Source organism: Aeromonas sp. FDAARGOS 1408 (assembly GCF_019048665.1).
Taxonomy (GTDB): Bacteria; Pseudomonadota; Gammaproteobacteria; order Enterobacterales; family Aeromonadaceae; genus Aeromonas; species Aeromonas dhakensis.
In genome coordinates this window covers 4022501-4079360 of sequence record NZ_CP077394.1, presented here as the reverse complement: position 1 = coordinate 4079360, position 56860 = coordinate 4022501, and the positions used below count along the sequence as shown (strand labels likewise).

Annotated in this window: 53 protein-coding genes and 1 pseudogene (2 of these 54 cut by a window edge); 23 read left to right on the top strand and 31 right to left on the bottom strand. The window is 61.4% G+C overall.

The annotated features are described in order from the left end of the window. On the bottom strand, positions 1-27 hold the beginning of the coding sequence (locus tag I6L38_RS18890) for an ABC transporter substrate-binding protein (RefSeq protein ID WP_010635569.1). Its footprint begins 714 nt before the window's first position; the window shows 27 of its 741 coding nt (coding positions 1-27); it begins with the start codon at positions 25-27; its stop codon lies off the left edge, out of view. Between the two features lie 76 nt (positions 28-103). Here I6L38_RS18890 and I6L38_RS18885 point away from each other — a divergent pair, with 76 nt between their 5' ends. Next, complete coding sequence (locus I6L38_RS18885; protein WP_026141452.1) at positions 104-850, top strand: class I SAM-dependent methyltransferase; 747 nt, start codon at positions 104-106, stop codon at positions 848-850. Positions 851-910: 60 nt separating this feature from the next. Here the strand turns inward: I6L38_RS18885 and I6L38_RS18880 are convergent, their stop codons facing one another. From I6L38_RS18880 to rhlB, 4 genes are all read right to left on the bottom strand, one after another. Beyond that, positions 911-1180 carry a Rho-binding antiterminator gene (locus tag I6L38_RS18880; protein WP_017780573.1) on the bottom strand — a complete coding sequence of 90 codons (270 nt, stop codon included), beginning with the start codon at positions 1178-1180 and terminating at the stop codon, positions 911-913. Positions 1181-1206: 26 nt separating this feature from the next. Then, positions 1207-2196 (bottom strand): DUF4382 domain-containing protein, encoded by a 990-nt coding sequence (locus tag I6L38_RS18875; protein WP_043147648.1) that lies wholly within the window; start codon positions 2194-2196, stop codon positions 1207-1209. A 195-nt stretch (positions 2197-2391) separates the two neighbouring features. Then, complete coding sequence (gene gppA / locus I6L38_RS18870; RefSeq protein ID WP_010635565.1) at positions 2392-3882, bottom strand: guanosine-5'-triphosphate,3'-diphosphate diphosphatase; 1491 nt, start codon at positions 3880-3882, stop codon at positions 2392-2394. Positions 3883-3895: 13 nt separating this feature from the next. Further along, entirely contained in the window at positions 3896-5185 is a 1290-nt protein-coding gene (rhlB, locus tag I6L38_RS18865) for an ATP-dependent RNA helicase RhlB (RefSeq protein ID WP_005307299.1), read from the bottom strand. 113 nt (positions 5186-5298) lie between these two features. On the opposite strand from rhlB, the gene trxA reads away from it, so the two are divergent. The 5 genes from trxA (at position 5299) to fre (ending at position 10592) form a co-directional block, all read left to right on the top strand. After that, positions 5299-5625, top strand: coding sequence for a thioredoxin TrxA (trxA, locus tag I6L38_RS18860; RefSeq protein WP_005307306.1), 327 nt, complete (start codon positions 5299-5301; stop codon positions 5623-5625). A gap of 207 nt (positions 5626-5832) precedes the next feature. Further along, a complete protein-coding gene (gene rho / locus I6L38_RS18855) occupies positions 5833-7098 on the top strand; it encodes a transcription termination factor Rho (RefSeq protein WP_005307308.1) in 1266 nt (421 codons plus the stop codon). 107 nt (positions 7099-7205) lie between these two features. Then, the gene (locus I6L38_RS18850; RefSeq protein WP_201882907.1) at positions 7206-8225 is read left to right on the top strand and encodes a hypothetical protein; all 1020 of its coding nucleotides are present in this window, start codon (positions 7206-7208) and stop codon (positions 8223-8225) included. Positions 8226-8255: 30 nt separating this feature from the next. Beyond that, entirely contained in the window at positions 8256-9725 is a 1470-nt protein-coding gene (ubiD, locus tag I6L38_RS18845; protein WP_005307312.1) for a 4-hydroxy-3-polyprenylbenzoate decarboxylase, read from the top strand. Positions 9726-9893: 168 nt separating this feature from the next. Next, on the top strand, positions 9894-10592 hold the full coding sequence (gene fre, locus I6L38_RS18840; protein ID WP_017780576.1) for an NAD(P)H-flavin reductase: 699 nt from the start codon (positions 9894-9896) through the stop codon (positions 10590-10592). A 125-nt stretch (positions 10593-10717) separates the two neighbouring features. Here fre and I6L38_RS18835 read toward each other — a convergent pair whose 3' ends face one another. Beyond that, positions 10718-10975, bottom strand: coding sequence for an accessory factor UbiK family protein (locus I6L38_RS18835; RefSeq protein ID WP_005307315.1), 258 nt, complete (start codon positions 10973-10975; stop codon positions 10718-10720). A 301-nt stretch (positions 10976-11276) separates the two neighbouring features. Here I6L38_RS18835 and I6L38_RS18830 point away from each other — a divergent pair, with 301 nt between their 5' ends. Beyond that, positions 11277-13694: a VolA/Pla-1 family phospholipase gene (locus I6L38_RS18830; RefSeq protein WP_201882905.1), complete on the top strand. Its 2418-nt coding sequence runs from the start codon at positions 11277-11279 to the stop codon at positions 13692-13694. Between the two features lie 138 nt (positions 13695-13832). Here I6L38_RS18830 and glpG read toward each other — a convergent pair whose 3' ends face one another. Together glpG and glpE are read right to left on the bottom strand one after the other, a co-directional pair. Further along, entirely contained in the window at positions 13833-14666 is an 834-nt protein-coding gene (glpG, locus tag I6L38_RS18825; RefSeq protein ID WP_005307318.1) for a rhomboid family intramembrane serine protease GlpG, read from the bottom strand. Then, the gene (glpE, locus tag I6L38_RS18820) at positions 14663-14986 is read right to left on the bottom strand and encodes a thiosulfate sulfurtransferase GlpE (RefSeq protein ID WP_005307320.1); all 324 of its coding nucleotides are present in this window, start codon (positions 14984-14986) and stop codon (positions 14663-14665) included. The genes glpG and glpE overlap by 4 nt, the downstream gene beginning before the upstream one ends. 70 nt (positions 14987-15056) lie before the next feature. Here glpE and I6L38_RS18815 point away from each other — a divergent pair, with 70 nt between their 5' ends. Continuing rightward, the gene (locus I6L38_RS18815) at positions 15057-15743 is read left to right on the top strand and encodes a LysE family translocator (RefSeq protein ID WP_201882903.1); all 687 of its coding nucleotides are present in this window, start codon (positions 15057-15059) and stop codon (positions 15741-15743) included. Here the strand turns inward: I6L38_RS18815 and I6L38_RS18810 are convergent. The 6 genes from I6L38_RS18810 to I6L38_RS18785 form a co-directional block, all read right to left on the bottom strand. Then, a complete protein-coding gene (locus I6L38_RS18810) occupies positions 15740-16573 on the bottom strand; it encodes an AraC family transcriptional regulator (RefSeq protein ID WP_201882901.1) in 834 nt (277 codons plus the stop codon). The two genes, I6L38_RS18815 and I6L38_RS18810, sit on opposite strands and share 4 nt — an antisense overlap. A 3-nt stretch (positions 16574-16576) precedes the next feature. Further along, a complete protein-coding gene (locus tag I6L38_RS18805) occupies positions 16577-17278 on the bottom strand; it encodes an ABC transporter ATP-binding protein (RefSeq protein ID WP_005307325.1) in 702 nt (233 codons plus the stop codon). A 10-nt stretch (positions 17279-17288) separates the two neighbouring features. Then, positions 17289-18062 (bottom strand): high-affinity branched-chain amino acid ABC transporter ATP-binding protein LivG, encoded by a 774-nt coding sequence (gene livG, locus I6L38_RS18800; RefSeq protein WP_005307326.1) that lies wholly within the window; start codon positions 18060-18062, stop codon positions 17289-17291. Positions 18063-18162: 100 nt separating this feature from the next. Then, positions 18163-19431 (bottom strand): high-affinity branched-chain amino acid ABC transporter permease LivM, encoded by a 1269-nt coding sequence (locus tag I6L38_RS18795; RefSeq protein ID WP_019841062.1) that lies wholly within the window; start codon positions 19429-19431, stop codon positions 18163-18165. Further along, a complete protein-coding gene (gene livH, locus I6L38_RS18790) occupies positions 19431-20357 on the bottom strand; it encodes a high-affinity branched-chain amino acid ABC transporter permease LivH (RefSeq protein WP_005307331.1) in 927 nt (308 codons plus the stop codon). Before livH ends, I6L38_RS18795 begins: the two co-directional genes overlap by 1 nt. A 64-nt stretch (positions 20358-20421) precedes the next feature. Next, positions 20422-21543, bottom strand: coding sequence for a branched-chain amino acid ABC transporter substrate-binding protein (locus I6L38_RS18785; protein ID WP_005307334.1), 1122 nt, complete (start codon positions 21541-21543; stop codon positions 20422-20424). Between the two features lie 435 nt (positions 21544-21978). Here I6L38_RS18785 and I6L38_RS18780 point away from each other — a divergent pair, with 435 nt between their 5' ends. Continuing rightward, on the top strand, positions 21979-22983 hold the full coding sequence (locus I6L38_RS18780; protein ID WP_017780582.1) for a substrate-binding domain-containing protein: 1005 nt from the start codon (positions 21979-21981) through the stop codon (positions 22981-22983). A gap of 69 nt (positions 22984-23052) precedes the next feature. Here I6L38_RS18780 and I6L38_RS18775 read toward each other — a convergent pair whose 3' ends face one another. Both I6L38_RS18775 and I6L38_RS18770 read right to left on the bottom strand, forming a co-directional pair. Beyond that, entirely contained in the window at positions 23053-24372 is a 1320-nt protein-coding gene (locus I6L38_RS18775) for a 6-phospho-alpha-glucosidase (RefSeq protein WP_201882897.1), read from the bottom strand. Between the two features lie 2 nt (positions 24373-24374). Beyond that, positions 24375-25961 carry an alpha-glucoside-specific PTS transporter subunit IIBC gene (locus I6L38_RS18770; RefSeq protein ID WP_216988833.1) on the bottom strand — a complete coding sequence of 529 codons (1587 nt, stop codon included), beginning with the start codon at positions 25959-25961 and terminating at the stop codon, positions 24375-24377. 284 nt (positions 25962-26245) lie between these two features. On the opposite strand from I6L38_RS18770, the gene I6L38_RS18765 reads away from it, so the two are divergent. The 4 genes from I6L38_RS18765 to I6L38_RS18750 all read left to right on the top strand — a co-directional run bounded on the left by I6L38_RS18765 (position 26246) and on the right by I6L38_RS18750 (position 30399). Then, on the top strand, positions 26246-26953 hold the full coding sequence (locus I6L38_RS18765; protein WP_010635556.1) for a GntR family transcriptional regulator: 708 nt from the start codon (positions 26246-26248) through the stop codon (positions 26951-26953). Between the two features lie 243 nt (positions 26954-27196). Further along, on the top strand, positions 27197-28414 hold the full coding sequence (locus I6L38_RS18760; protein WP_216988832.1) for a 4Fe-4S binding protein: 1218 nt from the start codon (positions 27197-27199) through the stop codon (positions 28412-28414). Between the two features lie 287 nt (positions 28415-28701). Continuing rightward, positions 28702-29922 carry an aromatic amino acid transporter gene (locus tag I6L38_RS18755; RefSeq protein WP_005307366.1) on the top strand — a complete coding sequence of 407 codons (1221 nt, stop codon included), beginning with the start codon at positions 28702-28704 and terminating at the stop codon, positions 29920-29922. Between the two features lie 177 nt (positions 29923-30099). Then, entirely contained in the window at positions 30100-30399 is a 300-nt protein-coding gene (locus I6L38_RS18750) for a hypothetical protein (protein WP_005307369.1), read from the top strand. Between the two features lie 71 nt (positions 30400-30470). On the opposite strand, the gene I6L38_RS18745 is transcribed toward I6L38_RS18750, so the two are convergent. The 3 genes from I6L38_RS18745 to I6L38_RS18735 form a co-directional block, all read right to left on the bottom strand. Beyond that, positions 30471-30947 carry a DM13 domain-containing protein gene (locus I6L38_RS18745; RefSeq protein WP_215270575.1) on the bottom strand — a complete coding sequence of 159 codons (477 nt, stop codon included), beginning with the start codon at positions 30945-30947 and terminating at the stop codon, positions 30471-30473. A 112-nt stretch (positions 30948-31059) separates the two neighbouring features. After that, positions 31060-31479: a g-type lysozyme inhibitor gene (locus I6L38_RS18740; protein WP_216988831.1), complete on the bottom strand. Its 420-nt coding sequence runs from the start codon at positions 31477-31479 to the stop codon at positions 31060-31062. A 272-nt stretch (positions 31480-31751) separates the two neighbouring features. Continuing rightward, positions 31752-32132, bottom strand: a complete 381-nt coding sequence (locus I6L38_RS18735) for a hypothetical protein (RefSeq protein WP_017784672.1) — start codon at positions 32130-32132, stop codon at positions 31752-31754. Positions 32133-32699: 567 nt separating this feature from the next. Between I6L38_RS18735 and I6L38_RS18730 the strand changes: the two genes are divergently transcribed. The 3 genes from I6L38_RS18730 (at position 32700) to I6L38_RS18720 (ending at position 35221) form a co-directional block, all read left to right on the top strand. Then, positions 32700-33206 (top strand): AAA family ATPase, encoded by a 507-nt coding sequence (locus I6L38_RS18730; RefSeq protein WP_216988830.1) that lies wholly within the window; start codon positions 32700-32702, stop codon positions 33204-33206. Between the two features lie 545 nt (positions 33207-33751). Next, the gene (locus I6L38_RS18725) at positions 33752-34891 is read left to right on the top strand and encodes a hypothetical protein (RefSeq protein WP_216988829.1); all 1140 of its coding nucleotides are present in this window, start codon (positions 33752-33754) and stop codon (positions 34889-34891) included. Between the two features lie 6 nt (positions 34892-34897). Further along, positions 34898-35221, top strand: coding sequence for a hypothetical protein (locus I6L38_RS18720; protein ID WP_216988828.1), 324 nt, complete (start codon positions 34898-34900; stop codon positions 35219-35221). 85 nt (positions 35222-35306) lie between these two features. Here the strand turns inward: I6L38_RS18720 and glyS are convergent, their stop codons facing one another. Both glyS and glyQ read right to left on the bottom strand, forming a co-directional pair. After that, the gene (gene glyS, locus I6L38_RS18715; protein ID WP_216988827.1) at positions 35307-37376 is read right to left on the bottom strand and encodes a glycine--tRNA ligase subunit beta; all 2070 of its coding nucleotides are present in this window, start codon (positions 37374-37376) and stop codon (positions 35307-35309) included. A 9-nt stretch (positions 37377-37385) separates the two neighbouring features. Continuing rightward, positions 37386-38330 (bottom strand): glycine--tRNA ligase subunit alpha, encoded by a 945-nt coding sequence (gene glyQ, locus I6L38_RS18710; protein WP_041218425.1) that lies wholly within the window; start codon positions 38328-38330, stop codon positions 37386-37388. A gap of 209 nt (positions 38331-38539) precedes the next feature. On the opposite strand from glyQ, the gene I6L38_RS18705 reads away from it, so the two are divergent. After that, positions 38540-39121, top strand: coding sequence for a DNA-3-methyladenine glycosylase I (locus I6L38_RS18705; protein WP_216988826.1), 582 nt, complete (start codon positions 38540-38542; stop codon positions 39119-39121). A 77-nt stretch (positions 39122-39198) separates the two neighbouring features. On the opposite strand, the gene I6L38_RS18700 is transcribed toward I6L38_RS18705, so the two are convergent. Continuing rightward, the gene (locus I6L38_RS18700) at positions 39199-41235 is read right to left on the bottom strand and encodes a bacteriohemerythrin (RefSeq protein ID WP_216988825.1); all 2037 of its coding nucleotides are present in this window, start codon (positions 41233-41235) and stop codon (positions 39199-39201) included. 251 nt (positions 41236-41486) lie between these two features. On the opposite strand from I6L38_RS18700, the gene I6L38_RS18695 reads away from it, so the two are divergent. Beyond that, a complete protein-coding gene (locus tag I6L38_RS18695) occupies positions 41487-42143 on the top strand; it encodes an OmpA family lipoprotein (protein WP_005307410.1) in 657 nt (218 codons plus the stop codon). Positions 42144-42287: 144 nt separating this feature from the next. On the opposite strand, the pseudogene I6L38_RS18690 reads toward I6L38_RS18695, so the two are convergent. The 3 genes and pseudogenes from I6L38_RS18690 to tusA all read right to left on the bottom strand — a co-directional run. Continuing rightward, positions 42288-42377 (bottom strand): annotated as a pseudogene (locus I6L38_RS18690) (endoribonuclease L-PSP); the annotation flags it as partial. Between the two features lie 28 nt (positions 42378-42405). Continuing rightward, the gene (locus I6L38_RS18685; protein WP_016348988.1) at positions 42406-42753 is read right to left on the bottom strand and encodes a RidA family protein; all 348 of its coding nucleotides are present in this window, start codon (positions 42751-42753) and stop codon (positions 42406-42408) included. A 21-nt stretch (positions 42754-42774) separates the two neighbouring features. Further along, complete coding sequence (tusA, locus tag I6L38_RS18680; protein WP_005307416.1) at positions 42775-43020, bottom strand: sulfurtransferase TusA; 246 nt, start codon at positions 43018-43020, stop codon at positions 42775-42777. A gap of 171 nt (positions 43021-43191) precedes the next feature. Here tusA and I6L38_RS18675 point away from each other — a divergent pair, with 171 nt between their 5' ends. Then, positions 43192-43383, top strand: a complete 192-nt coding sequence (locus tag I6L38_RS18675) for a hypothetical protein (protein WP_005307420.1) — start codon at positions 43192-43194, stop codon at positions 43381-43383. A 72-nt stretch (positions 43384-43455) separates the two neighbouring features. On the opposite strand, the gene I6L38_RS18670 is transcribed toward I6L38_RS18675, so the two are convergent. The 6 genes from I6L38_RS18670 to I6L38_RS18645 form a co-directional block, all read right to left on the bottom strand. Next, the gene (locus I6L38_RS18670) at positions 43456-44694 is read right to left on the bottom strand and encodes an ABC transporter substrate-binding protein (protein WP_201882982.1); all 1239 of its coding nucleotides are present in this window, start codon (positions 44692-44694) and stop codon (positions 43456-43458) included. Positions 44695-44698: 4 nt separating this feature from the next. Beyond that, positions 44699-46144 (bottom strand): ATP-binding protein, encoded by a 1446-nt coding sequence (locus I6L38_RS18665; protein WP_005307426.1) that lies wholly within the window; start codon positions 46142-46144, stop codon positions 44699-44701. 51 nt (positions 46145-46195) lie between these two features. Then, positions 46196-46918, bottom strand: coding sequence for a response regulator (locus I6L38_RS18660; protein ID WP_010635539.1), 723 nt, complete (start codon positions 46916-46918; stop codon positions 46196-46198). Between the two features lie 342 nt (positions 46919-47260). Beyond that, complete coding sequence (fadA, locus tag I6L38_RS18655) at positions 47261-48445, bottom strand: acetyl-CoA C-acyltransferase FadA (RefSeq protein ID WP_201877711.1); 1185 nt, start codon at positions 48443-48445, stop codon at positions 47261-47263. After that, entirely contained in the window at positions 48446-50593 is a 2148-nt protein-coding gene (gene fadB, locus I6L38_RS18650; RefSeq protein ID WP_201882980.1) for a fatty acid oxidation complex subunit alpha FadB, read from the bottom strand. Between the two features lie 202 nt (positions 50594-50795). Continuing rightward, entirely contained in the window at positions 50796-52733 is a 1938-nt protein-coding gene (locus I6L38_RS18645) for an acetoacetate--CoA ligase (RefSeq protein ID WP_208201406.1), read from the bottom strand. A gap of 190 nt (positions 52734-52923) precedes the next feature. Between I6L38_RS18645 and pepQ the strand changes: the two genes are divergently transcribed. The 4 genes in view from pepQ to hemG are tightly spaced (at most 36 nt apart) and all read left to right on the top strand, a layout consistent with a single transcriptional unit that may run on beyond the window. Next, positions 52924-54246, top strand: a complete 1323-nt coding sequence (gene pepQ, locus I6L38_RS18640) for a Xaa-Pro dipeptidase (RefSeq protein ID WP_099359086.1) — start codon at positions 52924-52926, stop codon at positions 54244-54246. Then, positions 54246-54863, top strand: a complete 618-nt coding sequence (locus I6L38_RS18635) for a YigZ family protein (RefSeq protein ID WP_054543823.1) — start codon at positions 54246-54248, stop codon at positions 54861-54863. Before pepQ ends, I6L38_RS18635 begins: the two co-directional genes overlap by 1 nt. Before the next feature lie 36 nt (positions 54864-54899). Further along, positions 54900-56357: a TrkH family potassium uptake protein gene (locus I6L38_RS18630; protein ID WP_010635534.1), complete on the top strand. Its 1458-nt coding sequence runs from the start codon at positions 54900-54902 to the stop codon at positions 56355-56357. A gap of 7 nt (positions 56358-56364) precedes the next feature. Beyond that, positions 56365-56860, top strand: the 5' portion of a protein-coding gene (hemG, locus tag I6L38_RS18625; RefSeq protein WP_005307448.1) for a menaquinone-dependent protoporphyrinogen IX dehydrogenase. Its footprint extends 29 nt past the window's final position; only the first 496 of its 525 coding nucleotides appear in the window; it begins with the start codon at positions 56365-56367; its stop codon lies off the right edge, out of view.

The window sequence follows — 56860 nt, the reverse complement described above, 5'->3', positions numbered from 1 at the left end:
AAGCAGCAGGGCGATAAGCAGGTGCATGGGGTTTCCTCCCTACAGCGGCGCAAAGGGGCTGTGATACACTCGGTTCACTGAACTTAGAATGCATCCAGAGCCCATGCAAATCCTCCTCGAAGACCCCGCCAAGGCGGCCCAGGCAGAAGCCCTGAGCAGCCAGCTTGACCAGATCGACCTGCCCCAGTTTGCCCTGGTGTTCACCCCGCAACGGCTGGAGCTGCGCAAGCTGGACGAACCCAAGCTGGGCGCCGTCTACGTGGATTTCGTCGAAGGGGCAGTGGCTCATCGCCGTAAGTTCGGCGGCGGCCGTGGCCAGTCCATCGCCAAGGCGGTGGGGCTCAAGGCGGGCGCCATGCCGACCGTGGTGGATGCCACCGCCGGGCTGGGACGCGATGCCTTCGTGCTCGCCTCCCTCGGCTGCAAGGTGACCATGATCGAGCGCAGCCCCGTGGTGGCCGCTCTGCTGCAGGACGGGTTGGCACGCGCCGCGCAGGATCCCGAGATCGGCCCCTGGGTGCGCGAGCGGATGCAACTGCTGCACGGCCCTGCGGTGGAGACCCTGCTGGGGTTGGCCGAGCGGCCGGATGTCATCTACCTCGATCCCATGTTCCCCCACAAGCAGAAGTCGGCGCTGGTGAAAAAAGAGATGCGGGTGTTCCAGTCGCTGGTGGGGGCGGATCTCGACGCCGATGCCCTGCTGCCGGCGGCGCTCACCATGGCGGACCGGCGGGTAGTGGTGAAGCGGCCGGACTACGCAGGCTGGCTCAACGAGCAGAAGCCGAGCATGGCCATCGAGACCAAGAGCAACCGCTTCGATGTCTACGTGATGGCAGCGTTGGCGGGGTAACGCCGCACGCGAGGGATATAAAGAAGAGGGCCAACCCGATGGGGTTGGCCCTCTTGCCATCTATTGGCTGTCGGCTGGGGCTGGTGGGGCGAAGCGGATCAGCTTCTCCTCCCCCTGCCAGTTGAGCGTCATGGTCGCCAGCTCCGCCAGGCTGAGCCGTTCGCCGCCATGCAGCAGCAGGTACTCGACCCCTTCTCTGGCCTCTATGGTGCGGATCTTGTCCGCCCACTGGCGGCCATCCTTACAGGTGAGGGTGACCGGCAGCTGCCAGCTGGCGGCAATCTCCAGCCAGTCGTAGAGATCGCAACTGATGGGTTGGTATCTGCTCATGCGGTCGTCGTCCCCCTTGTCGCCCGTTACTGGAAGTTGATGCTGGTGGTGGGCGCCACCACCGTCTGGGCTTTCTGTATCTGCACCTGCTGCAGCGGATCGTCGGCCACTGCCGGATCATCCTCGTCGCCGTTGCAGACCAGCACCAGATCGTAGCTGCCGAGATTGACAAATCCCAACTCGTAGCCAAAGCCGCCTCCGGTCTGCGGCAGCACGGGGGCGCTGGCGTAGAAGCCGTTGTCGCTGTCCGCCATGTCGGGATAGGCGTCGTCACCCACCGGGCGCAGCTCGTCATAGAAGTAGACGAATGCTTTGTCGGTCAGCTGACCACCGCACAGCCCGGCCGCGACCGAGCCCTTGACGGTGGCAACCTGGGTGTTGTTCACCAGCCGTACGCCTCTCGGTTTGAGCTTGTAGTACTGCTCGTGGCCTGGCAGCACCATGGACTGGCGCAGATCGAATTCGGTGGTAAAGGCACTGAGGCCGTTGGCGGCGATGGTGAAGGCGTCCAGCTTGAGCTCGCTGCTGGGCACCTCGAGCGGCTTGATCACCCCATCATCCTGCTTGACGTAGGAGTAGGGGGTACCGTCCAGAAACTGGTTGGCGACCTCCCGCCCGTCCAGCACTCGCAGGCGCATCTGGCTGTAGTTGCCGGGCACCACGCTCTGGCTGGCCAGCAGGGGGCGACTGGCGGAACCCTGATAGCTCAGCAGATCGATGTAGGTAAACAGCGGCCTCCCTGCGCTGTCGAGCGGAATGGTCTCGCCGCTCGGGGTGCAACCATCGTCCTGGGCCGAGGTGAGGAAACTGGCGGTGGTCCAGCTCTGCTCGGTGCCGGCGACGGGGTGGATGCTGATGTTGGAGACGGCGATGCAGACCTTGCTGACGCCATCTACCGGGGCGTCGGAGAAGGCCAGCGAGAGCTGGGCCTGTGGTGGCTGGCTGCTGTTGTCGCCGCCCCCGCCGCCGCAGGCGGTGAGCAGGGCGGTCAGTCCGATCAGGGTCAAAGGTTTCATGGCGTCCATTCCGGTTGGTTGTGAAGACAACCCTACTCTAGTCGAACGTAGGCCATGAGGGGGAGGCAGAGCCCAGACGCAAGGGCGGGATCAGCCCGTCAGCCCAATAAAATCAAGGGGCAGGCCTGAGTGGCGTCAGTGCTGGCTGCGAAAGAGATTGTCGGAACCTTGGGGCACTGATTGGGCTGTGCCCAATCAGGCTTCCAGCAGCCGGGTGGGCCAGCCCATCTTCTGCTGGCGCTCCACTTCGAGGCGCAGCTCGCTGGCGCGCAGGTAGTGCTCATCCAGCCACCCCTTGGGCAGGGTCAGCGTCAGAGCCTCGTCATCCGCCTGCAGGGTAAAGATCGGCACAGTGCCCTGGGTGCGGCGCATGCAGAGGATCAGCGCGATGCGCAGGATGCGGGCCAGCCGGATCGCCTGGCGAGCCGTGACGGCACCCTGCTTCTCCAGCGGTTCCAGCTTGAATTCGTCCCGCTGGTTGAACAGCAGGGCCGACAGCAGCTTCTTCTGCGCGGGGGTGAAACCCGGCATGTCGATGTTGTCGATGATGTAGGCGGCGTGTTGCGGCGCCTTCTTGTACTCGATGCACAGACCGATCTCGTGCAGCAGGGCCGCGTAACGCAGGATCGGGCGACCGTAGCGCTTGGAGAGACGCCAGGCCGGCTGCAGCTGGGTGAACGCCTCGATGGCGGTATCGCGTACCCGCTCGGCGTGCTCCTTGTCCAGCTGGTAGCGGCTGATCAGGCTGTCGGCGGTACGATCGCGGGCATCACAGTCGTGATTGTTGCCGAGCAGGCCGTAGATTAAGCCTTCGCGCAGGGCGCCGCCCGCCAGCGTCATGCTCTCGATGCCGAGGGTTTCAAAGATGGCGATCAGGATGGCGAGGCCGGAGGGGAACACGGTCAGCCGCTCGGCGGCCAGCCCTTCCAGTTGCAGCTGGTCGAGCTTGCCGCAGGCGATGGCCTGACCCATCAGCTCCTGCAGCTTAGGCAGGGTGACCCGCTCGCTCTTGCCCTGCGCCAGCATGATCTCCTGCAGCGCCTGCACCGTACCGGAGGCGCCGACGCAGGTGCGCCAGCCGAGCACGCGGTAATCGTCCGCCACCTTCTCCAGCACCGTTTTGGCGGCGGCGATGGCCTGGTTGAAGCGCGCTTCGCTCAGCTCGCCGTCACCGAAGTGGTTGTTGAGCCAGGTGACGCAGCCCATGTGCAGGCTGTTGAGCAGCTTGGCCTCGCTCTGCTCGCCGATCACCAGTTCTGTGCTAGCGCCGCCGATGTCGATCACCAGCCGGTTGCCTTCCCCCGCCGAGGTCCAGGAGACCCCTTCATAGATGGTCTTGGCCTCTTCCTCACCCGAGATGATCTCGATGTTGTGGTTGAGCACCCGTTCCGCTTCACGCAGAAACTCGTCGACGTTGGTGGCCAGCCGCAGGGTCGCGGTGCCGACTACCCGGATGTTGTCGGCCGGAATGTCCTGCAGCTGCTCGGAGAAGAGGCGCAGACAGTCCCAGCCCCGCTCCATGGCGGCACGGCTGAGACGAAAATCGGCATCCAGACCGGCGGCGAGGCGCACCTTGCGCTTGACCTTGGTGACGGTGCGCAAGGCACCGGCGACCTCGCGCACCACCAGCATGTGAAAGCTGTTGGAGCCGAGGTCGATGGCGGCATAGAGAGGCGAGTTGTGCAACTGGGCCTATCCTTCAGCTCTTGCGGGGAGGACGACGGCGGTTGTTGCTGTTGCCACCGCCCTGGCGATCACGCATGTTGCGGTTCACCGGCTGACGGTTGCGGAACACCCGTTTCGGCGCGGTCACGTCATCCAGCAGCGCCTCGCGGTCATACTTGCTGACCGGGATCGGGTGGTGGATGTACTCCTCGATGGCCGGCAGGTTGAAGGCATAGTCTTCACAGGCCAGGCTGATGGAGTGACCGCTCTTGCCGGCACGACCGGTACGACCGATGCGGTGTACGTAGTCCTCGGCGTCGTCGGGCAGGTCGTAGTTAAAGACGTGGGTCACGTCAGGGATGTGCAGACCACGGGCGGCCACGTCGGTGGCAACCAGGATGTCTACCGCACCCTTGGTGAAGTCTTCCAGGATTTTCATCCGCTTCTTCTGTGGCACGTCGCCGGTCAGCAGACCGACACGGTGGCCGTCATTCTCCAGCCAGGCGTGAACGTCTTCACAGACGTGCTTGGTGTTGGCGAAGACGATGGCTTTCTCCGGCCACTCCTCTTCCATCAGGGAGAGCAGCAGCAACATCTTGTCTTCGTTGGAAGGGTAGAAGAGCTCTTCTTTGATTCGTACGCCGGTCATCTGCTCCGGCTCGACCTGCACATGTTCCGGGTGGTTCATGTGTTCGTAGGCCAGCTCCTGCACCCGCAGGGAGAGGGTGGCGGAGAACAGCATGCTCAGACGCTCGGTGGCGGGCGGCATGCGGCGGAACAGGAAACGGATGTCCTTGATGAAGCCGAGATCGAACATGCGATCCGCTTCGTCCAGCACCACGACCTGGATGTTGCTCAGATCGATGACCTTGGACTTGAAGTAGTCGATGATGCGGCCTGTGGTGCCGATCAGGATGTCGACACCCTGCTCCAGCACGGCCAGCTGCTTGTCGTACCCTTCACCGCCGTAGGCGAGGCCGAGCTTGAGGCCGGTCGAGGCGGCCATGCTGTCGGCATCGTTGTAAATCTGTACTGCCAGTTCCCGGGTCGGGGCCATGATGATGGCGCGCGGCTGATTGATGAGGCGCGGCTTGGTCAGCGGGTGGGTCAGCAGATAGTTGAAGGTGGCAGCCAGGAAGGCGATGGTTTTGCCGGTACCCGTCTGGGCTTGGCCGGCGAGGTCATGGCCTTCTACCAGCAGCGGCAGAGAGAGTGCCTGGATGGGGGTGCAATAGTGAAATCCCTTTGATTCCAGACCAGCCAGAACTTCGGGTTCGAGGCCCATTTGGGCGAATTTGTCGGTCGTTAAGTGTGTTTTGCTCATGGCGGTAGGTTATCAGGTTAGGCTTGCAATAATAAACAGGATCATTTCAAATAGGGCAACTATTGCCTTTGTTGATACGTCAATAAAGCCTTAATTACTGACTGGAGTTGGAGATGAGTGACAAGATTGTTCAGCTGAGCGATGCCAGCTTCGAGGCAGATGTAATCAAAGCCGATGGCGCCGTTCTGGTCGACTTCTGGGCCGAATGGTGTGGTCCGTGCAAGATGATTGCCCCGATCCTGAACGAAGTCGCCCAAGAGTATGCCGGTCGTGTGACCGTGGCGAAATTGAACATCGACCATAACGCCGACACTCCGCCCAAATATGGCATTCGTGGTATTCCGACCCTCTTGCTGTTCAAGAATGGCGAAGTGGCAGCGACCAAGGTCGGCGCCCTGTCCAAGACTCAGCTGAAAGAGTTCCTGGACGGCAACCTGTAATAATCATCGAGGAGCGCATTGCAATAATGCGCTCCTTCTGTTTTATCACCTAGACGCTCACCCCGATTGGTGCTAATTTATCGCTCGTTTGCTAACCTTTTTGCCTGACTCTTTGCTCACACATCAGCCCGGCAAATCAAATCCGATCAGCATCAATCCAGCAGACTGTCTCCTCATTTCAATCCTTGCTTACAGACTTTCACCACTATGAATCTGACTGAATTAAAGAACACTCCTGTGTCCGAGCTGGTACAGCTTGGCGAATCCATGGGGTTGGAAAATCTGGCTCGGGCGCACAAGAAAGACATTATTTTCGCGATCCTCAAGGCGCACGCCAAGGGTGGCGAGGATATCTTCGGCGACGGTGTGCTGGAAATCCTGACCGATGGTTTCGGCTTCCTGCGTAGTGCAGACGGCTCCTACCTGGCCGGCCCGGACGACATCTACGTCTCCCCGAGCCAGATCCGCCGCTTCAACCTGCGCACCGGCGATACCATCTCCGGCAAGATCCGGCCGCCGAAAGAGGGCGAACGCTACTTCGCGCTGCTCAAGGTCAACGAGGTCAACTACGACCGTCCGGAAAACTCCCGCAACAAGATCCTGTTTGAAAACCTCACTCCGCTGCACGCCAACGAGCGTCTGCGCATGGAGCGTGGCAACGGTTCCACCGAAGACATCACCGCCCGCGTACTGGATCTGGCATCCCCGATCGGTAAAGGCCAGCGCGGCCTCATCGTCGCACCGCCCAAGGCCGGTAAGACCATGCTGCTGCAGAACATCGCCCAGAGCATCGCCTACAACCACCCTGACTGCGAACTGATCGTCCTGCTGATCGACGAGCGTCCGGAAGAGGTGACCGAGATGCAGCGGATGGTGAAGGGCGAAGTGATCGCCTCCACCTTCGACGAGCCGGCTTCCCGTCACGTCCAGGTCGCCGAAATGGTGATCGAGAAGGCCAAGCGTCTGGTCGAGCACAAGAAGGACGTGGTGATCCTGCTGGACTCCATCACCCGTCTGGCCCGAGCCTACAACACCGTCATCCCGTCATCCGGCAAGGTACTGACCGGTGGTGTGGACGCCAACGCCCTGCACCGTCCGAAGCGCTTCTTCGGTGCCGCGCGCAATGTTGAAGAGGGCGGCAGCCTGACCATCATCGCCACCGCGCTGATCGATACCGGCTCCAAGATGGATGAAGTCATCTACGAAGAGTTCAAGGGCACCGGCAACATGGAACTGCACCTCTCGCGCAAGATCGCCGAGAAGCGCGTTTACCCGGCCATCGACATCACCCGCTCCGGTACCCGCAAGGAAGAGCTGCTGACCACCGGCGACGAGCTGCAGAAGATGTGGATCCTGCGCAAGATTGTCCACCCGATGGGCGAGATCGACGGCATCGAGTTCCTCATCGACAAGCTGGCGATGACCAAGACCAACGACGAGTTCTTCGACGCCATGCGGCGCCAGCAGAAGTAACCGACTCGAAAAATGATGAAACCGCGGCCCAGGTCGCGGTTTTTGTTTATCTATTTTGCGGTCGCCTGAGTAGTATGAAACCTCGATGTCACAAGGATAGGGACGTCATGAAGCATGTACTCCTGATTATGCTGAGCTGGCTGCTGGTGCCGCCAGCTTTGGCGGGCCAGACTCCGTCCACCGGGACGGCGCCCCGCGTCGCGCTGGTGGCCGACGAGGGACTGCAGGGCCACCTCGACTACCTGACCGGCCGCTTGCAGCAGGGACAGTTTGCCGCCATCGATTCCCTGCTGGACTCTCTGGCCGTGGGGCAGCGGGAGTATCTGCTGTGCCAGCTGCTTGCCACCCTCGATGGTCAGCCCAGGGCTGACAGCCCGCAACTGCTGGCCTGGGTGCGTGCCCAGTCGTTCAAGGCCCCCAGCTGGCTGGTGGAGAAAGAGGTGGACGGCTTTCTGGTGCAGCAACCCGCCTACGACTTTGCCGCCGCGGCGCGGCAGGTGCTGAGCCGCTGGCAACTGCAGGCCTGGCAGGACAACTACCGCCAGCTGCTGGAGGCGAACCGCTTCGAGTTCAAGCAGATTTACAACAGCCGCAATCCGGATCTGGCCCAGCAACAGCAGGCGCTGCTGAACGTGCTCGCCGAGCAGCCTGTCGCCGTGCTGCAGCGCGAGGCGCACAAGCTGGCCGGCCTGAACATCTTCCTGCCCGACAACCGCTTGCTGCGGCTGCTGGCTGAGCGTACCGGCGACAGTGCCCTCTATCAGAGGTTGTGGCGCCAACCGGCGGATCACGACAGCGTGGCGGCCCTGGCCAGCGTGGGGCGCTTTCATCAGGGTCAGACGGCGAGCGATCTGCTGATCGCCGCCAGCCGCAACGCCTCCCTCAAACAGACCGCCCTGCACCAGCTCAGTCAGCTTTCGCCGCTGCCCGACACGGCCCAGCAGTTCCTGCTGGCGGAGCTGGGCAACCGCCAGTACAGCGGTCAGGTGGCCAGCCTGCTGTTGCAGGTGGACGAGCCGAGGCTGCTGGCCCAGCTTGCCGATCGGCTGACCCGGCAGGAAAAGCGTCATGCAAGTCCGATGGTGCAACCCGAACCGGGTACACCCGCCGGCTCCCCGGAGTTATAATGCGGCATCGCCTGCACACAGGGTACCTGCATGAAATACAAGGATTTGCGTGATTTCATCGCGCAGCTGGAACAAAGCGGACAACTCAAGCGCATCACGCGCGAGATAGACCCCTATCTGGAGATGACCGAGATCAGCGACCGCACCCTGCGTGCGGGTGGGCCGGCCCTGCTGTTCGAAAATCCCAAGGGTTACGCCATGCCGGTGCTGACCAACCTGTTCGGCACCCCGGATCGGGTCGCCATGGGCATGGGCCAGCCCAACGTGGCCGCCTTGCGCCAGGTGGGGACCTGGCTCTCCTACCTGAAAGAGCCTGAGCCGCCCCGTGGCTTCAAGGAGCTGATGGAGAAGCTGCCGATCTTCAAGCAGGTACTCAACATGCCGACCAAGCGTCTCTCGTCCGCCCCCTGCCAGCAGCGGGTGCTGGAGGGAGAGGCGGTCGATCTGGACCAGATCCCGATCCAGCACTGCTGGCCTGGCGACGTGGCGCCGCTGGTCACCTGGGGGCTCACCATCACCCGCGGCCCCTACAAGAAACGGCAGAACCTCGGCATCTATCGTCAGCAGAAGATCGGCAAGAACAAGCTGATCATGCGCTGGCTGGATCACCGCGGCGGTGCCATCGATTTTCGCGAGTGGCAGGAGGCCCATCCGGGTGAGCGCTTCCCGGTGGCGGTGGCGCTGGGCGCCGATCCGGCGACCATCCTCGGCGCGGTGACGCCGGTGCCGGATACCCTCTCCGAATACGCCTTCGCCGGTCTGCTGCGTGGCAGCCGTACCGAGGTGGTGAAGGCCATCAGCTGCGATCTGGAGGTGCCAGCCAGCGCCGAGATCGTGCTGGAAGGCTATCTGGAGCCGGGCGAGCTGGCCCCCGAGGGGCCCTATGGCGATCACACCGGCTACTACAACGAGGTGGACGAGTTCCCGGTCTTCACCATCACCCACATGACGATGCGCAAGGATGCCATCTATCACAGCACCTACACCGGCCGTCCGCCCGATGAGCCGGCGGTGCTGGGGGTGGCGCTCAACGAGGTATTCGTGCCGCTGTTGCAGAAGCAGTTCCCCGAGATCGTGGACTTCTACCTGCCGCCGGAGGGGTGCTCCTACCGGATGGCGGTGGTGACCATCAAGAAGCGCTATCCGGGCCACGCCAAGCGGGTGATGCTGGGGGTCTGGTCCTTCCTGCGCCAGTTCATGTACACCAAGTTCGTGATCGTCTGCGACGATGACATCAACGCCCGCGACTGGAAGGACGTGATTTGGGCCATCACTACCCGGATGGATCCGGCCCGCGATACCACCCTGATCGAGCACACCCCGATCGACTACCTGGACTTCGCCTCGCCGGTCTCCGGCCTCGGCTCCAAGATGGGGCTGGACGCCACCAACAAGTGGCCGGGAGAGACCAACCGCGAGTGGGGTCAGCCCATCGTCCAGGACGAGGCGGTGAAGCAGAAGATCGATGCCCTCTGGGACGAGCTGAACATTCTCGGTTGATGAGCGGCGGCCGGCCCGGCGGGCCGTGCCGCCTGGCCGGGATGCAAAAGATTGATGCCATTTGAGCTGAATTGGGTATGCTCGACTGACCTGACCACTCTGCTGGTCGCCAGTCCACAGTGAATCAAGAGCGAAAGCGGGCCGAACGAGCCCGTCACAAGGATAAGAATGCAACGTATCAAGTGCCGCGTAGAGGAACTGCGCGAATATGTCGACACCATCTGGCACGTGGCCCTGACGCCGCTGCAAGAGGTCAGCTTCAAGCCGGGCCAGTATCTGCTGGTGGTGATGAGTGATTCGGACAAGCGTCCCTTCTCCATCGCCAACTCGCCGACCCGCCCTGGCGTGCTGGAGCTGCAGATCGGCGCCACCCCGGAGAACGCCTATGCCGGCCAGGTGCTGGCCCGCATGCGCGAGCAGGGGGAGATCGAGATTGAGCTGGCGGCGGGCAAGGCCTTCCTGCGGGAAGAGTCACCCCGGCCGCTGATCCTGATGGCAGGCGGCACCGGTTTCTCCTACGCCCGCGCCATTCTGGAATACCTGATCGACAGCGGCAGCAAGCGCCCGGTGTTCTTCTACTGGGGCGTGCGCCAGGCGCACTGGCTCTACGAGCAGGAGCAGATGCAGCAGTGGGAGCGCGACTACGCCCCGCTCACCTACATCCCTGTGGTGCAGGAGCCGGAGAGCGACTGGACCGGCAAGACCGGGCTGGTGCACAAGGCCATCATGGATGACTTCGTCAGCCTGCACGACTACGACATCTATGTCGCCGGTCGCTTCGAGATGGCGGGTGCGGCGCGGGAGGAGTTCAAGATTCTGGGGGCCGAGCCGGAGCGCATCTTCGGCGACGCCTACGAATTCATCTGAGTTCGGCATGAGGCCGGTCACGTAACCGGGAAGGCCTCGCTAGATCTGCCTGCCGCAGCTTGCTTTGCGGCAGGTCAGAAACAACAAACCCCAGCCTGGCTGGGGTTTGCTTTATGGGGGCAGTGTTATTCGCCCTTGGCGCCGAGCTGCTGCTCGAGCTGGGCCAGCTTGGCCTCGAGGGCGGTCAGCTTCTCGCGGGTGCGCAGCAGCACCTTGGTCTGCACGTCAAACTCTTCGCGACTGACCAGATCCAGCTTGCCGAGCTGGGACTGCAGCACCTGACGGATCTTCTTCTCCACCTCTTCACCCATGCTGCGAATGCCGGGCGGCAGGGAGTTGTGCACCTGTTTGGCGATCTCTTCCAGTTTCTTCGGGTCGATCATGTGGTTCTCCTTAAGCAATGCGCCATTCTACCGGCAAATGATCCGCTTTGCCGAGATCGGGGGTCGCTTTTTGCCATCTGGCGTACAAGTGACCGCTGGTCGGGTCTGGTATCCGGGATGAAGCTGTTAACCTATCGAGTCCCGTTTCTATTCCAATTCCTTGATGCTGTACACAAAAAAAGCAGATCAGATGACCGACCAGCTACTTAATAATTGTTGCGTTGCTGTTAAGATGTACCGGTCGGGTTTTTACCCAACGCCGTCAGCATTTCATGGATAACAACTAAAAAGAGATAAGGATATGAAAAAGAAGCTAATTTATGCCGCAGTCGTCAGTGCTATGCTGGCCGGCTGTGGTGGCAGTGACGATAACAAAGGCGACACCTCCAGCTATCTCGACTATCTGTTGACCGGTTCCAACGCAGTGCGCCCCAGTGCCCTGGCGGCCCGCGCCAGCGATGGCACCCTGAAATTCTCCACCGAAACGGCGGATCTCTCCAACCCGGTGTCGGCCATGTCGACCCTGGATGGCTGGTCCACGACCCAGGCCATCCAGATCGTGCCCGTCACCTCGTCCGGCATCACTGTCCAGGCACCGGCTGCCGCCGAGTTTGCCGCCTCGGTGGCCCCGCTCTACCTGCTGGAGCTGAGCTTTGACAGCACAGCCCTGCGCCCGAGCGGCGTGAAGAAGGTGCTGACCTACGGGGTGGACTTCGTGGTGGCCGCCTCGGCTGGCAAGCTGAACCTGGTACCGCTCAAGCCGCTGAACCCCTCCTCCTACTACATGATCGTGGCCACAGACTCCCTCAAGGACAGCAACGGCAACGCGGTCAAGGCCGGCAGCGACTACGGCAACTACAAGAACAACGTCGGCAGCAATGCCCAGGAGCAGACCATCAACGGTCTGATCGCCCTGCAGGAGGGCCTGTTCAAGGCCGCCACCGGCGTCTCCACCGATCACGTCATCTTCTCCGACTGGTTCGGTACCCAGTCCGGTGCCGATGTGCTGGTGGCGGTGAAAGGGGCTGCGGCATCTGTGCTGAAGAGCCCGACCCTGGACGCGGCCGCCCTGTGGAAGCAGGATGCCAAGGGCAACACCAGCCTGCCCGGCACCTACACCCTGGCCGTGACCGGCAGCAACCCCTTCCTGACCCAGCTGGACGCCGAACAGTTCCTGCCGCAGGAGCAGAAAGATGCGCTGGCCACCGCCTTCGGCCCTGGCGCCCCGCTCAACGGGCTGGCCCAGCTGACCACTGTCTATACCGGTACCGTCAAGCTGCCCTACTTCCTCTCCTCGCCGGCCACCGCCGGTTCCTGGGACAAGGCCAAGACCCAGTCCTGGCACGGTGCCATCCCCAGCCTGTACGCCATCGCCAATGCCCTGAAAGCGTCCGACAGCGAAGTGATCGCCGGGCTGGTGGGCGCGGGCGTGGATCCGGCCCTGCTGGCGACGCTGATTGCCGATCCGACCCGCCAGAGCGAGCTGCTGGCCGAGGCGAGCAAGCTGATCGGGGTGACTCTCACCTCCGGCGGCAAGCCGCTGGATGCCGAGCAGAACATCGGCCGCTTCAACCCGCTGCCCATGCTGGAAGAGGTGCAGTCGGTGCCGATGCGCGTCTTCGCCAAGGATGCCCTCAACACCATCACCGACGTGATCATCTATCAGCACGGCGTCACCTCGGTGAAAGAGAACGCCTATGCGCTGGCGCTGGGCCAGATCTATGCCGGCATGCAGGCAGGCAAGAAGGTGGCGCTGGTGGTGATCGATCACCCGCTGCACGGTGAGCGCGGCTTCGCCCTGAGTGGCAGCATGGATACAGTCACCACCTCCGACAACCCGACCCCCTACCTGAACCTGAGCTACCTGACCGTGGCCCGCGACAACCTGAAACAGAGCGTGGCGGATCTGCTGGGCCTGCGTCTGGCGGTCGGTCTGGCCAATGGCAAGGGCGTCATCGGCAGCGCCGGCAGCCTCAAGGTGCACTTCCTGGGCCACTCCCTGGGCGCCATCTCCGGCACCAACCTGCTGGCGGTCGCCAACCAGTCCATCGGCAATGCCCAGGCGGATGCCCTGTTCAAGTTCGATACCGGTGGCCTGGCCATGCCGGGTGGCGGCATAGCGCCGCTGTTGCTGAACTCGCCGACCTTCGGTCCGACCATCAAGATGGGCGTGCTGACCAGCGGCAGTGCCGAGCTGAAAGCGGGCTTTACCGCCTACGCCCCCAGCTGCAAGACCGAGGTGCCGACCTGCTTCGTCAACGAGTTCCTGCCGAGCCTGAGCGCCACCCAGCAGGCCGCTGCGGCCAGCACGCTGCAGAGCTACAGCTTCGCGGCCCAGTCGGTACTGGATTCGGCTGACCCGATCAACCTCGGCAGCGGCATCAAGAGCGACTTCCCGCTGTTCGCCACCGAGATCGTTGGCGATGGCGCGCTGAGCCTGTCGGATCAGGTGATCCCGAACAGCATCGCCTCCACCCCGCTGGGCGGCACCGAGCCGCTGTTCAAGGTGCTGGCGCTGCAACCGCTGACCGCCACCGGTGCGGCCAGCCACAACGCAGCCCGCTTCGTGGCTGGTGGCCACAGCTCGCTGCTGGCACCGGACGAGAACTTCGATCCGAGCGGCGACGTGACCACCGAAATGCAGTCAGAGTTCGCCAGCTTCTTCATGAGCGGCGGCACTGCGGTCAAGGTGACCGATCCCACCCTGCTCAAGCAGTAAGCCAGTCGGCCAATAAAAACGCCGCCCCTCGGGGCGGCGTTTTTTTTCGTGTATAGCACTTGTCGCCGGTTCAGACTGGCCAGGTTGGTGGCCGCTATGGCTGGCAAGCTGATTGCTCACCTCGATGACCACTCCCACTCAGGCAGGCTGGTGGTGTCTGTCCAGCCAGCCCTGCAGCAGGCCGACCAGCAGGCCCGCCAGGTGGGCCATGTTGGCGGTACGGGTGCCGAGCAGATCGAAGAAACCGAGTGCCAGCCAGAACAGCATGAAGCCCATCAGTGCTGGCGGCAGGGTGAGGCCGCAGGCCGGCTGCAACTTGCTGCGCAGCCAGCAGTAGCCGAGCAGGGCATAGACCACCCCGGAGAGGCCGCCAAACAGCGGGCCGCTGGCGAAAAACTCGGCCAGGTTGGGCAGGGCGGCGCCTACCAGCAGCAGGATCAGCAGCTTGCCGCTGCCGAGTCGCTGTTCAATCTGGCCCCCCAGATACCACCACCACAGCAGATTGAACACCAGGTGCAACACCGAGAAGTGGATGAAGGCCGGGGTGAAGTAGCGCCACGCCTGCCAGTCGGTGAACTGGGCCAGGGTCGGGTGAAAGGCCAGCTCGTCGAAGATCGGCAGGCCGATGGCGTCGAGTCCGTAGATGGCCAGACAGGCGATGATCACCACCAGGGTCAGCGGCCCCGCCTGATGCAGGAAGTCGGTGACCGGGTCGCTCATCCCCTTGCTGTAGTCGATGCGGGCATCGGCCCGGCCGGACTGCCAGGAGGCCTCCATGTAGCGGGGATGGCTCGGCTCGGCCAGGAAGCGCTTCACCTCCTGCTGGGCCTGGGCGAGGCGCTGCTCGTCCGCCAGCCAGATGGTGACCCCCAACTCCGACTGGGTCAGCTCGCACGAGATGCCGAGGGTGGAGAGGTAGTCCACCAGCGCCTGGGCCATGCGGGCGTTGTCGAGCACCAGCAGCTGGATCATGCGTCGCCCGCCTGGATCGGGAACTCCCTGCGCCACGCCTCGAAGCCGCCGTCCAGGCTGTAGACCTCATCGTACCCCTGTTGCAGCAGGTACTGGGCGGCGCCCTGGCTGCTGTTGCCGTGGTAGCACATCACGATCACCGGGGTGTCGAAGTCCACCTCGTTCATGAAACGCACCAGAGTGCCGTTGGTGAGGTGAAAGGCACCGACCGCGTGGGCCGTCTCGAACGACTGGGGGTCGCGAATATCCACCAGGCGGGCTTCACCGGCGCTGAGCTTCTGGTGGGCATCATGGGCACTGATATGGGCAAACTGGTCCATTAACATGTCCTGCGAATAGGTGATTGAGGGCCAGTTTACCGCAAGCGGAGGCCGGCGCTAAGCCCGCAATGTGTCCGGTTATTGCCGGGGCCGATCGCAATTTCCTTCAATACCCGGGGCGGGGCGCCGGCTAGGCTGGGGGCTCCTTTTGCTGCTACGAGCGTTATTCATGGAGACGAGTCTGCTGTTATCCATGGCCGGGTTTGCCCTGGCCATGTCCATCACCCCGGGGCCGGTCAATCTGGTCGCCCTCGGCAGCGGCGCCAGGCACGGCTTTGCGGCCAGCCTGCGCCACGTGGTCGGGGCTACCCTGGGGTTTATCCTGTTGTTGTTGCTGATGGGATTGGGGTTGGGCGCCACCCTGCTGCAATGGCCGGCGGCGGCGGAGCTGCTGCGCTGGGGTGGGGTAATCTTCCTCGGCTGGATGGCCTGGCAGCTGCTGGTGGACAGCGGCCGGGTGGAAGGGGTCGACGGGGTGGCACCCTCCTTCTGGTACGGGGCGCTGATGCAGTGGCTCAACCCCAAGGCCTGGCTCGCCGCCAGCATGGGGATGGGGGCCTATGGCAGTGCGGGCGGGGTGGGGCAGGTGGCCCTGTTCAGCGGCCTCTACCTGGTCATCTGTCTGTGCTCCATCGCCTGCTGGGCCTATGCCGGCAGCCGATTGCAGGGGTTGCTGCTGGTACCGCAGCGGCTGCGCTGGTTCAACAGGGCGATGGCGCTGTTGTTGCTGCTCTGCGCCGCCTATCTGGTGCGCTAGCCCGGCCGGGTCAGCTGGTTGCGGTAGTGGCCCGGGGTGGCGGCCACCCGCCGCTTGAACTGGCGCTGGAAGTGGGCCTGATCGGCAAAACCGCTGGCCAGTGCCACCTCCGCCAGCGGCTCCCCCCGCCTGAGCAGGGTGCGGGCGTGGCGGATGCGCTGATCGAGCAGGTAGGCGTGGGGCGTCATGCCGTAATGGCGGCTGAAGCTGCGCACGAAGTGGGAGGGGGTGAGCCCGGCCACCGCGCTCAATTGCGCGAGGGTGAGGGCGCTGCTGCAGTCGTCCTGCATCAGCTCGGCGGCCCGCTGCAGGTGCTGCGGCGGCCGATCGTCCCAGCTGGCCTGAGTTAGTCTGGCCAGCAGCTGACGGCTGAACTGGTGGCAGGCCACCTCGCGCGCCAGCGGCTCCGGCTCCTGCCACAGCTGCCGATGGAGCCGGCACAACCCCTGATAGAGCAGAGGATCCCGGCTGGCGGTCATGTCGAAGGGGCGAAATTCACGGCCCAGCCCGGCCTCCTCCTGCTGGCGCTGCAGCCAGCCGGTATCGAGGTAGAACATCAGATAGGACCAGGGTTCATCGGCTACCGGGTTGCAGGCGTGCACCTCTTCCGGGTTCATCAGTACCAGGTGGCCGCGGCCGACCTCCTGCCGGCTGCGCTGGTTGAGATAGTGGCTGTGGCCGCCGGTGATGGCGCCGATGGAGAAGTGGGGATGGCTGTGCTTGTCGTAGCAGACGCGGCGGCCATCCTGCACCGCTCGCGCCTCGATGAAGGGCAGGGCCGGATCGTGCCAGAAGCTGTGGTGATTCGGCGCCGTGTCGGCCCTGCTCATGGGTCAGCCGCCGAGATAGGCCTGGCGGACGGCCGGGTTGGCCAAGAGAGCGGCCCCCGTGTCCTGCAGCACCACATGGCCGTTCTCCAGCACATAGCCGCGATCGGCCAGCTTGAGCGCCTGGTTGGCGTTCTGCTCCACCAGGAAGATGGTCATGCCGTCGCGGCGCAGCTGCTCTATGGTGTCGAAGATCTGCTGGATGACGATGGGGGCCAGCCCCAGCGAGGGTTCATCCAGCAGCAGCAGGCGCGGCTTGCTCATCAGGGCGCGGCCGATGGCCAGCATCTGCTGCTCGCCGCCGGACATGGTGCCGGCCCGCTGCTCCAGTCGCTCGTGCAGCCGCGGGAACAGGGTGAAAATCTGATCCAGCAGGCCGCGCTGCTCGGCCTTGTCGACGAAGAAGGCCCCCATCAGCAGGTTCTCCTCCACCGTCAGGCGGGCGAAGATGCGGCGCCCCTCCGGCACCACGGCGATGTCCTTGCGCATGATGCGGGCGGTGGAGAGCGAGTCTATCTGCTCCCCCTCGAACCAGATGGAGCCGCTGCTCGGCTTGGGCTCGCCACACAGGGTCATCAGCAGGGTGGTCTTGCCGGCGCCGTTGGCGCCGATCAGGGTGACGATTTCCCCCTCTTTCACCTCGACGCTGACGTCGTGCAGCGCCTGAATTTTGCCGTAGTGGGTCGATACGTTGCGAAGTTCTAACATCTTTTTGTCCTTACGACTCGCCCAGATAGGCCTTGATCACTGCCGGATTGCTGCGGATTTCATCCGGCTTGCCGTGGGCCAGCGGGGTACCCTGGTTGACCACGAAGATGCGGTTGGAGATCTCCATCACCAGCTTCATGTCGTGCTCGATCAGCAGCACCGAGACCCCGAACTCGTCCCGCAGGTTGGAGATAAGCTCGTTCAGCTCGTCGGTCTCGTGGGGGTTGAGGCCGGCGGCCGGCTCGTCCAGCATCAGCAGCTCGGGTCGGGTCGCCATGCAGCGGGCTATCTCGAGCCGGCGCTGCTGACCATAGGCCAGGTTGCCGGCGGCGCGGTTGGCGAGATCCTTGAGCCCCACCTTCTCCAGCCAGAAGGCGGACTGCTCCAGCCCCTCCCGCTCGGCGCGGCGAAAGGCCGGGGTCTTGAACAGCCCGGCCAGAAAACCGGTGTTGAGGTGTCTGTGCTGGGCCACCAGCAGGTTTTCCACCGCCGTCATGTCCTTGAACAGCCGCACGTGCTGAAAGGTGCGCACGATTCCCTTGCGGGCGATGAGGTGGCCGGGCAGCCCCTGGATCTCCTCGCCCTTGTAGCGAATGATGCCGCCGCTCGGGCGGTAGAAGCCGGTAAGGCAGTTGAAGATGGTGGTTTTGCCGGCCCCGTTGGGACCTATGATGGAGATCACCTCCCCCTTTTCCACGTCCAGCTTGACCCCGTTGACCGCCAGCAGGCCGCCGAAACGCATCGACAGATCAGAGACTTCCATTAACTTCTGATGAGTACTCATTTTTTCAGCTCCCAGTCCAGGGTGGAGCAAGTCACCGCCAGCAATCCGGCCAGATATCGCATCGACAGCTCAGAGACGTCCAACAACTTCTGATGCGTACTCATTTCTTCAACTCCAGATGCGGGCGGGTCATCGGCAGCAATCCTTGTGGCCGCCAGATCATCATGAACACCATCAAGAGGCCGAACATCAGCATGCGGTACTCGTTGAACTCGCGCGCCAGCTCCGGCAGCACCGTCATCACGATGGCGGCCAGCACCACCCCGATCTGGGAGCCCATGCCGCCCAGCACCACGATGGCCAGCACGATGGCCGACTCGATGAAGACGAAGGACTCCGGGCTGATGAAGCCCTGGCGCGAGGCGAAGAAGCTGCCGGCAAACCCCGCGAAGCAGGCGCCTATGGTGAAGGCGGTCAGCTTGATGATGGTGGGGTTGAGCCCCAGCGACTTGCAGGCGATCTCGTCTTCCCGCAGCGCCTCCCAGGCGCGGCCGAGCGGCATGCGCAGCAGGCGGTTGATGACGAACAGGGTCGCCACCACCAGCACCAGCGCCATCAGGTAGAGGAAGATCACCTTGTGGTTGGCGTTGTAGGCGATGCCGAAGAATTCGTGGAAGGTCTCGAAGCCGCCGTCCTTGACGGTGCGGTTGAACTCCAGCCCCCCCAGGGTCGGTTTGGGAATGCCGGAGATGCCGTTCGGGCCGCCGGTCAGGCTGGTCATGTTGTTGAGCAGGATGCGGATGATCTCGCCAAAGCCCAGGGTGACGATGGCCAGGTAATCCCCCCGCAGCCGCAGTACCGGGAAGCCGAGCAGGAAGCCGAAGGTGGCCGCCATCAGGCCGGCGATGGGCAGGCACTCCCAGAAGCTGAGGCCGAAGTAACTGTTGAGCAGGGCATAGCTGTAAGCGCCGACCGCGTAGAAGCCAACATAGCCGAGATCGAGCAGGCCGGCGAGGCCCACCACCACGTTCAGGCCCAGCCCCAGCATGATGTAAATCAGGGTGAGGGTGGCGAGATCGATGGCGCCGCGGGAGGCCATGAAGGGCCAGCTCACCGCAAACAGCAGCACCAGCACGGCGGTCAGGTTATAGAGCTTGGGCGCCTCTTCCGGGCTTGGCAGCACCAGCTTGGTGAAGCCGACCGAGAAGCCGCTGATGGAGGCCTGGAACAGCCGGCTTATCTGGCCGCGCAGCATCTGGAACCAGAACACCAGGGTGGCACCGCCCAATAGCCAGGCCAGCGACACGTCGAGCCGGCTCACTACCAGCAGGCGGGTGCCGTCGGTCTCCAGCTTGAAGCCGAGCAGCCAGAAGGAGAGCACCAGCAGTACCAGGCTGGCGATGCAGGCATGAATGAATTGGCGTTTCATCATACTTTCTCCACTTCCGGGCGGCCCAGGATGCCAGTGGGCATAAAGAGCAGTACGAAGATGAGCAGGGCGAACGCCATCACATCCTTGTACTCGGTGCTGAGGTAGCCGGCGGTGAGCGCCTCCACCACACCGAGCAGCAGGCCGCCCAGCACGGCGCCGGGAATGCTGCCGATACCGCCCAATACTGCGGCTGTGAATGCCTTCAGACCGGCCATAAAACCGAGGTAGGGGTTGATGACGCCGTAATACATGCCGAGCAGCACGCCGGCGACGGCGGCCAGGGTGGCCCCCAGCACGAAGGTGATGGAGATGACCACGTGGGTGTCTATCCCCAACAGGTTGGCCATCTTGATGTCTTCCGAACAGGCGCGGCAGGCGCGGCCCATGCGGGAGCGGCCGATGAACTGGGTCAGCGCCAGCATGGTGATGAAGGTCACTACGAAGATGATGAGCTGCATCCAGGAGAGGCTGGCCTGGAAGCCGTCGGCCTCACCCAGGGTCCAGCCGCCGGAGATCAGGGTGGGCATGGCGATGTCGCGCGAGCCCTGGGCCATCCGCATCATGTTCTGCAGGAAGATCGACATGCCGATGGCGGAGATGAGGGGGATCAGCCGGTTGCCGCCCCGCAGCGGGCGATAGGCGACCCGCTCTATGGTCCAGCCATAGCTGCCTGTGATGATGATGCTGACCAGGAAGGCGCCCCCCAGCAGCAGAAAGGTGCTGTCGATGCCCATCATCATGAGCCCCGCCATCACCATGAAAGCGACATAGGAGCCGATCATGTAGACCTCGCCGTGGGCGAAGTTGATCATGCCGATGATGCCATAGACCATGGTGTAGCCGATGGCGATCAACGCATAGGTGCTGCCTATGGTTAACCCGTTCAGCAACTGCTGAACCAGGTAAAGGAAGTGTTCGGACATACTGCGTTCCCTGTACTTGCCCGCAAAGAAAGGAGGGGTGACTCACGTCACCCCGACCGGCAGATTACTTGAGTTGGGTAGAGGTACCGTCGGCGTGCCACTGGAACACTCCGAATTCAAACCCTTTCAGGTCGCCGTTGGGAGCCCAGCTGAGGGGGCCCATCACGGTATCGACCGGCGCGGCCTTGATGGCAGCGGCAACGGCAGCCGGGTCATCCTCACCCGCCTTGGCGATACCGGCAGCCAGGGTTTGCACCGCGGCATAGGTGGTCCACACGAATGGACCGGAGGAGTCCTGGCCCTTGGCCTTGAACGCGGCAACCAGCGGGGCGTTGGCCGGCACTAGGTCGTACTTGTTCGGCAGGGTGACCAGCAGGCCTTCGGAAGCCGGGCCGCCGATGGCGGAGATGTCCTTGTTACCCACCCCTTCCGGACCCATGAACTTAGCCTTGAGGCCCTTCTCGCCGGCCTGACGCAGGATCAGACCCAGCTCAGGGTGATAGCCGCCGTAGTAGACGAAATCGACGTTCTCTTTCTGCAGCTTGGCGATCAGGGCGGAGAAGTCCTTGTCGCCGGCGGTGATGCCTTCAAACGCCACCACCTTGACGCCGGCCTTGTCCAGCGCCGCTTTCACGCTGGAGGCGATGCCTTCACCGTACTGTTTCTTGTCGTGGATGACGGCCACGCGCTGGGGTTTGACCTGTTCGATGATGTATTTGGCGGCAGTTGGGCCCTGATCGCTGTCCAGGCCGATGGTACGCAGCACCAGCTGGTAGCCACGCTCGGTGATCTTGGGGTTGGTGGAGGCCGGGGTGACCATCAGCACGCCTTCATCTTCATAGATATCGGAGGCGGGCAGGGTGTTGTCGGAGCAGAGGTGGCCGACCACGAACTTGACGCCGTCGTTGATCACCTTGTTGGCGACCGCCACGGCCTGTTTCGGGTCACAGGCATCGTCATAGATGACGGCTTCGATCTGCTTGCCCTTGATGCCGCCGGCCTTGTTGATCTGCTCGACCGCCATCTTGCCGCCGGTGAACTGCATGTCGCCGTACTGGGCGACCGGGCCAGTGACCGGACCGGCGATGCCGATCTTGATGGTATCCGCCGCGTGGACCAGTGAGACCGATCCGAACAGAGCCATAGAAACCGCTGCCCTGACTGCCATTTTGCTCAACTTATTCATCGATTCGTCCCTTAATCAGTGGATTGTTTCATTTTCCGTGTGCCATTCCGAACCGTGATCCCGCCAGTCCGGCAATAGGTATGGTTCTATCATTCCTCGCTGGGCAATAACAAGCTGTTAAAGATACTAACCAGAGAGGGGGTAATAGTGCTTTTTTGAAACAAATATCTAATTACAGTTATCTATTTAGAAGTTGATGCTGATGATGGCAATTAACATCTTCTCAACAAGGTGCACTTTCGATAAATGATAGATGAAAAAACTGACGATATTTTACTCTGACGCTGCTCCCATTTTGACCAAAATCCGTTTGCGCAAATAGAAATGACCGCCTAGATTAGCCAGCATTGACAATTCATTGGCAGCACTCGTTAAAACCAAGCCTTTATTCGGGAAATCTGCTAATGTTCCGCCTTTGATCTTCAGGAGACAGAGATGGCCACTATCAAGGATGTCGCCTCCCGCGCAGGCGTATCCATCTCCACCGTCTCACATGTACTCAATCACACCCGTCGGGTCAGCGAAGACGCAACCCAAAAAGTGCTTGAGGCGGTGGCAGAACTCAACTACGCGCCCAACTCGGTAGCGCGCAGCCTCAAGATAAACTCGACCAAGACCATCGGCATGCTGGTGACCACCAGTGCCAACCCCTTCTTTGCGGAAGTGGTGCAAGGGGTGGAGGCGTACTGCTTCGAGCAGGGCTACAGCCTGATCCTCTGCAACACCGAGAACCAGCCGCCCCGTCAGCAGCACTACCTGCGCATGCTGATGGAGAAGCGGGTCGACGGTCTGCTGGTGCTGGGAACCGACATCGATACCCCGCTGCGCGACATGCTGCGCATCCACAAGAACGTGCCGCAAGTGGTGCTGGACTGGGGTACCGAGTGCGACTTTGCCAACGTCATCAATGACAACGCCCGCATCGGGGCGCGCCTGGCCGTGCGTCATTTGCTGGAGCAGGGTCACCGCGACATCGTCTGCATCACCGGGCAGCTGGCCAAGCCAACCACCCAGCAGCGGCTGGACGGGGTGCGCGATGCCCTTGCCGAACAGGGGCTGACCCTGAAAGACGAGCAGATCTTCGAAGGGGATTACGAGAGCCAGAGCGGTTTCGATGCCATGCAGCGGATCCTGGCCCTCACCCCGCGGCCGACCGCGGTGTTTGCCTTCGACGATCCCATGGCGATCGGCGCCATCTGCGCCGCCTGGGAAGCCGGAGTCAAGGTGCCGGACGACATCTCCATGATCGGTTATGACGACGTGGAGATGGCGCGCTTCTCCAGCCCGCCGCTCACCACCATCCGCCACCCCAAGGCCGAGCTCGGCCTGCTGGCGGTGCAGCAGCTGGTGAGCCGGATCCGCAACAAGGAGCTGGAAGTCGAGTCGATGACGGTGCAGCCCGAGCTCATCGTCCGCCGCTCGGTCAAGTCCCTGCGCTGATCGCGCCACGGCAGAGCCAGCAACAAGAAAACCCCCTCGCCAGCGAGGGGGTTTTTGTTTGGCCCGCGTTTATTGCAGGGGCGGCCAGTACTCCTGGTTGGCGGCGATCAGGTCGTCCAGGATGGCTTTGGCCACCGAGGCGCTCGGCACCGTCTTGGAGAGGGTGATCGCCTGCCACAGCTTCTGATAGGAGCGCTCGATCCACGCCTCCACCACCAGCTTCTCGACGGCCACCTGCTGACCCATCATGCCCTGCTGGAATAGCGGGATGTTGCCCACCTGCAGTGGCTCGGGGCCGCTGCTGCCCACCAGACAGGGGATCTCGACCATGGCCTCCGGGTCGAAGTTGGGGATGGCGCCCCGGTTCGGCACGATCAGCAGCATCCGCTCCTGGGTGTTGAAGGCGATGGCGGTGGCCAGATCCACTATGTAGGAGGCGTGCTCGTCGATCTCCAGCTCGCCGGCGTCGGCCTTGCCGGCCGCCACTATGGCGCGGCAGGCGCTGAACACCCGCGTCTCGCGGTGCTCCATCACCTCGTTGGCGCGGGTGTGCTCCGGATTGGAGTGGGCCACCACATAGTCCGGGTAGAGGTAGTACTTCAGATAGGTGTTGGGCAGGGTATCCGGATCAAGAGCCCACACGTCCCTGGCCTTGGCGAAGGTGTCGTTCCAGCTGGCCTCGGCGTGGCCGGCCTGCTTGGGCACATAGCCGTGTTTGGCCACGTGGGCCTTGATGGCCGGCATCAGGTCGTTGCCCGCCAGATCCTCGATGCGGGTCCACCAGCCGAAGTGGTTGAGGCCGTAGTAGCGTACCCGCATCTCCTTGCGTGACGGCAGGCCGGCGATCTGGGCCATCCGTCCCTCGATGCCGATGGGCATGTCGCAGATGTTGAGGATCCTGGCGTGGGGACGCAGGCGACGGGTCGCCTCGGCCACGATGGCGGCCGGGTTGGAGTAGTTCAGCATCCAGGCATCCGGCGAGTACTGCTCCATGTAGTCGACCAGCTCCAGCACGCCGCCGATGGAGCGCATGCCGTAGGCGATGCCGCCCGGGCCACAGGTCTCCTGGCCGACCACGCCATGGCGCAGCGGGATCTTCTCGTCCAGCTCGCGCATGGGGTACTTGCCGACCCGAATGTGGGCCATGACGAAGTCCACCCCGCTGAAGGCCGCCTTGGGGTCGGTGCCGTAGCTGAAGGCAATGTCCGGGGCTCTCTCTTTGAGCAGGACGCGGCAGGCTTCGGCGATCACCTCCTGGCGGGCCCCATCGTTGTCGTAGAACTTGATCTCGTGCAGCGGGAAGCGGTGCTGGTTCTCCAGCAGCATGAGAACGATGCCCGGGGTAAAGGTGCTGCCACCGCCGGCAATGACGACAGAGAATTTTTTCATGATCATGACTCCGTTACGAAAGAAGAGGAGGAGGGGTTGTTCATCAGGCTCTCCATGTTTTCCCTCAGCTGGGGTACATGCAGACCGACAATGATCTGGATGCTGTCACCGTGGCGGACCACGCCGTGGGCACCCAACTGTTTGAAAGCATCATCTGGTGCCACCAGGCCCGCATCGCGCAGCGATATGCGCAGCCGGGTGGCACAGTTGTTCAGGCTGTTGATATTTTCCGCGCCACCGAGCGCCACCAGAATATGGCCGGCAATATCATGGCCACGCTGTTTTTTGGCGGCCTGATAATCGGCCTTGGAATAAAGTCTTATTTCGCTTTCATCCCGCCCAGGGGTTTTCAAATTGAATTTCAGAATGAGCGTGCGGAATATCAGGAACCAGATCCCGGTAAAGGTCAGCCCGATGGCAATCTGGGTAAACATCATGCCGGCGTGATTGTGGAACATGGGGATCCAGTTCTGCGGCAGGAACTGGTCGAGCAGACCGCCGCCCATGTTACCGACGACCCCGAACAGGTACATCACGGTCGCCATGGTGGCAGCCAGCAGGGCATGGATGGCGAACAGCAGGGGCGAGATGAAAAGGAAGGTGAACTCGAGCGGCTCGGTGATCCCCACCAGCATGGCGGTCAGGGTCGCCGGGATCAGCAAGCCGGCTACCTTGGTCTTGTTCTCTTTGGCGGCGGTGGCGTAGATGGCGAGTGCAATCCCCATGGCCCCGAAGATCTTGGAGTTGCCATGCAGGGCGAAGCCACCCTGGGGGAACAGCTCGATCAGCGGCCGGGTGCTCTGGCTGAACTCCAGCATGTGCTGGGCCCAGTAGAGCTGGATGCCGCCTTCCACCGCGGCCGGGCCGAAGATGAAGGGGCCGTAGATGAAGTGGTGCAGGCCGGTTGGGATCAGGATCCGCTCAAGGAAGGTGTAAACCCAGACGCCGAGCGGGCCGGAGACCAGCATGAACTCCTGCAGGGAGGCGATGCCCATCTGCACCTTGGGCCAGCCCAGCAGGGTCAGCCAGGCGCAGGGGATCATCACGAAGAAGGCGACTATGGTGACGAACGAGCTGCCCTGGAAGATGCCGAGAAAGACCGGCAGCTGCCGGTCGAACAGCCGATTGTGCAGGGCGGTGACGATGCCGGAGATGGCGATGGCACCTATGATGCTGGTGTCCAGGGTCTTGATGCCGGCCACCATGGCCAGCCCACTCTCGCCACCCACCGCCTGGTTGAAGTCGACCCCGAAATAGTCGCCCCAGGTCATCCCCATGGCATTGATGAAGTAGTTCCAGGTCATGAAGCTGACCAGCACGGAGAGGCAGGCGCGGGCCTGAGCCTTGTTTGCCAGACCGATCGGCAGGCCGATGGCAAATATCAGCGGCATATTTCGAAATACCGTCCAGCCACCCTCTTCAATAATATGAACTATTTGAAAAAACAGTCCCTGAGGATTGGCTAGCGTTTCTCCCACGAACATGGGATTTTTCAGCATGATTGCAATGCCTACCACCATACCTGCGAATGGAAACAGTAATACAGGCGTAAACATTGCTCCGCCAAAACGTTGAATTTGACTGAGCATATAGCGTCCCTTTTTATTAGAGAATTGTCTGACTGCTGTTGTCGTGTTGCTGAATTGAACCTAACAACAAGCGATAACCCCCTCATGAAATATGTGGTGGTTATGTGATCCGGCGCATGCACTTATTTAGACAAAGAGATCTAAGTTTTGCGATATTGTTGTACGTCTTGTTTTTGTGACGTTTTTATCGGGTTATTTAAATTTAAAGTTGTTTATTTTCCGCTGGTTGAAATAAAGGTGAGCGATTGGGTCGCCACTCAGGCGGAGTGAGGAGAGGTCTAGCAGTGATCTACAAATCGGTGGCGGATCGGTTGCGTATCCGGGTCAACGGGGCGGATTGCCGGGTGGGGGATGTGCTGCCGAGCGAGAAAACTCTGGCGAGTCAGTTCGGGGTATCGCGGATGACGGTGCGCAAGGCGGTGGACATGCTGATCGAGTGGGGGCTGGTGGAGCGGCGCCACGGCAGCGGCACCTACGTGACCAAGAAGGATGTGCAGCACGAGACCAAGGGGTTGAGCGGTTTCACCGAGCTGATGCGTGAACAGGGCCGCAGCCTGACCAGCGAGGTGCTGGAGTTTCGCACCATGCCGGCCCCGCCCGCCATCGCCAGCCAGCTCAGGATCAAGGTGAACGAGCCGGTCTACTTCTCCAACCGGGTGCGTTCGGTGGACGGCCGGGCCCTGCTGGTGGAGGAGAGCTACATGCCGGTGCGGTTGTTTCGCACCCTCTCGGTGGCCCATCTGGAGGGATCCAAGTTCGCCTACATCGAGAACGAGTGCCAGCTCCCCATCGCGGGCAACTACGAGAGCTTCAGCGCCGTGCTGGCCGACCGGCGCATGGCGGAGCTGCTGCACATCGAGCAGGGGGCGCCCATCCTGCGGCTCACCTCGCTCTCATACGGTGAGAACGGCGAGTTTCTCAACTACTCCATCATGTTCCGCAATGCCAACGACTATCACGTCGACTACCACCTGCGCCGCGCCCGCGGCTAGCCTGCCCCCACCTTGTTGCGTATGCCAACCCCCTCGCCAGCGAGGGGTTTTGTTTGATGGGTCTGGGGTTGGCACATCAGTTCGAGTCGGACCAGCCGCTGTTCAACAGCCGCAAGGCATAAGGTTCAACCGTGGGGAGGGGCATTGGGCGCAAATGTCCCTCTCTGCCCATGCAGATCAAAATAGTCAACTCAGATGTCCGTTATCCTTGCCGCCAGTGGTGGATGAGGCAGTGAGGGAAACATGAGCGTGATCGAAGCCGTGACCATGGCCGCCGGCCTGGTCTATCTGGTGCTGCTGGCGTGGCAGGCGCGTTCGGGCTGGCAGTGGCGTTTTGCCCTCGGCCTGTTGCTCATGCTCTGGTTGCTGGCGGCGGACAGTCTGCTCTGGTTCGGCTTGGGGCTGGTGGCCGCCGGGCTTGCCCTCTGGCACCACCAGCGGCCGCTGCCCGCCCTCGAGGCGCTCGACGGCCAGTGGCTGCGGGCGCGCACGCGCCAGCTGCTGTTGCTCTGCTGGGGGCTGGTGACGCTGCAGTACTGCCTGCATGTCTGGCAGCTGGGGCAGGGGATGAGCCCCTGGCTGGTGCGCCCTGACGTGGTGGACGGTTTCCTGCCCATCGCCGGCGGGCTCGGGCTGCGGGCCTGGCTCGGGCAGGGGCTGGTGGATCCGCACCATCCGGCGGCTATCGTCACCGTGCTGGTGCTCTCGCTGTCGGCTCTGCTGCTGGGGCGGGCGTTCTGTGCCTGGTTCTGCCCGCTCGGGCTGGTGGGGGAGTGGCTGCACGGCCTGCGCAGTCGCCTGTTGCCGGGGGAGTGGACGCCGCCGCGCTGGTTGGACGTCGTGTTGCGCGGCCAGAAGTTTCTGGTGCTCGCCTTTCTGCTCTTCATCGTGCTGATCGCGGTGCCAGGCGCTGCCCTGACCGGCTACCTCGCCAGCCCCTACCATCAGGCGGCGGACATGAAGATGGGGGCCTTCTTCTTCAATCTGACCCTGATCTCGGGTCTGTGCCTTGGCTGGGTGCTGCTGCTCACCGCCACCTTCCGGCAAGGGTTCTGCCGCTACCTCTGCCCCTATGGCGCATGGCTCGCCCTGCTGGGGTTGCTGACACCGCTGCGCATCCGCCGCGACCCGGCTCGCTGCCTGCGAAGCCAGGGCCACGATTGCGACAAGTGCAGCCGGGCCTGCCCGTCGCGCATCCAGGTGCACCAGCTGATCGCGATGCGCAGCCTCGAGTGCACCAGCTGCCTGAGCTGCGTGGCCGCCTGCCCCAAGCGGGCCGATGCGCTGCATCTTGGCACGCCACGGCGCAGGCTCAGCCCTCCACGCTTGCTGGGGCTGCTCTGCCTGTTGCTGCTGGTGTTGCCGCTGCTCGCTTACGGCTTGCTGGGTATCTGGGCCAGCCAGACACCGCTCGAGGTGCGGGCCCAGCTGCTGCAACTGCTGCCGCAGCTGACCCATTGAATACCGACACGCCGGTCAAAGGCGGTCTGCACAAAGGGGCCGGGCTGCCTGACAATGCACCCAAATTTGATACCTGAGGGGGAGCAGGGTAAAGTCCCTTCCCCGACATGGCGGCTCTGCAGCCGTGCCGGACCGGCAGTCAGCCCTGAGCGCACCTCGCTTCCCCTTCGAAGCAGTCAGCGCCGGGCGCCGGCACCTAGATGAGCGCGATCTACCATGACAACCGGCGTAGCAAATGCAACGGTCCGCGGTCGCGATCAGATCCACAATCGTCTTTGGAGAAGTAAATGGGACAGAAACCATCGTTGGTGGGCGGGGCATGCATCATTGCCGGCGTCTGTGTCGGGGCTGGCATGCTGGGTTTACCGAGTGCGGGGGCGGGTGCCTGGACCCTCTGGTCGGTACTGGCCATCACCCTGACCATGATAGTGATGACAGTCTCCGGCTGGATGCTGCTGGAGTCCTATCAGGGTTATCCGCTGCGCGTGTCGTTCGATACCGTCACCCGTGAGCTGCTGGGGGAGAAGGTCAACGCCTTCAACAACCTCACCGTCTATTTCGTCGGCGGCATCCTGCTCTACGCCTACATCACCTCGGCCGGCCTCATCATAGACGGCATGACCGGCATCGGCAGCCAGTGGGCTTCCATCCTGTTTACCCTGGGCTTCTCCGGCCTGGTGTGGCACTCCACCCGGGCGGTGGATCGCATCTCAGTGGTGCTGGTCATCGCTATGGGGCTCAGCTTTGTGTTCGGCATCTCGGGGCTTTCCATCAACATCAAGCCGACCCTGCTGTTCGACACCCTGAGCCAGCACGCCAGCTATGCCCCCTATGCGCTGGCCATGCTGCCGGTGGCGCTCACCTCGTTCGGCTATCACCACTCGGTGTCGTCCATGCGCGCCTACTACGGTGAAGAGCGCCGTGCCCGCTACGCCATCCTCGGCGGCACCGCCATCGCGCTGCTGTTCTACCTCATCTGGCTGGTGAGCGTGTTCGGCAACCTGCCGCGCAGCGAGTTCGGGCCCGTGGTGGCGCAGGGCGGCAACGTCGACGTGCTGCTCAAGGCGCTGGCTTCGGTGATTGAATCCGAGGCGGTCGCCAGCGCCCTCAACGCCTTCTCCATGGCGGCGATCCTCTCCTCCTTCATCGGGGTGGGGCTGGGGGTGTTCGACTATCTGGCGGATCTGTTCAAGTTCGACAACAGCCGCCAGGGCCGTGCCAAGTCGTGGGCCGCCACCTTCCTGCCGCCGCTGCTGCTCTCCCTGCTGTTCCCGTTCGGCTTCCTGATGGCCATCGGTTACGCGGGCGCCGTGGCCACCCTGTGGACCTGCATCATCCCGGCCCTGCTGGCCTGGAAGGTGCGCGCCGGCAAGCAGGAGGGCAAGGACGAGGGTTTCCGCGCACCGGGCGGCATGCCGATGATCGTCGGCGTCTTCCTGTTCGGGGTGCTGACCGCCGCCTTCCACCTGCTCAACATGGCGGGCCTGCTGCCGGTCTATACCGGCTGAAGGGGTTGAATCTTCCCGGTCTGCCGCGGCAGGCTGCGACAAAAAACGGCGCCTGATGGCGCCGTTTTGCATGCCAGATTGTGACTCAGACAGACAGGTTGGGGTTGGGCGGGCTGGCCGGCTGGCTGGTGTGCACTATAGTTTGGTTCTTTTTGGAGCCAAAAATAGGAGCTGGCCATGGCATGGACTATCGATGATTCGCAACCCCGCATCCTCTACAACAAGGACAAGCACGTAGCAGTGACGGCGTCGGCCATGAGCAAATACCACGAGTGGCGGCGGGAGATAGTACGAGGCACGGACCCCAAGAACGCCGCCGACAAGGTGGGCGACATGCACTACGAACAACTGGGCGGCAAGCACAAGGGGATCTACACGATCCGCCTCAGTCAGGAGCACAGGGTCGCCTTTACCATCAACAGCACCCTGCAGCAGGTCAGCGTAATCAGCATTGGTGGCCATTTTCCGCCGGGCTGATGCAGCAGACAGAGACGAAATGGCGCCTTGCGGCGCCGTTTTTTTATGGGGGCCGGCAACCGACCGCATGGCTAGCGGTAGCGGGCGGCGGTGATGAACTGGCCGAAGGTCTCGCACCAGATGATCACGCTGTCGTAGTCGGCCGGGTTTACGTCGGCAGGGAGGGGGACGATAAAGTTGTCGAAAGTCTTCACCGGCCCGATCTTCACCATCTTCTCCTTCTGGCGGGCAAAGTCGGCCTCGGTCTCGACGAAGGTGGGCGACAGGTAGAGCTGGTAGTCGGGGCCAGGCGCCAGCCTGCCCATCAGGCTGATGGCATCGGGCCCGATGCTGACCTGCCCTTCGCCCCAGTGCAGCCGGTCGCTGTCTTGTAGATCCCGGCGAAAGGTGCCGTGAAAGCTGGCCTGAGCCTGCCGGGCGGCAACCTGCTCGTTGGCGGGGGCGGGCGGGGCTATCAGGATCGGCAGGGCATAGATGCCGGCCGCAAAGCCGGCGGCGCCCACCAGCAGATGGCTGGCCAGCAGCAGGGCCAGGGTCTTGCGTTGCATAGTGCCTCGGTCGTTGATTAATTGATGGCATCACCCTACCAGCAGGCCGCCGTCATGCCCAGCCCGGAATGGGGGCATGACGGTGGTTGCTCGGGCATCGCGTTGGCGGGGCTTACTGGATGCTGACCGACAGGGTGTGGGGGACCTGCTCGCCGCGACGGGCGGAGGCGCGCATCTGATAGACCTGGATCAGGTACTTGCCGGAGGCGGGCAGGGCGCCTTGCCACTGGCCATCGCCATCGTTGCGGCCCAGCGCCTCGGCCTGACCGGGCTGGGCACCGGGGGCGAAGACGTTGAAGTTGGCGTTGCTGCTGCCGCCGATCTTGACCGTCATGGTCTGGCCCGCCTTGGCCACCAGGGTGTAGTGGATGGTGTCGTAGCCCGCGAAGCTGCCCTTGAGCTGGGCGCTGTGGGCCCCCTTGGCAAACTGCACCGGGACCGTGGTGATCTTGTCGGCGGCCTGCGCACCGGCGGCGGCCATGGTGACGGCCATGGTGACGGCCAGCAGGGCGGCCTGAATTGCTCGTTTCATCGTTGCACCTCGTGAAGGGGCCCTGTCACCCTGGCAGAGCCGCCCTGACAAGATATGACTAAATCGGCGGACTGGCTATCCGGGTGGTGGTCGGGTCAGATGTGTCGATGGGGCAGATGTGACGCGAACGGGTGAGATACCTGGCGACCCTATCCTCACATGTTGCAGCGCAAGGCAAGCGACGGTCGCGCGGGTTGTTTAAGCCGGGCGCAGCTGACTGGCCCGGCTTGGTGTTCACTCCCTTTATCGCACGAATCAGTGCGCGGACAGGATTAGGGGTTGAAGCTGCGGGTGATCTTCAGCTGATGAATCCCGCCGGAGCACTGGGCATCATTGCCCCAGGCGCTGACCGGCAGGCCGCGTTCCAGCGCCAGCAAGGCCATCTCGAACATGCCCCTGCCGGGGTAATCATTCAGGTTTTTGAAGACATGGAAGCTCGTGCTGCCCTGCTCATAATTCTTTTCCCATGAGATGACCACCGCATTGCCCGCGTCGGGGCCGCCACTGGCCGATTTGATATAACCGGCATGGACATCGGTCAACATGACCTGGTCAAGACACTGCACGTCGACCCGGTAAGTGGCCAAGGCACTGGTAGAGCACATCAGGGCGGACAAGGCTGCCAACATAACGAACTTCTTTTTTATGATCATTCTACACATCTCCATCTGTGTGTTTTGGGTGAATGGCGGAAATTAAAATGGAGAGGTGGAAAAGGCCATGACTATTTAATTCTGATAAGTCTGATATTGATTCTATATATTACTTTACAAGTGCATTGTTTGGGTTTTTAATTTTAGCTGGGTGATAATGTGTTGATTTTAAAGGGTTTGTTTTTGAATGTGAATGTCACCATTTTTCATCATAACTGTGATATGAAAGATGACTAGATATATAAAATAACGCCATTTTAATGCTGCGTTGTTTATTTTTAGGTATGTCTTGGCATAAATAACAGCTTCATTAATGAGGCACAACAAGAAGAAATGGGGCGTACCAAATATCTTTTGTGGTTATTGCTATCCATCAGCCAGCCTGCATATGAATTTGGATGATCGGTAGAGAGGCAGGCTTATATTCACGCGTATTCGATGATGGCTGTCGAGCAAGAGAAGCCACTGGCGGGCATATCCCGTGCAGCCCTGAACTAAGACGCTGTAGGCGCGATGGCAATCCGATACCCTATGGCTCGGATTCTTCTTTTATCACGGGAATGGGACATGCTGATCATCTTCAGTGGTTTGCCGGGCAGCGGAAAAAGCACCATAGCACGGGCCCTGGCCCGGCGGTTGAGGGCCGTCTACCTGCGCATCGATACCATAGAGCAGGCCATTCGTGGCGCTGAGCTGGGGGATAACGAGATGGGGCCGGCCGGCTATTTCGTTGCCTATGGACTGGCTCGAGAGAACCTGGCACTTGGCTCGATCGTCATCACGGATTCCGTTAATCCCATCCAGCTGACCCGGGATGCTTACCACGAGATCGCCAGCTCGGTCGGGGTGCCCTGTCTCGATGTCGAGGTGATCTGCTCCAACCCTAAGCTGCACCGCGAGCGGGTCGAAAACCGGACGGTAGATATCGAGGGGCTGGCATTGCCGGATTGGCAGGCGGTGATCGAGCGCGACTACCAACCATGGGGCAGTGAGCGTCTGGTGCTGGATAGCGCCACTCTGTCGGTCACCCAGAGCGTGGAAAAGATTATCGCCGCGTTGGCAAAGCCGTTGTAGGTTCGATTAGCGCAGCGTAATTGAACGATTGAGAGGCTTTGACTGCAACTGTTGTCGTGAAACCGGGGTGGCCAGCCAGAGGTAGAATTTCGGCAGGCCGTGATGGCGGGGGAATCCATTGACGCGAATGTCCGATTACGCCTGACGGCTAATCGAACCTACGGGTTGCCCCCTTCTCCCCTTGTGGGAGAAGGGTTGGGGATGAGGGGGTGTTTTGCCAACCCAAGGTCAATGTTGGGCTTCTCGATGTTCGGCACCGACCGGCATGCCCCGCAAGCCACCGCTTTCTGTAGGTTCGATTAGCGCAGCCTAATCGGACGAACGAGAGGCTTTGATTACGGTTGTTGCCGTGCAACAGAGGCGGCCAGCCGGAGGGGAAAATTCGGCTGGCCGTTATGGCGGAAGAATCTATTTACGCGAACATCAGATTACGCCTGCGGTTAATCGCACCTACGGGCAGAGTTGAAGGAGGTATTATATGATAGGCTCAACGGTATAACATATGTAAGATAAAAACGTAAAGTTTAATTTTTGGGAAATTATATATGGAACAGTTGTTTTATTTAGGGAAACGATTTGAGCGTCAGTTGTACTCGAGTGTTTTTGTTATTGTGGTATGTATATTTTTTTACTATCTATGCCTCGCCATTAATACGGATAAAAACCAGCAGGATTACAAGGCGTTAATATCGTTGAATGACTTTATTATCGAGAAAAAAGAATACATACAATTAGCGAAAAGAATTCAGTCTACCTACTCTGATTTCTTGATGAGAAAGAATAGTAATAGAGATGCTGATTTTAATAAATCCAAAGAAGATAAAAAAGAAATAGAGTTGAGGAAAAAACTAGGGCTAAAACCATTGGTCAAAAAAGCTCCTCAGCCAGAAGCACCTGGCCTTGAACTCAGTTATGTAAACAATGTTCGCAGCAAGCTAGCTTTACCTCAAAAAGGGGATCTAGATTCTGCTGCTGAAGGTATATACAGGTCTATGTATATAGGTATTATTATTGATTTATTTTACGTTGATAGTGCATTAAGTGATAAGTATATGGAGTTGTTCAGGACCAAAGAAGTTGAGGAAATCCTGAAGGCTATAAACCAAGACTTGTTATCCTATGACAATAGAAGCTTGAAAATAGTTGGTGTTGATACACCATTACAGCTACCTTTTTCAGTTGGTGATGTTAAATCGAAAGTGTCTTTATATAGCATCCATAACATCATGATGATTTCTATGCCAATATTCCTACTTATATGGTTTGGCTCATTGAGTATGACTCGCACTAGAGAGCTATTCTTTTTGAGAAAAACCAAGTCACTTATGTCAACATATCCTCATATTCTCAACTTGTTCTGCTTTGTGGACATGATGGCGATAGATAAGAAAAATAGGAAGTTGATTGATATGGCACTACTTGGTAGTGAAAAAGAAGTTAACGGCATCGAGAGCTCTGCAATAATTATTTCACTTATGAGAGTACTTATGTCATTAGCTATATTTTTATTTATGATGACCCCATTTTATTACGGAGCGCTACTTTTTTTAATGTCATCTCCGGGTTTTATTCAAATATTTTTGCTTATGTGTTTTTTCATTAACTTAATACAAGCCATGCTTTTTGTTTATAATGAATTTGGTTTTTATAAGAATATTTTCATTCATAAATCTGGAGAGGTTTGAATATTTATGAAGATGATTTTTGTTGGATTATGCTGTTTGATATCAACTATGGCTATTTCTGCTGACAGCAAATTTAGTGTGTATGGCTATTATAACTGTAAATCATGGGCTGAGTCATATAGTGATAAAGATGTCCAAGATTTTAACGTGTACACTGGAGGTTGGCTTGCTGGGTTTGTTAGTGCTTATAATTACTCTACAGGTAGGGACAATTTTCGGGGGGTTAATATTAGTATTTTAGCCGAATATATCGCACAATATTGTATATCAAATCCTGATAAGGACGTTGTGGATGGTTTGAATGAAATAAAAAATAAGTTAAAAAATTAAAATACGGATTGGATTATATGGATATTTATTTACTCGTTCGTAAAAACGACCCCACTAGGGGCCGTTTTCATTCAGACTAACAACATCACTGCAGCAGGGAGATATCCGCGACTTGCAGGAACAGGTTGCGCAGGTTGTTCAGCAGTGCCAGACGGTTGGCCTTGAGGGCCTCATCGTCGGCCATCACCATCACCTCGTTGAAGAAGGTGTCGACCGGCTCGCGCAGGGCGGCCAGACGGGTGAGGGCTGCCTGATAGTCACCGGCGGCGAATAGCGGAGCCAGTTCGGCTTGCAGTTCGGCAACCTGGGTGGCCAGCGCCTTCTCGGCGGCATCGACCAGCAGTTCCGGTTTGACGGCAGTCGGCAATTCGCCTTCGACCTTGGCCAGAATGTTGCTCACGCGCTTGTTGGCTGCAGCCAGTGCCAAGGCGGCATCCAGCGTGCGGAAGTGGCTGACGGCCTTGACGCGACGATCGAAGTCGAGCGGGCGGGTCGGGCGGCGGGCCAGCACGGCCAGCACCACGTCGGCACCGATGCCTTCGTCCTGATAGGCGGCGCGGAAGCGGCCCAGCATGAAGTCGACCACGTCGGTGACGACGGTTTTGTTGGTCAATTTGCCTTCGTAGACGCGTACCGCTTCTTCAACCAGTTCCACCAGATCCAGATCCAGCTGCTTCTCGGTCATGATGCGCAGGGCACCGATGGCGGCGCGACGCAGGGCAAACGGGTCCTTGTCACCCTTCGGCAGCATGCCGATGCCGAAGATACCGGCCAGGGTGTCGAACTTGTCGGCCAGCGCGACGGCGCAGGCAACCAGACCGGACGGCAGGGCATCGCCGGCAAAGCGCGGCATGTACTGCTCGTTGAGGGCCACGGCGACCGCTTCGTCTTCGCCATCGTGACGGGCGTAGTGCATCCCCATGACACCCTGGGTGTCGGTGAACTCGCCGACCATGTTGGTCATCAGATCACACTTGGAGAGCAGACCGGCACGCTTGGCCTGAGCCACATCAGCGCCGATACGCTCGGCGATAAAGCCGGCGACGGTCTCGATACGCTCGACCTTGGCCCGGACTGTGCCCAGCTGTTGCTGGAACAGCACGGTTTCAAGGCGCGGCAGGCGGGAAGCCAGGGTCTGCTTGAGGTCGGTCTTGAAGAAGAACTCGGCGTCAGAGAGACGGGGGCGAACCACCTTCTCGTTGCCGCTGATGATCTGGCTCGGGTCCTTGGACTCGATGTTGGTGACGAAGATGAACTTCGGCAGCAGCTTGCCGTTCTTGTCGTAGACCGGGAAGTACTTCTGGTCACCCTTCATGGTGTGCACCAGCGCTTCGGCCGGCACGGCCAGGAACTTCTCTTCGAAGTTGGCGGTCAGTACCACAGGCCACTCGACCAGGGCGGTCACTTCTTCCAGCAGGGCGTCGTCCAGATCGGCCACGCCACCGAAGGCGGCAGCGGCCGCTTCGGCGTCAGCTTTGATCTTGGCCTTGCGCGCCATGAAGTCGGCAATCACCATGCCGCGCTCCTGCAGGATCTGCGGGTACTGGCTGGCGTTGTCGATGGTGAACTCGCTCTCACCCATGAAGCGGTGACCGCGCAGGGTGCGGGCAGAGTCGATACCCAGAATGTGGGCGGGCACCAGATCCCCATCCAGCAGCAGGGTCACGGTAAAGACCGGACGCACGAACTGGATGGTCTTGTCGCCCCAGCGCATCATTTTCGGGATGGGCAGCTTGGCCAGAGCAGAGGCAACCAGTTCGCCCAACAACTCTTTGGCCGGACGGCCTTCGACCTTGGCGGTGTGAACCAGCCACTCGCCCTTGTCGGTGACCAGACGCTCGGCCTGCTCGACGGTGATGCCGTTGCCACGGGCCCAGCCTTCGGCAGCCTTGGTCGGCTTGCCTTCGGCATCGAACGCCTGCGCCACGGCCGGGCCGCGCTTCTCGACGCTCTTGCTCGGCTGTTCGCCGGCCAGCGCGTGCACCTTCAGTGCCAGGCGGCGCGGGGAGGCAAACCACTCGACGTCGCCGAAGGCCAGATCGGCCTTGGTCAGCTCGGCTTTGAAGTTGTCGGCAAAGGCTTCGGCCAGGGAGCGCAGGGCTTTGGGCGGCAGCTCAGCAGTACCGATCTCTACCAGAAATGTATGTTGTGCCATGTCCGTTCCTTAACCTTGCTTGTTCTCACTGCGCTCACGCGTGTCGTCGCTACGCTGGCACATCGGGAAGCCCAGCGCTTCGCGGGAGGCGTAGTATGCCTCGGCCACGGCCTTGGTCAGGGTGCGAATGCGCAGGATGTAGCGCTGACGCTCGGTGACCGAGATGGCCTTGCGGGCATCCAGCAGGTTGAAGGAGTGAGCGGCTTTGAGGATGCGCTCGTAGGCAGGCAGCGGCAGCGGTTTTTCCAGTGCCAGCAGATTCTGGGCTTCCTTCTCGTACTGCTCGAAGCAGTGGAACAGGAACTCCACATCGGCGTGTTCGAAGTTGTAGGTGGATTGCTCCACTTCGTTCTGGTGGAACACGTCGCCGTAGGTGGTCTTGCCCAGCGGGCCGTCAGACCAGACCAGATCGTAGACGCTGTCTACGCCCTGGATGTACATGGCCAGACGCTCGAGACCGTAGGTGATCTCGCCGGTCACCGGCTTGCACTCGAGGCCGCCAACTTGCTGGAAGTAGGTGAACTGGGTCACTTCCATGCCGTTCAGCCACACTTCCCAACCCAGACCCCAGGCACCCAGCGTCGGGTTTTCCCAGTTGTCTTCCACGAAGCGGATATCGTGGATCTCGGGATCCATTCCCAGCTCTTTCAGGGAGCCCAGATAGAGTTCCTGAATGTTGTCGGGGGAAGGCTTGATGATCACCTGGAACTGGTAGTAGTGCTGCAGGCGGTTCGGGTTTTCACCGTAGCGGCCGTCAGTCGGACGGCGGGACGGTTGCACGTAGGCGCAGGCGATGGGCTCGGGGCCCAGGGCGCGCAGGCAGGTCATGGGGTGAGAAGTACCGGCACCCACTTCCATATCCAGCGGCTGAATGATGGTACAGCCCTGGCGGGACCAATAGTCCTGCAGCTGCAGGATCAGGCCCTGAAAGGTTTTGACATCGAATTTTTGCATAATTTTTTTCGCGCGAAATGAAATCAGAGCAAGATTTGCTGAATGTGAACCGAAGGAGTATACCGTCTGGCATGGTCGGATAATAGGCGAAATTACAGCGGATTAATGTGATGGCGCTGCGCCGGGCCTGGGCGGGAGGGGTTGTCGGCACTCCCACGCCCGGGTTGGCATCGACCCCGGGGATTGGATGAAATGACAGGAGAGAGGGAATGGAGTTGCGTTGCGCCTGGGTGACCAAAGACCCGGAATACATTGAATACCATGACAAACAGTGGGGGAGGCCGGTCCATGACTCGCGCGAGCTGTTTGCCAAGCTTTGCCTCGACGGCCAGCAGGCGGGGCTGTCGTGGATCACCATCTTGAAGCGCACCGAGAGCTACCATCGCGCCTATGCGGATTTTGATCCGGTGCGCATCGTGCAGTTCGACGAGCAGGACGTGGAGCGGCTGATGCAGGACACCGGCATCATCCGCAACCGGCTCAAGGTGCAGTCGGTCATCAAAAATGCCCGCGCCTATCTGGCGCTGGAGGCGGAAGGCATCGACTTTGTCGATTATCTGTGGGGCTTCGTGGGCGGCGCCCCCATCGTCAACCAGCGCCAGGGCAATGGCGACATTCCGGCGACCTCAGCGGAGTCGGATGCCATGTCCAAGGCACTCAAGAAGCGCGGCTTCACCTTCGTCGGCAGCACCATCTGCTACGCCTTCATGCAGGCGGTGGGGATGGTGAACGATCATCTGGTGACCTGCCCCTGCCACGCCGCGTGCCAGCAGGGGCCGGCGCGCCAATAAAGCGGGCGCAAGGTAAATAGAGAAGGGAGGCTGATGCCTCCCTTCTGCATGTCGGCATGGCGCCTGTCATGGGGCCGTCAGACGATCCCGGCCTGGCGCAGGGAGCCCGAGTACTGTTTGTCGACCTTGGAGATATGGTTGAGCAGCCAGTTCTTGAGAAACACCAGCAGCTCCATGTTGAACTCTTCGTCGTCCGGGCCGTTGCGCTGCATCAGGGTATCGAGCTCCGCCAGCAGCCGGGCGTGTTCCTCTTTGTGGCGGCGCAGCTCGGGGTAGCCCGCCTGCTCCATCACCTGCTCCTCGTCGGCGAAGTGCCGGGTGGCGAGCTTGAGCAGCTCGTCGAGCCGCTGCTTGCGAAGCTGGGCCGGACTCTTGTCGAGCACCGCCTGGTAGAGCCGGTTCATCGCCTCGAACAGGCCAAGATGCTGGCTGTCCATGCTGGGCACCTGCACCATGAAGGCCTCGTTCCAGTGCAGCAGATCCTGATCCTGGGTGGCTGAGCCAGCCTTGCTGACGTCGAACTGATCGCTGATGAGGCCGATCTCCTCGTTGGCCTGGTTCATGTCCCGGGTGTGGCTGCGGCTCTGGCGCGCCAGCTCCAGGCATTCGCGGGCGATGCTGGCGACCTCCATCACATTGCGGTTGGTCTCTTCGGTGACCTGGGCCTGCTGGCCGGCGGCGGTGGCGATGTGGCCGTTCATGTCGTTGACCCGGGTGATGGCCTCGACGATGGCGGTCAGGGTCTCGCCGGTGCCCGCCGCCTGGCTGACCGCCTGCTCGCTCACGTTGCGGGTGGTGTGCATGGTGGTCACCGCGTGGCGGGTGTTGTGCTGCAGCGCCTCGATACGCTGCTGGATGTCGACGGTGGCGGCCTGGGTGCGGGTCGCCAGCTGGCGCACCTCGTCGGCCACCACCGCGAAACCGCGGCCCTGCTCGCCGGCCCGGGCCGCCTCGATGGCAGCGTTGAGGGCCAGCAGATTGGTCTGTTCCGAGATGGTGCGGATCACCTGCAGTATGTTGCCGATCTGGGTGCTCTCCTGATCCAGCTGGGTGACTTCCCCGGCGGACTGCTCGATGTGGTCGGCCACCTGGCGGATCAGGGTGATGGTCTGGCTCACCTGGCGCTGGCCGTCGTGGGCCTGCTGCTGGGTCAGCAGGGTGTCCTGGCTGGCCTGCTCGGTGTTGTGCTCGATGTTGTGGACGGTGGCGGTCATCTCGTTGATGGCGGTCGCCAGCATGTCGGTATTCTGCTGGGCCTGCTGCATGCTGCTGAGGGTGCTGCCGGAGTGGGCCATCAGCAGCGCCATCTTGTCGTGGGTCTTGCGCGACACCAGTTGTACCGTGCCGATCAGGTTGTCGATATTGCCGAGGAAGCGGTTGAAAACTTCCGCCAGATAGGCGAACTCGTCCTTGCCCTGGCTGTGCAGGCGGAAGGTGAGGTTGTGGCTGTGGTTGGCCAGCTCGACCAGCTGGCCCATCAGATGCTGCAGCGGGCCGACGGTCTTGCGGTAGATGAGCAGCAACATCAGCAGGAGGACAGTCAGGCTGACGGCCAGCTGCAGCATGTCCTGACGCTGCAGGGTCTGGCTCTGGGCACGGATATCCTGTTCCCGCTGCTTGAACCCTTGCTGTTGCTGTTCCAGCACGGCCGCGACCTGGCTGGCGATGTTGTCGGTGAGGGCATCGAAGCCTTCGTTCGGCTGCTTCATCATCTGGTTGCCGGCCTCGCGCCCCTCTTTCAGGTAGATGTCCACCATCCGCTTGCCGATCTCCAGCTGGCGGGTCAGCAGCGGGGTGATCGGCGCCTGCAATTGTGGCAGCCGCTCCAGCAGCTGGCGAGCCGCCTGGGCGTGCTGCTCGGCCTCGCCGATGGAGTCCATCTCGCCGGAGACGGCGGCGTCGGTCAGGAACTGCTGAACCTGGGTGGTGTGATACCGCAGCTCCTGCAGGGCGATCTGCTCGTTGGCGCTGAGGATGAGCTGGTTGGGCAGCTCACCGAGGCGGGCAGTCAGGCTGCTGCGCCAGAGCCCGCCCAGCGCCATGGTGAGCAGAATGATGAGGCTGGCACTTAACAGCAGGTGCCGGATCGAGACGTTGCGAAGCAGTGCGGACATGAGAGACCCCTGAGCACTATTGATGGTGCATTCAATAGTAGCCAATGGAGACGTATTTGGTCCGTTGAACAAGGGGATAGGTCAAGGTGGCGAGCTGGTTCCGGTTGCCGGTTCAGGCGGCATCCAGCCAGCCTGCGGATACTGGGACGTGGGCAGAGAGGGGCGTGACGCTGATAACGTCACACCTTGGCACACCTCTGGGGTAGAATGCGCCCTCTTTGGATTTGAGTCGGTTTTTTTAGAGGTTTTTCATGCATTTCAAGACAATCGTTCCCGCCGTTGCGCTGGCCGTCGCCCTGAGCGGCTGTACCACCAACCCCTATACCGGCGAGTCCCAAACCTCCAAGGGCGCCTGGGGCGCACTGGCGGGCGCCGCTGCGGGTGCCGCCGTGGGTGCGCTCTCCTCCAGCAAGGGTGACCGCAAGAAGGGGATCCTGACCGGCGTGGCCGCCGGCGCCGCGTTGGGTGGCGGTATCGGCTACTACATGGACGTGCAGGAAGCCAAGCTGCGCGAGAAGCTGCAAGGCACCGGCGTCAGCGTGACCCGTAACGGTGATCAGCTGATCCTCAACATGCCGAACAACGTCACCTTCGATAGCTCCAGCGCCCAGCTGAAGGCCGCCGGTGCCAACACCCTGTCCGGCGTGGCCATGGTGGTTGCCGAGTTCGACAAGACCCGCCTGAACGTGGTTGGTCACACCGACAGCACCGGCTCCCGCGAGCTGAACATGAAGCTCTCCGCCCAGCGTGCCGATGCCGTCGCCGCCCAGCTGATCGGCCAGGGTGTGACCGGCAGCCGCATCGCTACCAGCGGCGTGGGCCCGGATCAGCCGGTCGCCACCAACAGCACAGCCGAAGGCAAGGCCCAGAACCGTCGGGTGACCATCACCCTGACCCCGACCGCCTAAGCGGCCCGGTTCGCAGCCAATAAAAAGGCCCCGCCAGCGATGGCGGGGCCTTTTTATTGGGGCCGTTGCGAGCAATGACGCCTTGTTCTTTGCCCCCTTCTCCCCTTGTGGGAGAAGGGACGGGGATGAGGGGATAACTGCCTCTTAGACTGCCGCAGTCAGCTGCACTTCTACCTTGTAGCCTTCGTGGGCCAGGCGGGCCTGGACGCAGGCGCGCACGGGGGCTGTGTCGGCATCAGGGGAGCCAGGCATCCCGCCCGGCTTAGACGGCGGCAGTCAGCTGCACTTCTACCTTGTAGCCTTCGTGGGCCAGACGGGCCTGAACGCAGGCTCTCACCGGTGCGGTGCCCGCCGGAATCCAGGCATCCCACTGCTCGTTGAAGGCGGCGATGTCTGCAATGTCCTTGAGATAGATGTTGGCCATCAGGATCTTGTCGACGCCGGAGCCGTTGGCTTCCAGCAGGCGCTGCAGGCTTTCCAGTACTTCACGGGTCTGCTGATGAATATCGGCGGTGTCGGTGGCGGGCACTTCCACCACGTAGAGGGTGCCGTTGTGAATGACCACGTCAGACCAACGCTGGGTGGTGCCGATTCGGGTAATAGCTGGCATGGATTGCTCCGGTAGTGTGGCTCATTGACCCTTGCGGATCAGATAGCGGTAAGGGGCCTGCTCTGTCTCGCTGGCGACCAGGGTGTGATCCATGAAGCGGCAGAAACTGGGAATGTCGCGGGTGGTTGAGGGATCGTCGGCACTGACCAGCAGGGTCTCCCCATCAGCCATCAGCCGCACTTTTTTACGCACCATCATGACAGGTTCGGGACAACGAAGCCCGATTGCGTCCAACTCGTGAGTCGCGTCGCAGAATAAAGCACTCATCAATAATCAACCTTCAACCAAATCAGCTGCCAATGATACTCGCGGCGAAAAAATAATCAAACTACCTGGGCTGTCAACAGCATATGTAACCAAAGTGTTATCCGGCCCTACCCACACCCCGCCGTATGAGTAATATAAAAATTGAACCATATTCAACAAGGAGGTGTGAATATGCAGGTCTCCTACGGCAGATTACAAGCCTACGCAGGCATGGGGTTCTTGTCTTTCGCCATGATAGTGATGGGCAGCCCGATCGGTAACACCGGCACCTGGTTCGGTTCCATGGTGATGATCGGACTGGGGCTCTGGATCGAGCTCAGCGATTACTATGACGAGGATGAGGACGAAAACGATCAATCCTGACCCCAAGACTCTCACGATGACAAAGGCGGATATCTTATCCGCCTTTGTCGTTTCTGGCCGCAGCGAAAAGCGTCAGCGGGTCGAGCGCATGGCCCGCTCCAGATGTAGGGCGGTCAGCTGCGGGTTGGCTCTGGGGTCGTTGAAGAAGTTGCTCAGCACATCCATGATCGCCTGGCGCATGTTGGTCGGCGTCGCCATCCCCTCCGCCATGCTGGGCAGCAGGTTGCCCTCTCGCTCCGCCTGCAGGAAATCCTGGTAGGAGCGCACGGCGCAGCGGTCGAACTTGCTCATGTCCGGTTTGACCAGCGCCGGGATCGAACCCTTCACCCGGTTGAACTCCTGCTGGAAGCGCGGCGTCATCAGCAGCTGGGCCAGTTCGCCCTGGGCCTGCAGCTGGGCCGGATCCCGCTGCTTGAACATGGCGATGGAATCGAGGTTGTAGCTGAACAGCCCCTGGCTGCCAGGGCTCGGCAGGCACTCGATATCCTCGCCTGGCCGATAGTTGCCGGCGCTCAGCTCGCCCTTCACCCAGTCCCCCATCACCTGCATGGCGGCGCCGCCGCTCTCCAGCAGGTTGGTGGCCTGGTGCCACTTCAGGCCGGCGTATTTCTCCGGCACATAGCTGCGCAGCTGCTGGAAGCGGGTCAGCACCCGCACCATGTCGGGACCGGTCAGGGTGGCGCTGTCCTGTTCCACGAACGCCTTGCGGTAGAACGTTTTGCCGCCCTCGCCGAGCGCTACCGTTTCGAACAACACCGCCAGCTGCCAGGGCTCGTTGCCGATGGCGAGCGGGGTGATCCCTTGCTGCTTGAGCCGATCGGCCACGGTCACGAACTGGGCCCAGCTGGTGGGCGGGGTCAGCTTGTTGCGCTCGAAGATCTTGCGGTTGAGCCACAGCCAGTTGACCCGGTGGATGCCGGTCGGTACCGCCATCAGGGCGCCGTTCTGGCTGAGAGTCTCCCGCACCATGGGGGGCAGCTGGGGATACCAGCCGAGGTGTTCGGCCATGGGGCTGAGATCGCGCAGGAAGCCGAGTCCGGCCCACTCCCGCAACTCGAACCCCTTGAGGTGGGCCGCCTCCGGTGGGTTGGCCGCCAGGGCCCGACTTTTCAGCACCGTCATGGCGCTCTTGCCGCCGCCCCCTTGCACCGCGAAGTCGTTCCACTGGTTGCCCTGCTCGGTCCATTCTGACTTGAGCACCTCCACCGCCTTGGCCTCGCCGCCAGACGTCCACCAGTGCAGCACCTCCACCTGGGAGGCCTCGATCGGCAGAGACAACAGGGTGATGACAGAAAAAGACAACCACTTCATAAGGTTACTGCCTTGGTAGGGAGAGGGTGGCCTGCAGGCCGCCCTGCGGACGATTTTCCAGCACCAGGTCGCCGCCGTGGGCGTGGGCTATGTTGCGGGCAATGCCCAGACCCAGGCCTGTGCCGGCCAGATCCGTGCTGAGCCGGTAGTAGGGCTCGAAGATACGTTCGAACTGATCTTCCGGCAGGCCGGGCCCCTCGTCCATGATGAACAGGATCAGCATCTCCTCGTCGTCCATGATGATGATGCGCACTTTCTGGCCGTACTTGATGCCGTTGTCCACCAGATTGCCGATGCAGCGCTTGAGGGCCAGCGGTTTGCCGCGGTAGGGCTGCTTGCAGTGGCCCTCGATGGTCAGCCGCTCGTCGTGCAGGTTCATGGCCTCCGCCATCTGTTCCAGCATGGCGTCGATGTCGAGCTGCTCGATGTTCTCGTGGATGTCGGTGTCCTTCACCGTCTGCAGCGCCCCCTTCACCATCAGCTCCAGCTCGTCCAGATCCTTGTTGAACTTGGCGATCTGCTGCTCGTCGTCGAGCAGCTCGACCCGCAGCCGCAGTCGGGTGATGGGGGTCTTGAGGTCGTGGGAAATGGAGCTGAACAACCGCTCTCTATCGTCGATATAGCGGCGGATACGGTGCTGCATGATGTTGAAGGCGCGGGTGGCCGCCACTATCTCGGAGGCTCCCTCTTCCTTGAGCGAGGGCTGGTCGATGTCCTTGCCGAGGTTGACTGCCGCCTTGGCCAGCCGGCGCAGCGGCCGGGTCTGCCAGCGCACCAGCAGGAAGGTGAAGAAGCAGAGGAACACCGTCATCAGGGCGATGAAGCGCACCTGGTTGCTGGGCATGACGGTGTCATCCAGCGTCATGTAGGGGGCCGGGAGCAAGGCCGCCAGATAGAGCCACTCCCCCGGCTCTATCTCGATCTGGGTCACCAGTACCGGCGGATTGAGCGGCTCCAGCGACAGGGTGTAGCGGGCCCAGGAGGAGGGCAGATCCGCCAGCAGGGTGTCGTTGTTGAAGACGTGCAGATCCTCTGGCCGCGAGAAGTCCACCTTGATCGCCATGGCGTCGGAGAGCTTGCGGGTCAGCACCCCCTGCACCTCCTTGAGCACCAGCGTCTTGCGCTCGCTGTCGGGGATGGCGCTGATGTGGATCTCCTCTTCGTTCAGGGAGACGAAGAAGCGGCTGCCGCCCATGTTGCGCAGCTGGTCCAGCGCGATGTGGCGATACTGCAGCGGCAAGGATTTGAAGAAGTTGACGGTGGAGGCGGCCGACAGCGCCAGGTTGCGGGTGGTGCTGAGCATGCCCTCCAGCTCCCGCTTCTGGATCTGCTGCATCCAGATGCCGGTGAGGATGGTCTGGGAGAGCAGGATCGCCAGCAGCAACAGCAGCAGCATCCGCGACAGCAGGGAGCGGGGTACCAGAACCCGCCAGAACCACCTGCTATTCATGGGATCTCTCGCCTTGTGTCGAGCAGCATGCCGTCGCTACCTTGCTGGCTCTCATGGGATCTCGTGCACCTCGGCGATCAGCATGTAGCCGCTGCCGCGAATGGTCTTGATGATGCGCGGGCTCTTGCCGTTGTCACCCAGCTTCTGGCGCAAGCGGCTGATCTGCACGTCGATGCCGCGCTCCATCGGCAGGCTCTCGCGACCGCGAGTGGCGTCCGAGATGGTATCCCGGTCCAGCACCACGCCGGGCTGCTGCAGGAACATGCCGAGCAGCATGGCATCGCTGCCGGAGAGATCCAGCAGGCTGCCATCCTCGTGAGTCAGCTGGTGGCTCAGGGTATCCAGGGTCCACTCGGCGAAGCGCAGCCGACGGCTCGGCTCCTTCTCTTTCTCCGGTTGGCGAAATTCGGCGCGGCGCAGCAGCGCCTTGATGCGGGCCTGTAGTTCGCGCGGGCTGAACGGCTTGGCGATGTAGTCGTCGGCACCGAGTTCCAGCCCGATCACCCGGTCAGCCTCGTCGGAGGCGGCGGTCAGCATGATGATAGGGACCTGAGAGTCGCGACGGATCTGCTGGCAGAGGGTAAAACCGTCGTCGCCAGGCATCATGATATCGAGAATGATGAGGTCCGGGCTGTGCTGGGCGAGCTGCTGGCGCATCTCGTTGCCCTCCGCTGCGGTCAATACCTCGAAGCCAGCCCTGGTCAGGTATTCATTGAGCAGCTCGCGGATCTCTTGGTCGTCGTCGACGATCAGCAGTTGTTTGCTCGTTGACATATGTATGTGCATCCACCCATTTTTTTGTGCAGATTGAACCTGTCGGGGGAGCAAAAAGCAAGCAAGCCCCCCATCTAATGTGAGGTTATGGGCAATATCCTCCCATATCCTGCCGTGCAAATAAAAAAGGCCGACCCAAACGGGCCGGCCAAGACGCAGATGCTGACGACAGAAGTGCACCCCGTGTGGCGCACTCCACAGACTCGATGGCGGGGCAGTCTGACCGGCCCCAAAACCTGCGATACGGGCCGCCTCGCCGAGAAGCAGAAGCGGGCCCATATTGTAAAATTCAGCCCCTGGCGGGGCACTTCCCGGACCGGCGTACCGGTCCGGGAGATACAGTTACACTCGCTCGAACACGGTGGCGATGCCCTGACCCAGGCCGATGCACATGGTGGCCACGCCCAGGGTCGCGTCCTTCTCCTCCATCAGATTGATCAGGGTGGTGGAGATGCGGGCGCCGGAGCAGCCGAGCGGGTGACCCAGGGCGATGGCGCCGCCGTTCAGGTTCACCTTCTCGTCCACCAGGTCTTGCAGACCCAGATCCTTCACGCAGGGCAGGGACTGGGCGGCAAACGCCTCGTTCAACTCGAACAGATCGATGTCACCGACGGTCAGACCGGCCCGCTTGAGCGCCTTCTGGGTGGCCGGCACCGGGCCGTAACCCATGATGGCGGCGTCGCAACCGGCGATGGCCATGGCACGTACCTTGGCGCGCGGGGTGAGGCCGAGCGCCTTGGCGCGATCCGCACTCATCACCAGCATGGCGGCGGCGCCATCGGACAGGGCCGAAGAGGTGCCGGCGGTGACGGTGCCGTTGACCGGGTCGAACACCGGGCGCAGCTGGCTCAGGGTGTCGACCGTGGTCTCGGGGCGGATCACCTCGTCGTAGTCGTAGAAGAAGCGGGCGCCGTTGGCGTCATGGCCTTCCAGCCCGACGATCTCCTTGGCAAAACGCCCTTCCACGGTGGCGGCGTGAGCGCGGCGATGGGAGCGGGCGGCAAACTCGTCCTGCTGCTGACGGCTGATGCCGTGCAGCTTGCCGAGCATCTCGGCGGTCAGCCCCATCATGCCGGAGGCTTTGGCCACCGACTTGGCCATGCCGGGGTGGAAGTCCACCCCGTGGCTCATGGGCACGTGACCCATGTGCTCGACGCCGCCGATGATGAAGATATCCCCATCACCCACCTGGATGGCGCGGGAGGCGTCGTGCAGCGCCTGCATGGAGGAGCCGCACAGGCGGTTGACGGTGACTGCCCCCACCTGTTTCGGGATGCCGGCCAGCAGGGCGGCGTTGCGGGCGATGTTGAAGCCCTGCTCCAGGGTCTGCTGCACGCAGCCCCAGTAGATGTCCTCGATCTCGTTCGGGTCGAGGTTGGGGTTGCGCAGCAGGATGGATTTCATCAGGTGCGCGGACAAGTCTTCTGCACGCACGTTGCGGAAGGCGCCGCCCTTGGACCGGCCCATCGGGGTCCGGATACAGTCGACAATGACTACGTCTTTCATGAATGGATCTCCTTTCCGCAATCAGTAGAAGGTTTTGCCCTGGGCGGCCATCTCACGCAGCTTGTCGCTGACGCGGTAGAGCGGGCCAAGGTCGGCATACTGGTCGGCCATGGCGATATAGCGATCCAGACCGATAGTGTCCAGATAGCGGAACACGCCGCCGCGGAAGGGAGGGAAGCCCAGACCGTAAACCAGCGCGATGTCGGCTTCGGCTGGGGTGGCGACTATGCCCTCTTCCAGACAGAGCACCACCTCGTTGATCATCGGGATCATCATGCGGGCGATGATGGCGTCCTTGTCGAAATCCTGTTTCGGCTTGGCAATCGGGGCCAGCAGCTCGTAGCTGGCGACATCGGCCACCTTCTTCGGTTTGCCCTTCTTGTCAGCCTCGTAGGCGTAGAAGCCCTTGCCGTTCTTCTGACCGAAGCGGCTCGCCTCGTACATCACGTCGATGGCGGTACGGCCTTCCTTGCTCATGCGCGCCGGGAAGCCCTGTGCCATCACATCACCGGCATGGTGGCCGGTGTCGATGCCGACCACGTCCAGCAGGTAGGCGGGGCCCATGGGCCAGCCGAACTCCTTCTCCATCACCTTGTCGACGGCGGCGAAGTCGGCGCCATCGGCGACCAGCTTGTTGAAGCCGAAGAAGTAGGGGAACAGCACGCGGTTGACGAAGAAGCCAGGGCAGTCGTTGACCACCACCGGGGACTTGCCCATGGCGGCGGCGTAGGCCACCACGCGGTTGATGGTGTCGTCCGAGGTTTGCTCGCCGCGGATGATCTCCACCAGCGGCATGCGGTGCACCGGGTTGAAGAAGTGCATGCCGCAGAAATTCTCGGGACGCTTCAGGCTCTTGGCCAGCAGGGAGATGGGGATGGTGGAGGTGTTGCTGGCGAGCACGGCGTCTTCGCCGATCACGCCTTCCACTTCACTCAGCACGGCCGCCTTCACTTTCGGGTTCTCGACCACGGCCTCGACCACCACGTCCACATGCTTGACGTTGTCATAGCTGAGGGTCGGGGTGATGGCGGAGAGCACCTGGCCCATCTTGATGCCATCGATGCGACCGCGCTCGAGCTGGCCGTTGAGCAGCTTGGTGGCTTCGCCCATGCCAAGTGCCAACGCCTTCTCGTTGATGTCCTTCATCACCGCCGGGATGCCCTTGCTGGCGGACTGGTAGGCGATGCCGCCCCCCATGATGCCGGCACCCAGCACGGCGGCATGGCCGGTGGCCTTGTTCGCCTGCTTGGCGGCCTTCTTGGCCAGCGCCTTGACGTGCTGATCGTTGAGGAAGATGCCGACCAGCGCCTTGGCGACATCGGTTTTCGCCAGCTTGATGAAGGTGGCGGCTTCGGCGACCAGCGCTTCGTCCCGACCCATGCCGGCGGCGGCTTCCACCGTCTTCACGGCGGCCATGGGTGCCGGATAGTGTTTGCCCGCCACGGCGGCAACCATGCCGGCGGCGGTGGTGAAGCTCATCATGGCTTCCAGTTTGGAGAGACGCAACGGGGCCTTCTTGGTGGCGCGGCGGCTCTGCCAGTCCAGCTTGCCCTTGATCGCGTCCTTGATCATCTGCACGGCGGCGCCCTGCAGCGCATCCGGGGCGACCACGGCATCGATGGCACCCACTTTGAGAGCGTCATCGGCACGGTAATCCTTGCCGGTGGTGATCCACTCCAGCGCGTTGTCGGCGCCGATCACTCGCGGCAGACGGACGGTGCCGCCAAAGCCGGGCATGATGCCGAGCTTGGTCTCGGGCAGGCCGATCTTGGCCGTGGTGTCGGCCAGCCGGAAGTCGGTGGAGAGAATGGTCTCGCAGCCGCCGCCCAGGGCGTGGCCCTTGATGGCGCTGAGGGTCGGCACCGGCAGATCTTCGATGGCGTTGAAGATGTCGTTGGCCTTTTTCAGCCAGCCGAGCAGATCTTCCTGCGGCAGATCGAACAGTTCCAGGAATTCGGTGATGTCGGCGCCGACGATGAAGGCGTCTTTGCCGGAGGTGAGGATCAGACCTTTTAGTTCACGTTCTTGTTGTAATGCGGCGATCGCTTCGCTCAGGGAGAGCAGGGTAGCGCGATCCAGCTTGTTGACTGAACCCGGAGCATCGAACCTCAGCTCGGCAATGCCGTCTTCGAGGTAGCTGACCGTCAGGGTTTCGCCTTGGTAGATCATGAGAGTGTCTCCTTGTTCCCACATGGTGGGGGGTGGTGCTCCTTTATCCCCAGCAGGGGGCGAGGCTCACTATTGATCCAAAAGAAGACAATTTCAACACCTATTTAAAACATTCGTTTAACAGATCTCGAGTAAAAGCTCGCCTCAGATTAACAATCAAAATAAAGGCGTCTGATGACGCCTTTATTAACCTTGTGTGGCCTCAGCTGGCCAGCTCTGGCCGGTCGCGATACTGGCTCAGCACCTCGGGATCGGCGAGAGCGTGGGTGTTGTTGACGGGCCTGTTGTGCACCACTTCCCGCACCGCCAGCTCCACTATCTTGCCGGACTTGGTGCGCGGAATGGCGTCCACCTGCAGGATGCGGGCCGGCACGTGGCGGGCGGTGCAGTGCTGGCGCACCTGCTGGCGGATGCGCTCGCGCAGCGGCTCGTCCAGCTTGAGACCAGGCTTGAGCTTGACGAACAGCACAACCCGCTCGTCTTGCTGCCACTGCTGGCCGATGACGATGCTCTCTTCTACTTCCTCCAGTTGCTCGACGTAGCGGTAAATCTCGCTGGTGCCGATGCGCACGCCGCCCGGGTTGAGGGTGGCGTCGGAGCGACCGTAGAACAGAATGCCGCCGGTCGGGGTCAACTCGATCCAGTCGCCGTGGCACCAGATGTTGTCGAACCGCTCGAAATAGGCGGCGTGGTACTTGTCGCCGCTGTCGTCCCCCCAGAAGCCGATGGGCTGGGCCGGGAACGGCTTGGTGCAGACCAGCTCGCCCTTTTCACCCTGTACCGGCAGGCCCGCTTCGTTGAATACCTGCACCGCGAGACCGAGGCCGCGTCCCTGACTCTCGCCGCGGTAGACGGGGCTGAGCGGGTTGCCGATGACGAAGCAGGAGCAGATGTCGGTGCCACCTGAGATGGAGCTGAGCTGCACATCCTGCTTGATCTGCTGATAGACGTAGTCGAACCCTTCGGGAGAGAGCACGGAGCCGGTGCTGCAGATGAGCCGCAGGTGTGGCAAGTCGTGGGTCTTGATAGGGGCATAACCCTGCTTGTGCAGCGCATCCAGGTATTTGGCCGAGGTGCCGAAGAGGGCGACTTCTTCGTCGCGGGCGAGATCCCACAGCACATTGCCGTCCGGGTAGAAGGGGGAGCCGTCGTAGAGCACCAGGGTGGCGCCGGAGGCGAGCGCGCTCACCAGCCAGTTCCACATCATCCAGCCGCAGGTGGTGAAGTAGAAGATACGCTCCCCCGGCTTGATGTCGCAGTGCAGCTGGTGCTCTTTCAGGTGTTGCAGCAGGGTGCCGCCAATCCCGTGCACGATGCACTTGGGTTTGCCGGTGGTGCCGGACGAATAGAGGATGTAGAGCGGGTCGTTGAAGGCCATGGGCTCGAACTGCAGGCTGGCATCCGGCTGGCCGGCCAGGATCTGACGCCAGTCGTGACCCAGCTGCAGGGAGTGGCCGAGCAGGGGGATCATGACCGTCTGCTCTATGCTGTCGATCTGGCCGACGACCCCCGCCACCTTGTCTTGAATGTCGATGGCCTTGCCGTTGTAGCGATAGCCATCCACCGCAAACAGCACTCGCGGCCGGGTCTGGCCGAAGCGCTCCACCACGCTGGCTTCGCCAAAATCTGGGCTGGTGGAGGTCCAGATCGCCCCCAGGCTGGTGGTCGCCAGCATGGCCACCACGGTTTCCGGAATATTGGGCAGATAGGCTGCCACCACATCGCCCCGGCCGATGCCCTGGCTGCGCAACCACTGGGCCAGCCTTGCGACCTGATCCGCCAGTTCGCGCCAGCTCAGGGTCTGGCTGGGGTTCCCTTCAATGCGGGAGATGATGGCCGGCGTGTCATCCTGGCGGCGCAGCAGGTTTTCGGCGAAGTTGAGCCGGCTGTCCGGGAACCAGCGGGTGCGCTGCATCTCCTGGCGGTTCTCCGCCACTATGTTGCCGAGCTCGCCCTTGACGCCGCAGTGCTGCCACACCAGCGGCCAGAAACGGGTTGTCTTCTCCACCGACCACTGGTAGAGCTGGGCGTAGCTGTGCAGCTGCAGGCCGTGGAAGCGGTTGACCTCGGCCATGAAGTGCTGGAGGTTGGATTGCTGCATCCGCTCCTGATCCGGTTGCCACAGGCAAAGGTTGTGCATGAGTAGTCCCTGACTGCATGTATCTACCGGCAGTGTATTGAATTGTTTTTTATTTGTTAATGGTTGGTTTTTGTTTCATAACAAAAGCCTTGTAACGTATGCGTTACCTCACGAAGCGATAGCTTGACGGTTCGAGCCTTGATTCGCTTGATGTTATGCTGAAACCACATTTCTCCCGGAGCAGGACGCCATGAGCAGCTACAGCCAACTTTTTGCCCAGCACCTCGACACCTTGCAGCAGCGCACCCGCGACATACTGCAACAGCAGGGACTGGGCGGTCTGGCCATCCACTCCGGCCAGACTCACCGCATCTTCCTCGATGATCAGGATTACCCCTTCAAGGTGAACCCCCAGTTCAAGGCCTGGTTGCCGGTGCTGGACAATCCCCACTGCTGGTTGCTGGTGGACGGGGTGAACAAACCGGTGCTGCTGTTCTACCGGCCGGTGGATTTCTGGCACAAGGTAGCGGACCTGCCCAACGCCTTCTGGGTCGACTTCTTCGATATCCGCTTCCTGACTCGACCGGAGCAGGTTGCTGATCACCTGCCGGCCAACAAGCAGGAGTGGGCCTATCTGGGCGGCCACCTGGAGGTGGCCGAACTGCTGGGGCTGGGCCAGCCCAATCCGGAGGCGGTGCTCAACTATCTACATTATCATCGTGCCTACAAGACGGCCTACGAGCTGGAATGCCTGCGCGATGCCAACCGCATCGGGGTACGCGGCCACATTGCGGCCAAGGACTCCTTCATGGCGGGGGCGAGCGAGTTCGAGATCAACCTGGCCTACATGAAGGCGGTCGGGCAGGGGGCCAATGAGGCGCCCTACGGCAATATCGTCGCCATCAACCGCAATGCGGCCATCCTGCACTACACCCACCTCTCCACTCAGCGGGTACCCGATGCGGAGCGCTATTCCTTCCTGATCGACGCCGGCGTGGACGTGCACGGCTATGCCTCCGACATCACCCGGACCTGGGCCTGGCGGCGCGGCGAGTTTGCCGATCTGATCGCGGCGCTGGATGCCCAGCAGCAGGAGATCATCGAGGAGATTAAGCCGGGCCGCCGTTACAGCGAGCTGCATCTGCAGATGCATCACAGGCTGGCGCGCCTGCTGCAAGCCACCGAGCTGGTGGACATGTCGGTGGACGAGATGATCCACACCGGGGTGACCAACGTCTTCTTCCCCCACGGCCTCGGCCACTTCCTCGGCCTGCAGGTACACGATGCCGGCGGCTTCATGCAGGATGAGCGCGGCACCCACCTGTCGGCTCCCGAACAGTTCCCCTATCTGCGCTGCACCCGGGTGATGGAGGTGGGCCAGGTGTTCACCATAGAGCCGGGCCTCTACTTCATCGACAGCCTGCTGGAGCCGTTGCGTCAGGGTGAGCAGGGCAAGCGGGTCAACTGGAACAAGGTCGAGGCGCTGCGCCCCTATGGCGGCATCCGCATCGAAGACAACGTGGTGCTGCATGCCAACGGGGTGGAGAACCTGACCAGACAAGCAGGGCTCTGATGGCGGCGGACTATTCCATACCGGCCGCACCGCTGGAGGTGAGTGAAGAGATCAAGAAGAGCCGTTTCATCACTTATCTTGCCCACACGCCGACCATCGAGGCCGCCAAGGCCTGGATTGGCGAGATAAAACAACAACACCCCGGGGCCCGGCATCACTGCTGGGCCTTTGTCGCAGGCGCCCCGCAGGACAGTCAGGTCTATGGCTTCAGCGATGATGGTGAGCCCTCTGGCACTGCCGGCAAACCCATGCTGGCCCAGCTGATGGGGGCGGGTCTCGGCGAGATCGCCGCCGTGGTGGTGCGCTATTACGGTGGCGTGCTGCTAGGCACCGGCGGTCTGGTCAAGGCCTACGGAGGTGGCGTGGGGGCGGCACTCAAGCAGCTCGAGACCCGCATCAAGCGCCAACAGACCACCTCTCTCATCCAGTGCGACTATGTCGACATGGGGGCCGTAGAGGCCCTGATCCAGGCTTATCAGGGCCAGTTGCTGACGGCCGACTATGGCGCCAGCGTCACCCTGCAGGTGGCGTGGGAGTCCGCGCTCTGGGCCCGTATCGCACAGGAATTGACCGACCGAACCCAAGGTCGGGTATCCCTTCGTCCCTTAGATGGCTAGAATCCATCGCTCTTTTGGTCTGAAGAGGGAGCCGGAATGCAGATTCTGAGCATCATTCGTATCGTTGGCCTGCTGGTCGCACTGTTCAGTTCGACCATGCTGCTGCCCGCGATGGTTGCATTTGGCTATCGTGATGGTGGTGGTGCCGAGTTCGTCAACTCCTTCTTCATCGCCCTGCTGCTCGGCGCCGCACTCTGGTTTCCCAACCGTCATCAGAAGAAGGACCTCAGGTCCAAAGAGGGCTTCCTCATCGTCGTGCTGTTCTGGGTGGTACTGGGCAGCGTCGGGGCCTTGCCGTTCCTGCTGGGGGAGGTGCCCGGCATGACGGTGTCCGAGGCCTTCTTCGAGTCGTTTTCCGGCCTGACCACCACGGGGGCGACCGTGCTTACCGGGCTGGACAACCTGCCCAAGGCGTTTCTGTTCTATCGCCAGCTGCTGCAGTGGCTGGGGGGCATGGGGATCATTGTGCTGGCGGTAGCCATACTGCCGCTGCTCGGTATCGGGGGCATGCAGCTCTATCGCGCCGAAATTCCGGGGCCGGTCAAGGACAACAAGGTCACCCCGCGTATCGCCGAGACGGCCAAGGCGCTCTGGTTCATCTATCTGCTGCTCACCTCCCTCTGCGCCCTGGCGTACTGGATGGCGGGCATGACCCTGTTCGATGCCATCTGTCACTCCTTCTCCACCATGTCTGTGGGGGGCTTCTCGACTCACGATGCCAGCATAGGTTTCTTCAACAGCCCGGCCATCAACCTGATCACAGTGCTGTTTCTGCTGCTGGCTAGCGTCAACTTTGCTCTGCACTTCATGGTGTTCGCCCACAAGCCGGTGCGACTGAGCAGTTATCTACGGGACTCCGAGCTCAAGGTGTTCCTGAGCATCCAGTGTGTACTGGTGCTGATCTGCTTCGTCTCCCTGTTGTTCCACGGTCATTACGACACCTGGCAGGATGCGCTCAACCACGGCTTGTTCCAGGCGGTGTCGCTGGGCACGACTACCGGTTACAGCACCACCAGTTATGCGGATTGGCCCTCTTTCCTGCCCATGCTGCTGATGTTCTCCGCCTTCATCGGCTGCTGCGCCGGCAGTACCGGTGGCGGCATCAAGGTGATGCGTTTCATGATCCTGTTCCTGCAGGGGATGCGCGAGCTGAAGCGACTGGTGCATCCACGCGCCATCTATACCCTCAAGCTGGGCCGTCGCGCCGTACCAGAGCGGATCGTGGAAGCGGTGTGGGGCTACTTTGCCACCTACATCATCCTGTTCTTCATCTTTATGCTGTTGTTGCTGATGACCGGCTTGAACGAGGTGACCGCTTTCTCCGCCGTGGCGGCCGCGTTTACCAACGTGGGGCCGGGGCTGGGTGAGGTGTCGGCCAACTTTGGCAATATCTCGGCAACGGCCCAATGGATACTGGTGGTCGCCATGTTGTTTGGTCGATTGGAAATCTTTACGCTTCTGGTACTGTTTACCCCTGCATTCTGGCGTAGTTGAGGTTGGTATGGACAAGATTCTGGTGCTTTATTCTTCCCGTGACGGGCAAACGCGAAAAATCGTCGATGCCATGCTGGCTGAGATCGAGGGATGCGAGGTGGTGATGCAGGATCTGCACAGCCTGCCCATGTGCAACCTCAGCAAGTTCAAGAAGGTGCTTATCGGCGCTTCCATTCGCTATGGCAACTTCCACCCCAGCCTGTTCAGTTTCATCCATGCTCATCACGAACAGCTGGAAGTGGCCAACGCCGCCTTCTTCTGTGTCAACCTGACGGCCCGCAAGCCCGAGAAGCAGACCCCGCAGACCAATGCCTACATGAAGAAGTTTTTGCGCCTCTCCCCCTGGAAGCCAAAAACCCTGGGGGTGTTTGCCGGTGCGCTGCAGTACTCCCGCTATAACTGGTGGCAGACCCGCATCATCCAGCTGATCATGAAGATCACCGGCGGCAGCACGGATACCAGCAAGGACCTCGAGTTTACCGACTGGGACAAAGTGCGCAGTT

Coding starts and splice junctions, on each gene's coding strand:
- I6L38_RS18885 (WP_026141452.1), top strand. CDS start 104: ATGCAAATCCTCCTCGAAGACCCCGCCAAGGCGGCCCAGGCAGAAGCC.
- I6L38_RS18880 (WP_017780573.1), bottom strand. CDS start 1,180: ATGAGCAGATACCAACCCATCAGTTGCGATCTCTACGACTGGCTGGAG.
- I6L38_RS18875 (WP_043147648.1), bottom strand. CDS start 2,196: ATGAAACCTTTGACCCTGATCGGACTGACCGCCCTGCTCACCGCCTGC.
- rhlB (WP_005307299.1), bottom strand. CDS start 5,185: ATGAGCAAAACACACTTAACGACCGACAAATTCGCCCAAATGGGCCTC.
- trxA (WP_005307306.1), top strand. CDS start 5,299: ATGAGTGACAAGATTGTTCAGCTGAGCGATGCCAGCTTCGAGGCAGAT.
- rho (WP_005307308.1), top strand. CDS start 5,833: ATGAATCTGACTGAATTAAAGAACACTCCTGTGTCCGAGCTGGTACAG.
- I6L38_RS18850 (WP_201882907.1), top strand. CDS start 7,206: ATGAAGCATGTACTCCTGATTATGCTGAGCTGGCTGCTGGTGCCGCCA.
- ubiD (WP_005307312.1), top strand. CDS start 8,256: ATGAAATACAAGGATTTGCGTGATTTCATCGCGCAGCTGGAACAAAGC.
- fre (WP_017780576.1), top strand. CDS start 9,894: ATGCAACGTATCAAGTGCCGCGTAGAGGAACTGCGCGAATATGTCGAC.
- I6L38_RS18835 (WP_005307315.1), bottom strand. CDS start 10,975: ATGATCGACCCGAAGAAACTGGAAGAGATCGCCAAACAGGTGCACAAC.
- I6L38_RS18830 (WP_201882905.1), top strand. CDS start 11,277: ATGAAAAAGAAGCTAATTTATGCCGCAGTCGTCAGTGCTATGCTGGCC.
- glpG (WP_005307318.1), bottom strand. CDS start 14,666: ATGATCCAGCTGCTGGTGCTCGACAACGCCCGCATGGCCCAGGCGCTG.
- glpE (WP_005307320.1), bottom strand. CDS start 14,986: ATGGACCAGTTTGCCCATATCAGTGCCCATGATGCCCACCAGAAGCTC.
- I6L38_RS18810 (WP_201882901.1), bottom strand. CDS start 16,573: ATGAGCAGGGCCGACACGGCGCCGAATCACCACAGCTTCTGGCACGAT.
- I6L38_RS18805 (WP_005307325.1), bottom strand. CDS start 17,278: ATGTTAGAACTTCGCAACGTATCGACCCACTACGGCAAAATTCAGGCG.
- livG (WP_005307326.1), bottom strand. CDS start 18,062: ATGAGTACTCATCAGAAGTTAATGGAAGTCTCTGATCTGTCGATGCGT.
- I6L38_RS18795 (WP_019841062.1), bottom strand. CDS start 19,431: ATGAAACGCCAATTCATTCATGCCTGCATCGCCAGCCTGGTACTGCTG.
- livH (WP_005307331.1), bottom strand. CDS start 20,357: ATGTCCGAACACTTCCTTTACCTGGTTCAGCAGTTGCTGAACGGGTTA.
- I6L38_RS18785 (WP_005307334.1), bottom strand. CDS start 21,543: ATGAATAAGTTGAGCAAAATGGCAGTCAGGGCAGCGGTTTCTATGGCT.
- I6L38_RS18780 (WP_017780582.1), top strand. CDS start 21,979: ATGGCCACTATCAAGGATGTCGCCTCCCGCGCAGGCGTATCCATCTCC.
- I6L38_RS18775 (WP_201882897.1), bottom strand. CDS start 24,372: ATGAAAAAATTCTCTGTCGTCATTGCCGGCGGTGGCAGCACCTTTACC.
- I6L38_RS18770 (WP_216988833.1), bottom strand. CDS start 25,961: ATGCTCAGTCAAATTCAACGTTTTGGCGGAGCAATGTTTACGCCTGTA.
- I6L38_RS18760 (WP_216988832.1), top strand. CDS start 27,197: ATGAGCGTGATCGAAGCCGTGACCATGGCCGCCGGCCTGGTCTATCTG.
- I6L38_RS18755 (WP_005307366.1), top strand. CDS start 28,702: ATGGGACAGAAACCATCGTTGGTGGGCGGGGCATGCATCATTGCCGGC.
- I6L38_RS18750 (WP_005307369.1), top strand. CDS start 30,100: ATGGCATGGACTATCGATGATTCGCAACCCCGCATCCTCTACAACAAG.
- I6L38_RS18745 (WP_215270575.1), bottom strand. CDS start 30,947: ATGCAACGCAAGACCCTGGCCCTGCTGCTGGCCAGCCATCTGCTGGTG.
- I6L38_RS18740 (WP_216988831.1), bottom strand. CDS start 31,479: ATGAAACGAGCAATTCAGGCCGCCCTGCTGGCCGTCACCATGGCCGTC.
- I6L38_RS18735 (WP_017784672.1), bottom strand. CDS start 32,132: ATGATCATAAAAAAGAAGTTCGTTATGTTGGCAGCCTTGTCCGCCCTG.
- I6L38_RS18730 (WP_216988830.1), top strand. CDS start 32,700: ATGCTGATCATCTTCAGTGGTTTGCCGGGCAGCGGAAAAAGCACCATA.
- I6L38_RS18725 (WP_216988829.1), top strand. CDS start 33,752: ATGGAACAGTTGTTTTATTTAGGGAAACGATTTGAGCGTCAGTTGTAC.
- I6L38_RS18720 (WP_216988828.1), top strand. CDS start 34,898: ATGAAGATGATTTTTGTTGGATTATGCTGTTTGATATCAACTATGGCT.
- glyS (WP_216988827.1), bottom strand. CDS start 37,376: ATGGCACAACATACATTTCTGGTAGAGATCGGTACTGCTGAGCTGCCG.
- glyQ (WP_041218425.1), bottom strand. CDS start 38,330: ATGCAAAAATTCGATGTCAAAACCTTTCAGGGCCTGATCCTGCAGCTG.
- I6L38_RS18705 (WP_216988826.1), top strand. CDS start 38,540: ATGGAGTTGCGTTGCGCCTGGGTGACCAAAGACCCGGAATACATTGAA.
- I6L38_RS18700 (WP_216988825.1), bottom strand. CDS start 41,235: ATGTCCGCACTGCTTCGCAACGTCTCGATCCGGCACCTGCTGTTAAGT.
- I6L38_RS18695 (WP_005307410.1), top strand. CDS start 41,487: ATGCATTTCAAGACAATCGTTCCCGCCGTTGCGCTGGCCGTCGCCCTG.
- I6L38_RS18685 (WP_016348988.1), bottom strand. CDS start 42,753: ATGCCAGCTATTACCCGAATCGGCACCACCCAGCGTTGGTCTGACGTG.
- tusA (WP_005307416.1), bottom strand. CDS start 43,020: ATGAGTGCTTTATTCTGCGACGCGACTCACGAGTTGGACGCAATCGGG.
- I6L38_RS18675 (WP_005307420.1), top strand. CDS start 43,192: ATGCAGGTCTCCTACGGCAGATTACAAGCCTACGCAGGCATGGGGTTC.
- I6L38_RS18670 (WP_201882982.1), bottom strand. CDS start 44,694: ATGAAGTGGTTGTCTTTTTCTGTCATCACCCTGTTGTCTCTGCCGATC.
- I6L38_RS18665 (WP_005307426.1), bottom strand. CDS start 46,144: ATGAATAGCAGGTGGTTCTGGCGGGTTCTGGTACCCCGCTCCCTGCTG.
- I6L38_RS18660 (WP_010635539.1), bottom strand. CDS start 46,918: ATGTCAACGAGCAAACAACTGCTGATCGTCGACGACGACCAAGAGATC.
- fadB (WP_201882980.1), bottom strand. CDS start 50,593: ATGATCTACCAAGGCGAAACCCTGACGGTCAGCTACCTCGAAGACGGC.
- I6L38_RS18645 (WP_208201406.1), bottom strand. CDS start 52,733: ATGCACAACCTTTGCCTGTGGCAACCGGATCAGGAGCGGATGCAGCAA.
- pepQ (WP_099359086.1), top strand. CDS start 52,924: ATGAGCAGCTACAGCCAACTTTTTGCCCAGCACCTCGACACCTTGCAG.
- I6L38_RS18635 (WP_054543823.1), top strand. CDS start 54,246: ATGGCGGCGGACTATTCCATACCGGCCGCACCGCTGGAGGTGAGTGAA.
- I6L38_RS18630 (WP_010635534.1), top strand. CDS start 54,900: ATGCAGATTCTGAGCATCATTCGTATCGTTGGCCTGCTGGTCGCACTG.